Genomic DNA, 57,419 nt, shown 5'->3' with positions numbered 1-57,419 from the left:
CTCCCGACCATCCATGAGGCCTCTTGGTCGAAAGATCAGGATCAGGACCAAAATTACACCCAGCCCAACTTGTTGTAGACCTTTCGGTACCTGTACCACGGCGGTCCCACTCTCCATAACGCGCAAAATTTCAGTGAAGACTGTCACGCAAAGCACACCGACGACAGCACCACCAAGGCTCTGAATTCCACCCACGGTCAACATTGCGATCGTCAGAAACGTCAATGTCAAATAGAAGCTATCTATGGTCAAAATCCCCATGAACGAACCGTAGAGTGCCCCACCAATCCCTGCTACGACAGCGCTGAGAACCCACGCGATCAGACGCATGTGTCGGATCTGAACACCTGACGAGCGTGCCGCAACTGGCTCGTCGCGGCTAGCCCGAAGCATGAAGCCGTATCTCGACGATTGGAATGCAAACGCAATCCAAACGGCGCATATGGCAGCCATGGTTGCCAAGCCGGGGCCGACGTCAACTGGAATATTGGAGATAGAGCTAGTGCCTGCGGTGACAGAGTCCCAATTGCTGTACACAGCGTAGACGATGGCCAAGAAAGCGAAGCTGGCGATCGAGGCCGCAATTCCAGCCAGACGCACAAAGATGAGCCCGATTATGAGCGCGACAATTCCGCTCGCAATGGCAGCACTTAGCAATCCAATCTCAAGGGGATAGGTCGCATTGAGGAGGAAATCGGGCAGGCCTGGAAGATAGAGAGGCTTTACCATCGGCAAGGTGCAACATGTAAACCAGGCCGCTGCATAGGCGCCGATCGCAGCGAAACCGATATGAGCATAGGACAGAATTCCAGAATTGCCGACAAAAATATAAAGGCCGACAACCATCACGACCCGGATCATCATCTCGCTGATTATTTCAGCTGTCGAGCCACTGGAGACAATGCTGACCATTCCCGACGCAACCAGCAGAAGGGTTGGAACCAGGGCCGGCCAGATGGGCCTAAGCAAATCGCTCAATCTCGTCATCTAGACACGCTCCTCAATCGCCTTGACCTTCAGCAGACCGCTTGGCCGGATGACAAGGAGTAGGACGACAAGGCCGAAGAGGAATGCGTCTCGAAACGGACGAGCTTCAAGCGGGAGGTATGCTTGCAAGAAGGAACTTGCTGCTCCAACCGCCAAGCCTCCAATGACCGAGCCGGTCAGGCTCCCCATGCCGCCGATCACAGTTGCAATGAAGGCATAAAGCACAACGCCGAGGCCCATAGTGGGCGACAACACACCTGTTTGTGTAAGTAGCAGCAAAGAGATTGCACTTGCCAGCAGCCCACTGATGGCGAATGCTAGGCCAATCACAAAGTTGGCGCGTACACCAAGGTAGCGCGCCATCTCAAAGTCGTCCGAGGCGGCCCGCATTTCGATCCCGAAGCGCGTTCTGTACAAGAAGGCCGTGAGAAGCAGGAGCAAAACGATCGTCGTTGAGATGACAACGACCTGCAGTACTGGCAGCCGAACGCCGCCAATTGACAGAACCTGGCTAAGCTCTGGCCACAGGCCGACGGACTTCGGTCGCGATCCATAGATCATCAATACGATGTTCTGTATGGTATAGCCCAGTGCGAACGATGCCACCATTAGCGTGGCAGGATGCGCCCGCCGCAGGAAGCGGAAGACAAATCTGTCGGATAACAGCGCTGCTGCCACCACGATCACGCAAACAGCTACGATCAGGGCCATAGCGTTCCAGCCGCCAATGAACACGGTGGCGGTTGCCGCAGTCGATGGCACAATCAGGCTGTAGGCTCCTATTGTTATGTAGTCTCCATGAGCGAAATTGATCAAGCGCAGTATACCGAAAAGCAACCCGATCCCCAGCGCGGCCAAAGCATAAAGGCTGCCCAGACTTAGCGCGTCTATCAGTGTTTGGATGAAATAAGCCATCAGGAGTCAACCTCCTCCGTCCAAGCTTCATGATGCGAAACGCTGCCAAAATATGCGTCGGACAATGCCGTTCCAAGTCTGAGCTGTTGTGCGGACCCCTTCAGGCGTATAGATCCGTCGCGAAGAACATACACCGTCTCAGCGAATTTCAGCACCCTCTTTGAGGTCTGCTCATTGATAAGGAGGGTCAGACCTCGCTCGCGTCTCAATTCCAAGAGCAACTCGTAGACTTCATCGACAATTTTGGGGGCAAGTCCCAATGAGGGCTCATCGACAAGCAAGAGTCGAGGACGCGTCATCAAGGCCCTTGCAATGACAAGCATCTGTTGCTCGCCGCCGGAGAGTTTGCCTGCAGTCTGCGAAAACCTCTCGCGCAAGCGCGGGAACAGTTGAAGCAATCGCTCCATGTCGTTCAACGAACCGGCGCGATCTCGCACCACGTGCGATGCCACCAGCAGATTTTCGCGTACTGTCAGGGTGGGGAATACATGCCTTCCTTCTGGAACCAGTGAAATGCCCGAGGCCGCAAGGTCCTCAGGACGCCGGCCGACGATCGTCTGACCATCGAATTCAATATGTCCCTTGGAGGGCTTTATGCCCCCAGCGATGGCCCGCAGGATGGTGGACTTTCCGGCCCCGTTGGGGCCAACGATGACGCTTATGGATCCATTGTCGATGGACAAGGAGACGTTGCGCACTGCGGTCATGCGGCCATAGGCGACCGAGACATCGCTGACTTTCAGCATCTCGGTCATACCTCGGCCCCCAGATAGGCTTCGATCACCGCAGCGTTGGTGCGGATCGCTTGGGGTGTGCCCTCTGCCAGGGTTCGGCCGCCGTCCAGGACGTGGATTTTGTGACTAACCTTGAGCACGACTGTCATGTTGTGCTCAATCAGGATCACCCCGCATCCGAAGTTGGCGGGCAGGGTCTGCACGACTTGCATGAGCTCTTCACATTCGACATCCGACATGCCGGCTGCCGGCTCGTCCAGCAGCACGAAGTTTCGGGGACCTGCCAGGGCTCGCGCGATCCCGACGCGACGCTCATCCGTGTAGGGCAGCGCCGACGCCAAATTGTGCGCAATGCCAGCAATACCCAATCGCTTCAGAAGCTCCGAGGCCTCGCGACGCGCCACGCGCCTGGAGAGCCCCGAGGCGACAAGTGGAACCTCGACATTTTCGAGGACGGTCATATCGGCAAACAGGCGCCCGCCTTGAAACGTCCTGGTTATACCGCGTCGTCGGAAATCGACCGCATTCCATGCGCTGGCATTTTCGCCGTTGAGCGTGATCTGTCCCAAGGCGGGCCGTTGGAAACCGGTGAGGCAATTGACTAACGTTGTTTTGCCGGCGCCGTTAGGCCCAATCAGTCCCAGAATCTCACCAGTCGATACCGAAAGGTCCACGCTTTGCAGAGCCTTCACCCCGCCGAAGCTCACGGTAACCGCATTCGCACGCAGTTCCTGCCGATCAGAGCCCATCAAATCGCAAACCTTCTTGTCTTTCTATCGCCAGGGACATCGCACCTTTCGTTGCAGGCTTGTCGCGGATCCGAACCCGCGGCGATTTCAAGGGCGCATTTTGCGGATGCAGGCGCCGATCGCCAAGGCGACCGGCGCGTCTGCCTCAGTTCTTGGTCCTGAAAAGCACATCAAAGGGGACCGGCTCGCTGATGCGAAACTGATCGACAACCTTCGGCTGGCTGTTCTCATACTTGAGAATTTGCATCGGAACATCGGCCTGGATGTGAAGCTTCGAGGTGAAGGTGCGCGGGCCAATCATGGTCATTTCCTCTTTGTATTGCTCCATCACCGGCACGACGCTCGCCGCGTCGGTCTTACCCGCCTTCGTGACGGCGCGAGCCCAAAGATCGAGGAACGTGTAGGGCAACAAGCCATAGACGGTCGCAGGCGCTTGACCGTATTTGGCTTTGTATTTCGCGACGAACTCATTCACCGCTGGGCGTGGGTCGTCACCGTGTACTGAGGCCTGGACCGGTATGTAGAAGTCATTGAGGTTCGGAACAGCGTCAACCCAATAGGTGCCGTCCATGGCCGATCCTGATAGAATAGGCATCGTCAGACCCGCGGAACGCAATTGACGTATGGCGCTCGCACCACCGGGCACGTAAGAGCAGACCATCAGCACGTCCGGCTTCTTGGGCAGCGCCAGGATGCGGGTAATCTGAGATTGGATTGACGGGTCATCATTCTTGAAAGTATCGCTGCCGAGCGAAGTCAGCCCGACCAGTTTGGTACCCCATTTGTAGCCCGCGCAAAGGGACTTGTTGTACTCGTTGATCGAGTCCAGCAGGGTATATTCCGTCTTGGCACCCAGCTTTGAGTATGCCCAGCCGGCAATCGACGCTCCTTGGACCTGCGATGCGGCGGACGAGGTGAAGGCGTACGGACCGGCGCCCTGTACGCCAGCCTTGGGGTCTTCAGCCGCAAGAAAGACGGAGAGTTTGCCGGCGCGTTGCGCCGCCGCGGCCGCCGGCGAGCCGGCGTCGTAGTCGCCTGATACCACAATAATGTCGGCGCCTTGGTCGACCATCTCCTGCCCCGATCGGGCGCTCTGCGCGCGGTCCGATTTGGTGTCTGATAGGACCCATTTGATTTTGCGGCCTAGCAGCCCGCCCTTGGCGTTCTGGTCGTCGACCCACATCTTGATCGCGTTGGTGCCGTCGCCATCATAGGCTGCCATGAAGCCCGACTGGGCGACCGCCATGCCAACGATCACATCACCATCTTCCGCCGACGCCTGCGCCGCGAAAATGCTAGTGATAGCAACGATAGCTGCGCTTGCAGCGAGATATCTCGCTGCCTCAACCCTGCTCATTTTTTGCTCCTCCCGAGCTGTAAGTTCACTTTCTGCGATCGCAGAAGTAAATTCGGTACTCTGCACTGAACTGTTTGTCAATGAGCGTTGGTTGGTCACTCACGAACGGCCTAGCTAGCGGACTGGTGCTTTGGTCCCGTGGCTGCTTAACGGCAGCTCTTTGCTGTTCAAGATTCAGACGCCCGACCACCACTGTCAAATTACGATCGGTGATGGAGGCAGATCATCCAATTTTATCAGAGCTGGCAGAGTCGACCCGTTCCGTCCTCTCGCTGACAAGTGGATGATCCGTTCCCGGCCAGTCATTTTTCCACTCAAGGCCCCGCCCGGACCGGCAGCACTGTGGCCCCCGCCGGGGAGCCGATATTCGGGCCGACCGAATCGTGGTTAGCCTATTGAGATGGAGGATCGGCCACGCCCGCGACGGCAAGGTTGCTCACAGCTCATGCCTATTGGGGAGCAATGTCCTGGATACCGAATGATCCAAGCCAGCTAAGTTGTGGACCGAGGAGCCTAGACTGCTCGTATGGGCGACTCCATGGCAGCCCCATAATATCGTTGGTAGCGCCCGCCGCTGATCATTCTTTGATGGAAGGAAAATAAACGCGCTTCCATAACGCCCACTTCTGTGATCTCATAAATGAAATTTCGATTGCATATGAATGCAGAGGCGGCGGGCAGGGAGATATCTGGATGCGCCTGGCTTGTGACACCGGCGGAACCTTCACCGATCTCGTTGTGGAGAGAGGTAACAGCATTCGGCTCTTCAAAGCCTCCACAACGCCGGACGATCCGGTGAGAGGCGTGCTTGATGCCTTGACGCTTGCAGCCGAGGATGGAGGGCAAGAGCTATCCGAATTCCTAAGCGGCGCGGACACTTTCATCCACGGCACCACAAGGGCAATCAACGCCATCCTCACTGGCCACGTTGCGCGCACGGCGTTCCTTACGACCGAAGGCCATCCCGACATCCTGATGCTCCGCGAAGGTGGACGGATGGAGCCGTTCAACTTCACTGTTGCCTATCCAGAACCTTACGTGCCGCGCGAGCTTACTTTTGAGGTGTTTGGCCGAGTCGACGCCAAAGGTACCATCAGGAAACCGCTCGATGAAGATGCGGTGATCAGAACCATCCAGGCAATGAAAGCCCGGCGCGTTGAGGCCGTAGGCGTCTGTTTGCTGTGGTCTATTGTCAACAACGCCCACGAGAAGCGGGTCGGAGAACTCCTCGACGTGCACATGCCTGGCGTTCCCTACACGCTCTCGCACGCGTTGAACCCGACCCTGCGCGAGTATAGGCGCGCATCCGCGACTGTGATCGACGCCTCGCTGAAGCCTCTGATGTTTAATTATCTCAATGGTCTCACCAGGCGGCTGAAAGCCGCCGGTTTCACGGGCCGGGCCCTGATGGTGACTTCCAGCGGCGGCATCATGGATGCCGCAGCAGTTGCGCGTGCGCCAATCCATTCTATTAACTCCGGCCCGTCAATGGCCCCTGTCGCAGGGCGCTTTTACGCCGCTCGCGACTTTGGTGGCGCGGCCGCGATCGTGGCCGATACGGGCGGCACAACATACGATGTCAGTCTTGTTCGTGATGGTCGCATTCCATGGACCCGAGAAACATGGATCGGACAGCGGTTCCGGGGACATATGACCGGCTTCCCGTCGGTCGACGTTAAAAGCGTCGGTGCCGGTGGCGGCTCGATTGCATGGGTCGACGAAGGCGGGCTGCTGCGCGTCGGCCCGCAAAGTGCGGGATCGACACCCGGGCCGGTTGCCTACGGCAAAGGCGGTGTCGAACCCACAGTTACGGATTGTTCTATCATCCTCGGATACATTGACCCCGATTTCTTCCTTGGTGGCCGGATCGTGCTGGACAAGGAAGCGGCTCGCAAAGCTCTGAAGGAGAACGTTGCTGACAAGCTCGGCTTGGCCATCGAAGAGGCGGCGGCCGCTGTTCTTGCTCTCACGACAGAGAAAATGGTCGGCGCAATTGACGAAATCACCGTCAATCAGGGGATCGATCCGTCCGATTCGGTGTTGATCGGCGGCGGCGGGGCGGCTGGTCTCAACGCTGTCGCGGTTGGGCGCCGGCTGGGTTGCGCGGGCGTGCTCATTCCCGAAGCAGGCTCCGTCCTATCAGCCGCCGGAGCGCTGATGTCGGACATCACGTCCGACTATGCTCGCATGTCGTACACCACAACTCGCCAATTCGATTACACCGCTGTCAACGGAATACTCGAAGATCTTGAGAACCGTTGCAGGGAATTTGCAGATGGGCCCGGAGGCGATGCGCTGGAGGTCTCAATCGACTTCTCAGTCGAGGCTCGCTACATGCACCAGATTTGGGAAATCGAAGTGCCATTGTCCGCAAACAGGCTGGTCGACGAAAACGACCTCGATGCATTGAGATCGGCTTTCCACCAGACTCATTTAGCCATATTCGAAATTTCGGATGAGCAATCTGATATCGAATTTGTCACCTGGCGGGCCAAGGTGAGTTGCAAGATCCGCCAGGCAGGAACCGGCCGCCTGCCCTTTGCTTCCGGCACCAGCCATGTCTTAAAACGTAAGGTCTACTTCTACGAAACCGGCTGGCAAGACACCGATGTGATCAGATTTGAAACGATGGAGCCCGAAACCATGGTTGCAGGGCCTGCTATCATTGAATCTTCTTTCACAACTGTGGTCGTCGATCCGGACACAAAGGCCGCGCGTACCAAAGACGGCGGACTGCGCATTACCTTTTGAGGAGAGCCACCATGGAAACAACCGCCTCGAATTCTCGTGCTGACGGTGTCAAGATGGCTATCCTGGCAAGCCGCTTCGAGAGCATCGCGCGCAAGATGCAAAATACGCTGTTCAGAACAGCGCGGTCCGGCGTTTTGAACACCGCACATGATTTCTCCTGCGTCATTCTCACCGCCGATTGCCGACTTCTTGCATCGGCGGAGAGCTTGCCCATTCATACACTTGCGGGTCCTGACCTCATGTGTCAGGCGGTGCGCCAGCATCATCCCGTTCTTAAACGTGGCGACTGCTTGCTCCATAACAGCCCCTATGAAGGCAACTCGCACCCTGCCGACCATTGTTTGATTGTGCCCGTCGTGGACGACGACGGAATTGTGCGTTTCTTCGTATTGGCCAAGGCCCATCAAGCCGATTGCGGCAACTCGAAGCCTACGACCTACATGGGTGATGCCCGGGATGTCTATGAGGAAGGAGCCCTCATCTTCTCTGCCGCAAAGATCCAATCCGACTACCAGGACAATGATGACCTCATTCGCATGTGCAAGGCCCGTATCCGCGTGCCCGAGCAATGGTGGGGCGATTATCTCGCAACCTTGGGCGCGGTCCGGATTGGTGAGCGGGAACTTCTGGCCTTGGGAGAAAAGCATGGCTGGGACGCACTGTCCTCTTATACGGAAGCATGGTTCGACTATTCGGAAGCGAAGATGGTTCAGGCAATCCGGCGCCTCACGTCCGGACGCGCGACGGTCAAATCGGGGCACGACCCGTTCCCCGGCGTACCGGACGGAATACCGGTCAGCGTGACGTTAGAAATAGATGCCGAAGCGGGCCGAATTGCCATCGATCTGGCCGACAACGTCGATTGTCAGCCGTGCGGCCTCAATCTGTCAGAAGGGTGTTCCCGCACGGCCGCGATGATCGGCGTCTACAACGGCATTATCGATCACACGGTACCGGCCAATGCCGGGAGCTTCCGGCGTATTTCCATCCGGTTGCGCGAGAACTGCGTGGTAGGCATTCCTCGGCATCCTTTCTCCTGCTCGGTGGCGACAACCAATGTTGCAGACCGCGTCTCGACATCCGTCCAAAGAGGCATCGCCCAAATTGCCCCAGGATTCGGCATGGCTGAGACCGGTCCAATCATCCCCCCTGCGACAGGGGTAATTTCGGGTGTGGATCCCCGCACCGGAGAGCGGTTCGTCAACCAGCTTATGCTGGGTGCCACGGGTGGCGCCGGCACGCCGGTCACCGACGGCTTTTTGACTATGATCCATTCAGGCAACGCCGGACTTTCACGACAAGACAGTGTCGAAGTCGACGAATTGCATCATCCAATGATCATAGTGAGCCGCCGTCTCATCGTGGACAGCGATGGCGCCGGCATGTATCGTGGAGCATCTTCTGTCGAGGTCGAGTTCGGACCGACCGAGGATTGCACCATGACGGTGATCTACGCCTCGGATGGTACCGTAAACCCTGCTGAGGGCGCTTTCGGAGGCGGCAACGGGGCCTGTGCGGCAGCCTACCGGCGCAATCTCGACGGTACCCTTACCACCCTCCCGGCCTGTCACAGCGAAACGCTACGGCCAGGTGAAACGATAATTTCCCATTCGTCTGGCGGCGGTGGCTATGGAGATCCGAAGAACCGCGATCCGCACAAGGTCCTGCACGACGTTCGCGAGGGTCTGGTTACAGTAGAACGCGCCAGCTCGGTTTACGGCGTGGCGTTATCTGCCTCGGCCGTCGGATCGGAACTGGTCATCGATGAAGCGAGGACGCAGGCGCTGCGCGCAGTCTCATGATTTCGCGGAGGACAATGGCGGGCCTGCATCTGCTCACTGTCAGGGCAGGTATCCTTCGTTGGCAACCCGCTGCCGATGAGCCACCGCGGCGAACGGAAGGAAGCCTTAGGATCGATCTGGCAATTGGGCGACGATGACGTCGTGGGCCGCAGTCAAGTCATCTCGCAAAGCGTCGGCCGCCAAGTCGGGCTGATTCATAGCGAGGGCGTCGATCATTTTGTTGTGGAAACTGATGTTGCCGTGTGAGGGCATATATCGTTGCAGGGTTGGGCCTATGCGAAGCCACAATGTCTCAATCAGCTCGACCAACATCGTAGACCCAGACAGTCTGTAGACCTCGAAGTGAAATCGAAAATTCTCTGAGAGAGCCCGTTGGACTGAGCGCTCCTTGCCAGTTAAGATCTTGTGATAATCTTCGGTCATACGCCTGAGAAGGTTGATATCATCGCGGCGAGCCTTCTTAGCGGCACGTCGAATTGCTTGGCATTCGAGCGCCAGGCGTATTTCAAATAATTCTTCGAAATCGACCTTATCCGGGTCATAGACGACAAACGCGCTCTTGTTGCGGCCCGTTACCGCGCCGTCGGCCTCGAGCCGTTTCAGCGCCTCTCGCACTGGCGTAGGGCTTACGCCAAGTTCTTCTGAAAGCGAGCGTATGGTCAACCGGGCGCCCGGCTGGATAGCTCCGCTCATCAAAGCAAAGCGGATCGCGCCGTAGACTTGTCGTTCGACCGATGTTCCTTGCGCGGAAACGATTTTGGGCAATGGAGGCGCTGACCCCTTGGGTCGTCCTGCCGCGGAGCGGGTCTTGCGTGCGTGACTTTTCACCAATTTCCTAGCCAACCCGACTTCCCAACCGAGATTCGCCTTTTTGCAGATTGACTTCGAGATTGTCCAGGGGTAACCGTCTTCTGTGATCTCAGAATCATAGCGCATAGCAACCGCCGGCGAAAGGTGTCGGAAATGTCCCGAAAAGTAATACTCACCTGCGCCGTTGTTGGAGAGAACCAGTATAACAAGGCTCATCCTAACTTTCCCATAACGCCCCAGCAGATAGCCGACTCAGCACTCGAAGCCGAGCAAGCAGGCGCAACAGCGGTGCATTTGCACGTGCGCAATCCCAAGACCGGCGATGGTACCCGCGACGCGGATTTGTTCCTGGATATGGCCACTCGTGTCCGCGACAACGGCGTTAAGGCGATAATGAACGTCACCTGCGGAGGTGGCGGGATATTCCGGCCTGACCCAGCTGACGAAAGCAGGGCCGGGCCTGGCTCCGACGTTGCCTCAGCCGCGGAGCGCGTGCGCCACATTGAAATGATCCGGCCCGAAATGTGCTCGATCGATGTGACGACACAAAATCAGTTGGATGGCGAAAAAGAGTATGTCTATCTGAATACGCAGGCCACGCTACGCAAGATGGCCAAGCACTTCCAAGAACTGGGGGTGAAGCCGGAGATCGAGGTCTTCGCACCAGGCGATGTCCTGCTTGCCAACAAGATGCTGGCCGACGGGTTCTTTGACCAGCCTCCGATGTATCAGATCGTGATGGGCACGAGTTGGGGGCTTCCGGCGACGACCGAGACCCTGCTCTACATGCGCAGTCTTTTGCCGCCTGAGGCTCATTGGGCCGCTTTTGGCATCGCTCGCATGCAAATGCCAATGGTGGCTCAATCAGTGATCCTGGGAGGCAACGTCCGGGTTGGCCTGGAAGACAACCTTTATCTCAAGCGTGGTGTCTTCGCGACCAACGGCGAGCTCGTTGCCAGAGCCCGCACCATCATCGAGTTCATGGGCTTCGAGGTGGCTACGCCGGACGAGGCACGCAAGATGCTCGGTTTGCGCCGGCATTGACATTCGAGGACATGACATGACCGCGAAATTTCGGATTGGTCTTGTTGGTCTGGGCGTGGTGGCCGAATGCCAGCTGGAGGCGCTCCGCCTCATCGAGGATGTCGCTGTCGTGTCGGTATGCGACACCCGCGCAGAGATCGCTGAAAGGACAGCCCAGGCCTACAATGCACGGGCCTACAAGGAATATGACGAGTTGCTTCGCGATGGCGGCATTGACCTTGTCATGGTCTTGACTCCTGCATCCACGCATCGCGAGATCGTGGAGGCAGCAGCGCGGGTCGGAGTCGACGTTTTTTGTGAGAAGCCGCTCGCCGTGACGTTGGTTGACGGCCAAGCCATGATTGCCGCGTGCCGCAACGCCGGCGTGAAACTGTTTTACGGCTCTTGCTATCGCTACCTGCCGGCGATCCGCAAAGCTTATGAGCTTATCCAGCAAGGGGCGATCGGCCGGGTTCAACTGATGAGCGAACAACTCATTGGAGGCCAGGGCCTGGAGCGTTACAGCCAGCTGGCGCCGATCCATTACCCTCTTGGTGGCCCGGGGGGAGCCGGCATGGGCCTTGTCGACCACGGCATACATCTAATTGATGTCTTCTCTTGGTTCATGGGGTCGGCACCCGACAGAGCTGTCGGCTCGGGGCAGATTTCGGGCGCCCCGGTGCAGTCGGAATTCATGGCTCTCACCTTCCCAGACGGCGCCACAGGCCATCTGCTTTACAACGCTGCCACCTATAGCGCCTCGCTGCCCAATGAAGGCATGTTCAGTGGTGGCCAGGGTTGGCTGACCGACGGATCAATCACGTCCGCTGGGCAGTGGGAAAACGAGCCGGGCTCAATCGCAGTATATGGAACCGAGGGATCACTTCGAATTTTTCATTACGCGAATGCTCTGTTTCTTAACCAGGGCAAGGGTCCGCGCCGCATTGAACTGGAGGGGCGTCCTGCATTCGGTCATTTCGCCACACAGCTCGAGGACTGCATGAATTCCGTTCGATCAGATACGCCTCCAACGATCGGAGGCGAGGATGGACTGCAGGCGCTGCGGGTCTTGCTGTCAATTTACGACGAGCCGGCAGTCCACTCCGGCCCATAGCGCCTCACGCGCGCCCTGGCCCAACACGAGGAGAGCCGGCACGATGCGAAGTTCTAGCAACTCAATCCTGCCCTTCCGAGGCCACAGCCCGAAGATTGATCCTTCAGCATTCATCGGCCCCAATGTGGTGATCATCGGGGATGTCGAGATCGCAGCCGAATGCAGCATATGGCCTGGCGCCGTATTGCGCGGCGACGTTTGCCCGATACGCATCGGACGCGGCTCCAATGTGCAGGATGGCGCGGTCATGCATGGAGACGAGGGAAACCAGCTTATAATAGGAAGCCACGTCACCATTGGGCATCGCGCAATCGTCCATGGCTGTTCGATCGACGATGGGGCCTTGATTGGAATGGGCGCGATCGTTTTGGACAATGCCCGCATCGGATGCCAATCACTGATCGGCGCAGGATCACTGGTCACGTCGGGAAAGATTGTTCCCGAGCGGACCATGTGGATGGGCTCTCCTGCCCGGCTCGTGCGCAATCTGGACGACGGCGTCGCCGGCGATCTTCCCAAGAATGCTCATCACTACGAAGCCTTGGCACGCGAATACATGGCGCAACCAAGACCGTGGGAGTGCAAGCCGAAAACGCGTACATGACTTTACTTCATATGTCGCCAAGGCGGACACTTCTAAGAAGGAAATTTGCATGAAGCTCCTGCGCATAGGTCCGGTCGGACAGGAGAGGCCGGCAATACTTGACCAACAGGGAAACGCGCGCGATCTGTCGGCTCAGATATCGGACCTGAGCGGCGAGACTCTGACACCGGAAGGATTATCGCGGATATCGGCACTGGACATCGAGAGTCTTCCTATACTGACCGTCGATCGCATTGGCCCGTGTGTTGGCCAGATCGGCAAGTTCATTTGCATAGGTCTCAACTACACCGATCATGCGGCGGAAGCCAACCTGCCGACACCGTCCGAGCCGATCATCTTCATGAAGGCCACTTCGGCCATTTGCGGTCCAAACGACCGCATCATCATTCCGCGCGGCGCGACAAAATGCGACTGGGAGGTGGAGCTCGGCGTCGTGATTGGAAAAGGCGGAGCGTATATCGCCGAAGCGGACGCAATGGCCCACGTGGCTGGGTATTGCGTCGTCAATGACATTTCTGAGCGCACCTTCCAGATGGAACGAGGTGGGCAGTGGACCAAGGGCAAGAGCGCCGACACCTTCGGACCCCTTGGACCGTGGCTGGTCACTGCTGACGACGTTCCTGATCCGCAGAACCTTTCGATCTGGCTCGAGGTGGACGGCAGGCGTTACCAGGATGGCTCGACCAAGACGATGATCTTTCCTGTCCCGCATCTGGTTCACTACGTCAGCCAGTTCATGTCGCTCCAACCAGGCGACGTTATCGCGACCGGGACCCCGCCAGGGGTTGGCATGGGACAAAAGCCGCCTGTCTACCTGACAGGCGCAGAAACGATGCGGCTCGGAGTTGAGAGCTTGGGAGAGCAGATCCAAGTGGTGCGGAGCCACCCAGCCCGTATCCCCTGAGGCGGCCGAAAACTCGCGACAAATCCGCTGATAAGCGTGAAGCCAGGGCCTGTGAAATCTTGAGAGGAAACGATGTTTGAAACGATGACCGCCGCCGCGGCGGACAAGATCATGGCGCTGGCCGGCCTTTATCGCGACGATCCCCGTGCGCACAAGATGGACCTCGGCGTGGGGGTCTACAAGGATGCGACCGGCGAAACCGTCGTCATGCAGGCCGTGCGCGAGGCGGAAAAGCGCCTTTATGACAGCCAGACGACCAAGAGTTATCTTGGCATGGGCGGGGACGAAGGTTTCAACAAGGCGATGTTGAAACTGGTATTTGCAGACAGTGCAGATCCCTCGCGCATCTTTTGTGGCCAGGCTGCGGGCGGCACCGGTGCGTTGCGCATCCTTGCGGAGCTTTTGAGCAAGGCGCGGCCTGGGGCAACTGTCTGGCTTTCTGACCCAACCTGGCCGATCCATGAGCCACTCATCAAGCTGACGCAACTCAAGACGGCCGCCTATCCATACTTCGATGCGGCGACCGGCAAGGTGAAGTTCGACAAAATGGTGCGCGGTTTGGACGCCGCTCGTCCAGGCGACATCGTTCTTCTGCACGGCTGCTGCCACAATCCGACCGGGGCCGACCTGACGATTGATCAGTGGAAAAGGATCGCCGACTTTGTCACCGAGAAAGATCTGTTCCCTTTGATCGACCTTGCCTACCAGGGGTTCGGCAACGGGCTCGATGCTGATGCGGCCGCTGTGCGACTGCTGGCCAAAAGGGTCCCTGAGATGGCGGTCGCCACCTCCTGTTCGAAGAACTTCTCGGTCTATCGGGACCGGGTCGGCGCCATGATGCTTTTGTGCAAGGACGCCGCAAGCACAAAGATCGTCGGCAGCCAGGCGCTGATGTCGACGCGCCTTATGTATTCGATGCCGCCGGACCACGCTGCCGCCACCATACGCATCATCCTTGAGGACGAGGCGCTAGCGGCGAATTGGAAGAACGAACTGGAAGAGATGCGATTGCGGATTTTGAACCTGCGCAACGGCATGGCAGATGCGTTGCGCCGCCACTCGAACTCCGACCGCTTCGATTTCGTCGCCAGCCACCGTGGTATGTTCTCGCGCCTTGGCTTGACTGAAACTCAAGTTGAACGGCTGCGCGATGAGTTCGGGATTTACATGGTGAGTGACAGTCGCTTCAACGTTGCAGGGCTGAGGGAAGATCGACTGGAGGAATTGGCCAAGGCGGTGGTCTGCGTGCTTTGAGTATACTGTGCGTGTCAACGGCTGCATATCAATCGGCGCCGTCACGGGCGATAAACAACTAGACCCTGTTCGCGGCGGCAGCTTTTCCGCAATCCAGACGCAAGGGAGCGCCAAAGTCTTCGACGAACGGCTGCCTGCACGCCCATCGGCACAACTCCCTTCGTCGCTATCGATGCGAGCATACCCGCGGTTAAGGACTACCCGCCGCAGTCATCGATATGGGGCGTGCCGCCTCCGACATTTTTGGCAGCGGCTATCGCGCGGTACCATGGCCCAAGCCGTGGGCGAACTCACCGAGCACGCACCAATATCTCGTTTCGCTGCCAACTTTCCTCCATCGCTAAAGTTCTGGACCGCAGTATGCCCCCTTGCCCACTCTGCCACCACGCGTTGATCGCAACACGCACTGTGCCGAGCAAACTGGCGAAGGTCCGCGCACTCAACATCTCGTCGCCAGCGACAATACGAATTGTAACCAAAATCGTTTCAGACGACGACCGTCTGCGCCGCACTGAGCGCCTCGATCGCCTGCTGAACTTCCGCGTAGAGATCCGCTTCAGCTTCGATGGCATCGATCTCTACCGCCAGAGCAAACCGCACCGACCGTTTGTGTGGGTCCTCGATTGCCCTTGTTTTCCACCACCCGGCAACAGGATGGACGGCCAGGATGTTGCGGCGAGCGAGGTCTGACGCAAAGCAGGTGAGCTGGTCAATCTGCAGGGATCCGACATCGCGACGATTACGGCCGAACGTCCAGCCATCGTCCTCATCGACGGGCTCCTCCTCCCGCTGCTCGGCGACCTTGCTGATGCGCGCAATGAAGGCTGCGCGGCTTTCGTTTGGCCGATTGAGCTTGAAGCGCAGATTGTGCGAGGCATAGCGGAATTTTGAGCCGCGTGCTGGCTCCGACGGGTTGGGCGCGATAAAGGTGCTGAGAGCTACCCTCAGGGTGACCGGGCTGTTGACCAGACCGCGCAAGGCCTCGACGGGCCACGGCAGCTCGAACAACTTCATCTCGTTGTGAACATGATCCGGGCCACTGTCGCTTGGCCGATATGGAATAATTGTATCTTGCACCAGCAGCGTCAGGGCATTGGCGGCGCTGCGACGCGCCCTTTCCATGTCAGGCACGCCAAATCCATAGCGCTTGAACAACGGAGCGAAATGCCCTTTCCCAGGATTTGCAGGCAAATGGCTGCGCATTCGCGGCGTCCAACGAGCCGAGGAAACAAAGACTGCCCGGATCGTTTCTGGCCACAAGGTTGGATAGTCCGACCACAGCTCGGTAATTGCCCGAGCTGCAAGAGCCGTTGCGCCACTGGTTTGTCCGCAGGTCGTGAACGCGCGGGTGGGGAAGGTATGGTCGGTGGTCAGAAGAGACAATGCTGGATGTAGCATCGGCGGCGGGGGTCCGTTGACCACCCAGTTTCCGCCTTCGAACACGACGTCCGGTTTCAGCGGCCAATGTGAGGACCAGCTTGCGGTTCGCGACGATGGTGCAAGATCGCCGACTGGTGCGAGCGGCGTGCCTGGCTCGCCGGCTGGCAGGACATTCTTCTCGGTGTAGGCACCCACACAGACGGCGTTCCAGGCCTGCGCCGGCGATTCGATTTCATTGTCTGGGTGGTCACATGCCGCGAGGTAGTCGGCGTTGCCAAACATGTTCTGGATGGTGTTTCCGGCCGAAATCAGCATCAGTCGCTGAATTTTCTTGTCGCCGGAAACTCCTGCCGTCAATTGATCCACCTCGCTGGACCATGAGGTGGGAGCACCATCGTGTGGCGTATCCTCCTCCGTCGTGCTCGCCATGGCGAAGGTGCGACGCCGATCACCGGTGCGTTCCGCCGCGTTGATACCGGCGCGGGTCAATGCCCCAAGCAGGTGATGGGGATTGTGACCCGCGTCCGGAATGATCTTTGCAGACTCCAGCCGGTGCCGGATCTCGATCGGCTGCATCGTCTGCAGGGCCACGGTCAAGTCGCCGTAGAGCGCCAGCCCCGCAAGTTGCGTGCCGTGACCGACGAAGTCCCCAACATCCCAGGCAGGATTGGCGGCATGCCTGTCGTCGACATTGAGGGCAGGCTGAACAAGTGGATGGGCGCGACTGACGCCTCTGTCGAGCAGCGTGACATAGCCCGGATCGTTGAGCACTTGGAATGTCGTCCACCCGGCCAAATTGTCGAGCCAGTCAGCCTGCTCCTCGATCGGCATTGCGTCGAAATAGTCGGCGGTGACTGTGGGCGCCGCTAGAGCGCGGACACCTCCAAGGCGCCGCACCGCCAAGGCAAGCGCTTCTCTTGTGGCGGTCCCGATAACGACGATGTCTTCTGGGAACTCAAGCCGATCAGCCCCTATGGCAACCCCGTATTCAGCAGCGTTTCCGATGAAACCCGCAGCTTGGGCCTTGTCCAGCCACAATTCCCATGGAACAGCGACATCGCCTTCGGGGAACCTTGCGGAAGGACTGCGCCACAGCGCGCGAAGTCCTGCCTCGACGATGGCACCTATGCTTTGCACGAGATCCGCATTGAAGGGGCGCCCCTCGGTGCCATCCTTCTTTACACGGTTCTTCGTCGCAAAGTCGTCGACTTTCTGGCGCAGCTTTGTCAGAGCATCGCCGGTCGCAAAGACCGTCGCTCGCGGCGGTTGGTTGGCGGCGGGTTGACCAGGCTCGAAACGCAGGAGAGACAAGCCGCTGGCGTTGAGGCTTTTGGTGACCATGATCTCGCCCGGCCTTCCAGCGACATCGAGATAGACTCCAACGCTTCCTTCCGCCTTTACGTCGGGAAGATGATCGATCGCCTGTAGCAAGGCCTGGGCATGAGCGGCTCGATCAGCAACATCACTTGGATGCTTTGTTGTGGGCTGGCCTTTTGGCTTGAACTTTTCGCTTTTTGACAGTGCGTTGAGAATGAAGTGCCGTTTGTCCCTCGGCATGCGTTGCCACCCCTATGCTATGCAGTGACCGGCGGCGCTCGAGGGACGCGACCACCGCGGAGGTCATGATTTCGCTGGAATTGCCCAAAACCGCACGTCGCGCCGCGTCTTCCCCTCCCGCCACAACATCGGCTGTGGAAAGACCCTCGGCGTGCTCAACCACATCCCCCCAGTCGACGGCGTCGACGTCAAAGCCTCGCAGTCGACGGCGCATTGCCTTCTCGATCGCCTCTGCGTCCGGCAGTTGATAGGGCAATACCAGATCGAAGCGGCGCAGAACCGCCCGGTCGAGAATCTCGGGAAGGTTGGTGGTCGCAACCACAATCGACGGGCCAGTGTCCTCATCAAGGAACTGCAGGAACGAATTCAGGATTCGACGCGCCTCGCCAATGTCGTTGTCCGCGCCTCGCGACGCCGCCAGCGCGTCAATCTCATCGAACAGGTATATGCCGCGGTTTGTCCGTACCGCATCGAAAATCATCCGCAGCTTCTGTGCGGTTTCCCCCATGAATTTCGTAATCAGACCGTGGAGGAGGACGGTGAAGAGCGGAAACTTCAACTCGCCAGCGAGTGCTTCCGCCGTTAGCGTCTTTCCGGTGCCTGGGGGACCAGCCAGAAGCAAACGTCGACGCGGACGCAGACCTTTCTCTTCCAGCTTTTGCGTCATTTTGGTCTCGATAACGATGTGGGAGAGCTCATCCCCAATATGCACCGGCAGGATCAGATCGTTCAGCCGAGTTGTGGGATAGCTTGCGCTGAGGAAGGCCGCTAAGTCCCCACGCGGAGCCGCGATTGGAGTGGGCGCGACCCGCGCAGACTTCGCAGGTTGCTGACCAGCCTCAGCCCACTGGCGCAGCTGCTCTGCCAGCCGGGCATGACCCTTCTGTTCCTCGGCTGTGGCAAGCTGCATCGCAAGGTCGAAGAACCGACCTTCATCACCTTCGGCGTGGCTCTTCACGAGCCCGATCAGTTGTTGTGCCGATGCCATTGCAATGACCTTCCCGAGCCCCCACCAGCGCGACCATGGCAAATCAACGCCTGTCGCACTCTATAATCAAAATTCCTTAATAGACCAGCACTTCGGAACCTACTGACGAATGCTCCACGTGTAATCCAGCATCTCTACTGTCGGTTCCCGACATGAGGAGTCATCGCCGTGCCAGAGAAATACGGTGCCAGTGAGTCCGTCCTAAACAATCCCCCACGCCCGAAACCTTCCCCTGCCCGTCATCTCGCGCAGGCCAAGCTCGCCGACCAGGTTGAGCGCCCCCTGTTTTGTCACTTTTAGCCGCTCCTGGATCATGCCGGTCGAGACGAGCGGCCGCGAGAGCACCAGCTCGATCAGGTCTGGAAGCTTCGAGCTGGCACGGCGTCGCTTGAGCCGCCGCTCCACCTGGTTTTTCGCCATCACCAACCGGTCATGCTCCTTCAAGCCAGCAAGCGCCGCGTCGTGGATGGCGTCGAGGCAGGCGAGCAGCCGATCGCTGCGATTGCGCGCCTGTCGCCGCTCCCGTGGAATGTTTTTGGCGCCCAGATTCAAGCAGGCGAGATGGTTGGCGGCAAGACCCTCCTGCCGCAGCAGCGCGGCAACAAGCAGTGGGCCAAGCCAGTTGGCATGCTGCAACACCTCGATGTCTTGCCATGCATCGAGCAGGATGGCGCCGCGTAGGACGAGCGGCAGATCGCGTGTCCCGGCAATCACATCGCGCCATTCGGCCAGCCGTTCGTCTTCGTTCCAGTCGAGATCGTAGATCAGGTCTGGCCTCTCGTCCGCGCGCGGCGTCCTCGCCGACACGTCGGCGCCGCTGAGAAGCTTTGAGGTGCGCGCCAGGACGGCATCGATCTCGGCAAATTCTTCGGCCAGCAGATCGTCCTCGGCAACATCGCGACCATCGGCTTCAACGGTGCCGGGATCAGCCCCCTCCCTGTCCCGATTCCTTTGGGCCGACGCCGCCGGCATGGCGCCGCCGCGGCCGGTCAGCGCCAACAAACCGTCACGGCCGAGCGCCCAGTCGGGCCTTTGGGCAAAAATCCGCCGGCGGGTTCGCAGCACCGCGTGCGCCCGGGTGAGCTCGTGGGTCGGGGTGCGGATATCCATGTGGGCGTCGTGCAGGACGAGGTCCTCGAGGTGGACGAGTTCGCCCTCGAGCCACAGTGCCGCGGCCGCGTCGGCAAAATGCTGGCGTTCGAAGAAGCCGTCGCGGACGGGCGAGCGGGCCAGGCGCTCGTCGAGACGCGCCAAAACCTCGGTCGTGCGGGCAACCGGGCCGATCAGGCTTTCCAGGGGCAGATGGTCGAGCGCGTAAGCCATTGTTTTCACGATAGATGATTCGGCTTAGTCAAGCTATCTGGCATCTAAGTTGACCTGCAGGAGATTTTCCTAAGATGCAATATAACTATCGATAAGTATCTCTTATCGATAATGATAGCTTTCGCCGCGCAAATCAGCCAAAATCCATGGCTCGGGCGTTGAAGGGAGCTATGGAATGCGGGGAATTCGAACGATCTCAAACTCGGCCGACGTCTTGCGCCGCGCCGAGGCGCTGGACGCCCTGGACGCTGTGCTGCCGTTCGATCGCCGCGAATTCCTGGCCGAGATCCTGTCGGACGACGATGTGGAGACCCTGCGTCACCTGGCGCGCGAAGGCATCGGCGAGAATTCGATGCGGGCGCTCGCCTCTGACCTCGCCTACCTTGAGGCATGGTGCAGGGCGGCCACGTCAGATCCCCTGCCCTGGCCGGCCCCTGAGGCGTTGTTGTTAAAATTCCTGGCGCATCATCTGTGGGATCCGGCCCGGCGCGAGACTGATCCGACGCATGGTATGCCCGCGGACGTGAGCGCGGCATTGATGCAAGCAGGGCTATTGAGGGCCAAAGGACCTCACTCCCCCAGCACGGTCCGCCGGCGCCTGTCGAGCTGGTCGACGCTTACGCAGTGGCGCGGACTGCAAGGCAAGTTCAACGCGCCGCGACTGCGCAACGCGACGAAACTCGCGGTGCGGGCGAGTTTGCGCCCACGGCATCGAAAAAGCGCCAAGGCCGTCACGGCCGACGTGCTCGGCGCGCTTTTGAAGGCCTGCGCCGGCGACCGCCTCGTGGATGTCCGCGATCGGGCGCTGCTGATGGTCGCCTTCGCCTCCGGCGGCCGTCGCCGCAGCGAAGTCTCCTCGCTGCGTATTGCTCAACTGATGGAACAAGATCCCGTCCCGGCCGATCCGGACAACCCCCATAGCGCCCTCCTGCCGTGCGTGAGTATCCATCTTGGCCGGACCAAGACTACCGAGGCCGATGACAGCGCATTCGTCTTGCTAATAGGCAGGCCCGTCGCGGCCCTGGACGACTGGCTGGCGCGCGCAGGGATCACCGAAGGGGCCGTTTTCCGTCGCATCGACCGTTGGGGTCACCTTGAACGAAGGGCTCTTACGCCACAGGCCGTCAATCTCATCCTGAAACGGCGCATCCTCCAGTGCGGGCTCGATCCACAGGAGTTCAGCGCCCACGGCCTGCGCGCCGGATTCTTGACTGAAGCGGCACGGCGCGGCATTCCCCTGCCCGAAGCGATGCAGCAATCGCAACATCGCTCCGTGCAACAGGCCTCGCGCTATTACAACGACGCCGAGCGACGGCATGGAAAGGCCGCGCGGCTCATTGTGTGAGGCGAAGAAGATCCCGGATCGAGCCTCATGATGTGCCCCCTCGCCGTTCCCAGCCTTTCTTTTTCATGCTCTTGCGCAGCGCGTCGCTGATTTCGACCGGTTCGGGCTGGCCGGGGGCCGCATCTGGCTTCGCGCCAGAGCCTGATGTCTTGGCGTGCACATCGAGCCTTTCGCGCAACAGCGCCATGACCATCGGCCACACGGAGAACTTCTGATCGCGCGCCCGCTCGGTCAGATTGCGAAGATAGCCGCCGCGGCTGGCGATCCGCTCGGATCGTTGCAGTATCGCCGCCACCGTAACCGCCGCCTTCTCCTGGCCCATGACCTCGACCGCCTCCTGCCAGGCGCTGGGGCTGATGCCCATGAACGGCCGGGCCTGTTCGGCGGCGGCGACAAAATCGCGCCAGGTCCGGATCTGCCCGTCGCGGGCCAGCGTCAAAAGCTCGGGGCAAGCATCCACCACCATGCCCAAGGGCAGATCCCGGTGCGGCAAGGCGCGCACGTTGTCGGTTTTGGCATCAACGCCGCTCGCTTCATTTATTTCTCTAAAGCCGTTTTCAGATTCATCGGTAGAATAAACATTTGGGTTTGAACTCTGTATGTGACGCTCAGATTGGGACTCATTGGCGTTCAGATTCTGCGAATTGATGAATGATTCCAGCGTCTGGTGGATATCGATCCATAGGTCTTCCAGATCATTGCAGATGGCTTCTAAGACGGACCTAGCCGCTGTGCGAGGCAAGCGGGCAATGATTGCCTCGTAACGGCCCTGGAAGCCCTGCCAATTGCCGGGAGCGTCCTCGTTGATGCCGACGTCGATCATCTTGACGACATCGCGGCGACAAATTGTCAGGCGCTCCTTCGCCAGACGATGTGCCTTGTGCTCGGCCATCACATCGGCAGCCAGAGCCTTGAACTCCCCGGCCCGGGCCAGGATAGGCGATAGGTCGAAACCGTAGGCCTGGTCTATCGCACCACCCTCCCCCTTGCGCGCGAACCGCTTGCCGTTCGGGCTGTCGCGTCGGATGATGAGACCTGTAATGACCAGATTGGCCAGATGCCGCCTGAGCGTCGCCGGCGACATGCCATTGGCGCGGCGGCTGAGCTGCTCATTGGAGGGAAAGACGACCAGGCTGTCCTCCGCAGTAAGCTCCTCCGCGCGATGAAAAGACAGTAGTGCGTTGAGGATCGCCAGGGCGCGATCGGTCGCGCCCAGCGCCTGTTTTGCCTCCCGGATGTCCCTGAAGACCTCCCATTTCGAAGCTCGCGCTTTCTGGTCGATCTGACTGGCCGTGACCTGGCTTGCAAGCAGCGCAAGCGTCATCGGCCGCCGCCCGAAGGGCGTCGTCGCGGTATGCGTTCCCATTTCACTTCCACCTATCGCTAGGCAAAAGAAATCTGTGCGCCGCAAACGGCTCCTGGACTCTTGACAGTGATTCGCGAATTTGCGATTCTCAGCTTGTCACAGCATTGAGAAGGGCTTCCGCGCGGAGACGTTCGGGGGCCTTTTTCTTTTGCGGTTCAGTGCTCCTTAGTCCGTGGTCTTCTGGCGGAATTCATCATAGAGCGCTTGCAGGCGCTCCCGCACGAAGCTTGCGAATTCCGGCTCGATGCGTTTGTCGAAAGCGAAGGTCATCTTCGTTTCGCTGTCGCTGATGTTAACCAGGCGAGATCCATTGGCGGCGGTCCACACCGTCCGGTCGGGCCTCTTCGCCGCGGTCTTGATGAGGTCGTAAATGGCCTGAAAACGCTCGTCGCTGGTGCGCACCGCGAACTCCGGCTCCTGGATGGCCTTGAGTGCCTTGGCCCGCTTGCCCTTTTCCTCGAGCAGGTCGGCGAGCTCGGCCCATTTCTGGCGTCCTATGGATTCGGCGGTGCCGATCGCCTCGATCATCTCGGCCGGCAGTCGTGCGACCAGCGCAATCATTCGGGACAGCGCCGCCTTGTCGACGCCAAGCGAGGCCATGATGATGTCGCGCGAAAAGCCCTTGGCTTCGAGCTTCGACGCAAAATAGCAGCGCTCAATGTAGGAAAGGTCGCTGCGACTGTTATTTTCCTGCCCCTGGCTGACGACGAGTTGCTCGTCGGTCAGATCCCTGACGACAGCGCGGACCAGACGGCCGAGATGCCTTACCGCGGCCAATCTTCGATGGCCGTAGGCGACCTGATAGCGGCCACTGTTTTCAGGATGCGGCCGCACCAGGATGGGCACCTGTTGTCCATGCTCGCGGATCTGATCGACGAGGGCCGCCCGCCTTTCATCGCTCACGCCCAGCCGGTCGACCACGATTGATTGATCGATGAGACTGGGATCGAGCTCAACGACCGCCTGCCCTTCCGACAGCTTGCGTTCAATCTCCTCGGCCCGCTGAGCGCGTGAATTGATGTTCTCGAGCGATTGCGAGATGGCGCCGACCGGTCGGCCTGGCTTGAGTGGCCGATCCAATCCCATCAGAGGTCTCACCAAGGCCGTTCTGGCAGCATCCGGAGGAGTTTGCTCGCCTGCAGGTTCCGAGACTTCGAAAAGGTTCTTACGGGCCATTGCTATTTACGCCCCCAGGTCTTGCGGATCAGCTCCTCGATCTCGCCGTTGACGAGGGTCAGGCTCTCAAGCGCACGATCGTAGGTTCCACGGGTGAATTGCCCGCGCTCGACCTCGTAAAGGGTCTGCTTGGTCAATCCCGCATCGGAAATCGCCGTCGACTTGAGCATGGCGTTTTCGAGCACGCGGTTGCCGAAGATCGAGCGCATAAACCCGGACATCTGGCTTTGTGGGCCATCATTCGGCTCGAACCGCGTGACCAGATAACGCATCCAATCATACTCGGTATTGCCGCCAGCGTTTTCAACGACTGAAAGCAAGTCCGAGGTCATGAGCAGGAACTGGGACATCGACATGACGTCGAGCATCTGGGGATGCACGGTGATGATGACGGCCGTGGCCGCGCACAGGGCTGACAGCGTCAGGAAGCCCAGTTGCGGCGGACAATCGATCACGACCACATCGTACGCACTTTCGATCTCGGCAAGGCATTCGCCAAGCCGTGCGAAGAACATCGTGCCGGGCTGCCGGCTCGCCAATACTTTCGGCGTCTCGTGCTCGAACTCCATCAGTTCAAGGTTGCCCGGGATAAGGTGCAGATTGGGCGTGTAGGTCGAGCGCACGATCTCCAGGATGCTGCGACAATCCTCGTCGTAGCGGATTGCCCCGTAGATGGTCTCGCCGGGGCCCACATCCAGCTCAGGCTGGTGGCCGAACATCGCCGACAAGCTGGCCTGGGGATCAAGGTCGATGGCGAGCACCCTATAGCCGCGCAGGGACAAGAACTGGGCAAGGTGCGCGGCGGTCGTCGTCTTGGCGCTGCCGCCCTTGAAATTCATCACCGAGAGAATCTGAAGCTTCTCCCCTGCCCTGCGATGTCTGATGTACTTCCCATGCCCCTTCGAGTTCGCCTCGTCGAGCACCTGCCGGAGCCGGTCTATGTCCTCCACGGAGTAGAGCCGCCGTCCGTTTGCTTGTGGCTGGGGACCATGTCCCTCAGCGACAATCTGCCGAAGATAGCCTTCATGTATGCCGATGAAGTCGGCCGCCTCGCCCGGGGTGAACAGGCGCATGCCTTTTTGAGAGGTCGGCGGGAATGTTCTGGCCTGGTGCGCCTGCAACTGCCTTGACAGTTCCGCGGCGTCCGTGGCGATGAGTTGCCGGAGGCTTTCGCCCGCGGGACTGCTTTGGCTGACCTTGTCCAACACCGGCCTCTCCTGATCTGCGCATTTTGGCCGACAGGCGACAGAAATGCGCTGATCAAGATGGACTGATTCTGGACCGCCGACAAACCCTTTTTGGTTAATGAAAGGTTAACGAGGCCGTCTTGCTAGTCGACTCTGTGACGACCTGCAAACTACAAGAATCTGCGCTCAATCACTACTGGCACGACTATGGATATGTGTGCAGCAGCTATGCGACTGTCGCCGGCTGGGTATGTCCACGGGAGTCATTCTTAGAGCCGGCGTGGAGTCCTTCAAAGAAGCACCCTCCCTGGCAAAGAGCGGTCGGCCGGTCGCATCGATGCATTCCGCATGGCGCCTTCGCGCTGTTGTACGTGTGCAACTCTGCTCCTTCGGCAAATGATCGCCAACCTGTGCCATGCGATCGACAGCTGTCATTTAGGTCACGGACCGTCGACCGAACTGCGTCGAATGTGGCTTCGCAGTTCGCCGAGCAGGCCGGCCGACATGGAAAGAAATTCAACATCGTCGGCAATTTCTAATAATCCACAGCCCAGCCCATCTCGCGCGCTGCTAGGCTGTTAGCAACCGCCTTCAGTAGTATCAACGGCCAGCAGGCTAGCAGTTGTAGATGAGCGACTGGGTTGCGGTTGGATTGACACGATTACGACAATAGCCGCCCTGGGCCTCATCAACGCAGCCGATTGGATCGGCGGATTCGATTGCGTCGGGTTGAACCGCGGCTGCCGCGAGTTTAGCAGGCATCGCAGTCATGGCGGCCTTCTGATAGTTGTCCGTGTACAACTCGAGATAGGCGCCAGCTGCCTTGTGGCGACTACCAATGCCTCGCCCCTCGGCCGTCCCGATGGCCCTGCGAAGAGGCTTCGTTAGCACTTGCATGGAAGTCTCTCGCCGCCATTGTCCCGGTCCCATGCTCCTGCAGACGAAGCCAGTTGCCCTTTAGCCGCGAACGAGACCGGTCCGGTCTGCGTATACAGCTCGATCCGAACTGCGACCTGGAACGGAGAGCCGCCTCGGCCTCCGGCCTAAATAGAGATGGGAAAATTGAGAGCCCATAGTGCTGGCGGCATACACATAGGCGGAAGGCGACAGGCTGATAATGTCTGATGGCATCGCATCGATCGCCTGCAGCCATGCACAGAGACTTAGGCTCTTCAGTCCGTTGACAGTCACCTTGAGGGGTGAGGGGTCCGCCGTCATTCTACTCTTCAGGCGCCTGTTTTTCGGCCTTAAGGACCAGTAGCAATCGGCCCATCACGTCAGTTAGGTGCCAGTCAGATCCCGCGATTACGCAGCGAGTTGCACATGTACAACTCGGCGCTCGCAATCGCCGGCCGCTCAGGACTGGACCCGACCCGCACTTGACGGCGTGACGTGATGTGTCGTCGGTCGCTCTTCCGGAGCGGGCCTAACCCAAAAGCGAGCGGAATGTCCCGACATGACGCCCACGAACTGACGGCGGTGATGTTCCCGCGCCGGGAGAGCCCAACATCGACGAGCTACATCACCCACTTTGTTAATCAAGCAGGGGAGAGGTGGCCACGTACCGGACGGAGAGGGGGCATCCACCGCTATTTGCGATCATCCTGCGCAAACCTGAAACACGGCCGGCCCACATTCGAGGGGGCCTAATAAAGAGCACGGAGCCGTATGGCTGACGCGGCAAGTCTTACCCACCACCACCCACCCAAGTCTCGAACTAACCAGCGCTTCGCCGTGAACCCAATAGGTTAACAAACATTGAACGGCGTGGCCCGGAGCAGCGTAGTTTATGCCATATCCTGTTGTTTTTCCTCACTATTCTGCCGCTACCACGAAACTTCGCTGGCCATGTCAAGGATAACAAACTCTTCACCAGGCCTCACGGTCTCCTCTGCGACGCGCCTGCAGCGGAACACACAATCTGCTCAAGCAACTCGGGGATAACACCCACCAGATCCCCCTCATCGGGCACCCTCACGCAAAGGGAACGGTATCGGTCATTCGCAGGCTAGCGGCTCGCACGCTCACTTGAGCTATGCAATGAGAGACAGGCCCGCACACAAAAGATGCGACGGCCAGTCCAGTCGAACGAAGACCTTCGGACCGGTAAAGGTCAGGCAGCGTCGCTCTCAAGGCGCCTTAGAAGGCAATGATGGAACGCTCCGTCGCGGCCTCGTGATCTTACCCCCGTCACGACACCGAAAGCGGGCGCGACAATTTGGCCGAGGTAGCGTCGCGGCATTCGGACACGAACTCCTCCCTATAACACCACAGCACGGACCGGAGAGATCACACTCCAACATCTCAGTTGAGCGCAAAAGGGGAGGGGTCTCAGGGGGCGGTCTGCGACGAGGTGCTGTTCGGCGCGAATGTCGCCACCAATGCCATGCCGCCTGGGTCGACTCTTTTGGTGATGAGTTCCATCCCGGTCGAGACAGCGCGTAATCAAGGAGAGCTGGCGGCGCAAAAGGGCATCCGCTACGTGGACGCTCCCGTCTCCGGCGGTGAGAAAGGCGGGTGAAGGGACGCTTGCCATCATGGCGGGTGCTGAAGCCGACACCATGGACGCGCTGAAGCCCGTCTTTGCTGCGCTAGGGCGTGTCACGCATGTCGGCCCGGCCGGCGCCGGCAGCCTTGCAAAACTCGTGATCCAGCTGATCGTCGCCACTAACATCTGCGCCGTCGCCGAAGCGTTGCTTCTGGCGGAGCGAGGCGGCGCCGACCCGGCGCCCGTGCGCGAGGCGCTGCTCGGCGGCTTTGCCGACTCGGCGGTGTTCCGCCAGCACGGGCGGCGCATGATCGAGGCCGATTTCGTGCCCGGTGGTCCTGCAAAATATCAGGTCAAGGATACCGGCACCGCCCTTGCTCTTGCAGCGTCTCTGGGGCTGGCTTCGACGATTGCAACTGAGGTCGATAGGATTTTTCGTGGCCTCGTCGACCACTTCGGGGGCGACCTTGACAACAGCGCGGCAATCCTCGAACTGCAGCGCGTGAATCCTTGATAGCGTGAAGGGTTCAGACGCTATCTGCAACGCGGTTATTTGTGCGCCAGCCGAAGTCCCGTCTCCACGAGCCAATTTTCGGCCCAAGGGGGATCTGAAGAGCAAGATCGTAGGTGACTACGCAGGAGGACCCAGGCTTGTCTGCGAGGTCCTCCCACCACATTGTGCGGCATGATAAGTCGTACACCTGTATCGCAGACATTGCCTGTCCAATTGCTACTCTGCGCCGCTCGTCTATCGAGCTAAGGTCATTCGACGTCATGTACGAACTGAGGGTCGTTGGCGGGCAAAATGAGCCGTTGCTGATGTTCTGGTGACAATAATGTGGCAGGAACGTCGAGGGGAACATGCGAATTGCAGTCGTCGGGGCAGGTGGCATTGGTGGCTATGTCGGCGCAAGGCTGATACAGGCGGGCGGTGATGTCAGCTTCATCGCTCGCGGCGCGCACCTTGAAGCGATGCTGCGGGGTGGTCTCCGGATACGAAGCATCGCCGGCGATCTGTTTTTGTCCGATGTGTCTGCCAGCGCCGAGCCGGCCGATATCGGTCCGGTGGATTTGGTCATCTTCACGGTCAAGCTCTACGACACCGAGAAGGCTGCTGCCTCGCTTGGACCACTTATGGGAGGGAAGACGCTTATCCTGACGCTACAAAACGGCATCGATAGCGTCGAAACTCTCAGACGCCACGTACCAGGAGCCACAGTGGCTGGCGGCGCCACCTACATATCTGGCTTTATCGGCCAACCAGGTGAAATCGTCCATGTCGGGGGTCTGCCGCACGTCCTCGTCAGCGAGGACCCAGCCGCTGTCGTTCAGGAACTTGAGGCCCTGTGTCGCTTGGCCATCGGGCTTGAATTGCATCTGGTCACGGACATTGACAGCGTCCTTTGGGAGAAGTTCGTAACGCTAGCTGCGTTCTCCGGCGGGACATCACTCATGCGCTCGGGCATTGGTCCGATCCTTGAGGACGCTGAAGCCAAAATCTTCATCGAACAGCTGCGAGACGAGGGTATCGCGCTTGCAGCGGCGGCGGGACATCCCTTGTCCGAGGGTTTTGCGGACCGTGTGATGGCGCGGTGGGCTGCACTGCCTGCGAGCGGAAAATCGTCAATGGCCAATGATCTCGAAAGAGGAAAACCGCTAGAAGTCGAGTGGCTTTCCGGACGAATGCACAGGCTGGGACTGCAATGCGGCATCGCAACACCTGGCCACACATCAGTCTACCGGGCCTTGCATCTTCACGCCACGGGCGCGCCGCGATAGCCGCTGCCCAAAATGTTGGAAGGGCGGCGCGCCCCACATCAAAGACTGCGGCCGGATAGTCCGCAACCCCGGTCTTCTGCCGCGCTGTTGCCGGAGATTGCACGGCAGCCGGCTGAAACGAGAGGCCTTTATGCCGAGCGCGTTCAATCCTTGACGCAGCAGATAGCTGAAGCATTGCCGCCAACCGAAGATCCGGAGGCCGTTGCGCTGGGCGTCTTTTCGACCCCCATCGGCGTGTTTCAATTGGCCACACCCCGGAAGAAGCCGAATTGTTGGACCGCATCCTCGCGGCAGGGAAGGCTGCGGCACGGCTCATCCGTCCGCTTCAAGAAAAACCGGCGCCTTGGCGTCTCGGCCCGACTATTCGCCGGGGTCGAATTCACCCTTAAGCAAGAATGTCTCCACCGGTCCAAGCGGATTGGCGATCCGGCTCACCAGGACCTCGACGAGCTTGTGCCCTACGTCTGCCATGTCGACGGAATGAACGCCGATCTTGGCCGGCAGGAAGCGCGCCAGACGGGTATTGTCACGGGTGACGATATGGATGTCACGTCCCGGCTCAAGACCGCGCTTGCCGAGCGTATGCAGCGCTCCCAGAAGGCCCAGTTCGTTGGCGCATGCCAGGCCTGTCGGCGGATCTGCCGAGGCCAGCAGGCGATCGAACCAGGCCGCGCTCGATTCCATCGTAAACGTGCCATCACCGATCAGCGACTGGTCGATCGGGATGCCGGCCTCGGCCATCGCCTTTCGATAGCCGGCCAGACGCACGGCGCTCGCCTGATCCTTCTGCACAAGAAGTTGTAGCGCGATGCGTCGACAGCCCTTGTCTATGAGCCGCCGGGTCGCGTCGTAGGCGATCTGCTCATTGTCGATATCGACGTAGGGATACGCGATGTCCAGGTCGGTTCTCCCGAACGCGACGAACGGTATGCGTTGATCCAGCAGCAGCTTGACGCGCGGATCGCCGGAGGTCATGCGTGTAATGATCAGGCCGTCCGCGCTGCGGGCCTGAAGCAGGCGCTGCACGCTTTCGACGGGATCGTCGTCCGGTGTGGTGGAGTAGATCGAGAGATTGTAACCGGCTTGCCGCGCCCCCATCGTCATGCCTTCGATCAACGGAAGCTTCGCCAGATCCGACAGGTAATCGCGCGTTTCCATCGGCAGAACTGCAGTAAGCGTCGAGGTCCGTCCTGTCTTCAATGCTCGACCGTGCTGGTTCGGCACGTAGCCAACGCGCGTCGCTACTTCCTTCACGCGGGCGACGGTTGAAGGATGCACCTCCGGCCCATCCTTCAAGGCCCGCGCGACCGTGGTCACCGAAAGGGAAAGTTCCGCCGCGATCTGTTTGAGGTTGGCCATGTTGCCCGTCTTGCATTGCGAGAATCTCGGCTGACTTGCTGAGCGTCGTAACGTTACCGGAATCCGCCCGACCGTCAAACCAGCGCTACCGTTCACCCAATGGAGGAAGCTTGACATTCTGCCCTTTCCTTGTAACCGTAACGTTACGATTTGCGAAAAACGCCCGTTGAGGCGGTACTGGCAGGTCGCAGGAGGAGAAAATCATGTCTTTGAAACTTCGCATTTCGGTGGCCGTCCTTGCCGTATCGGCCGCCTTCCCGGTCTATGCCCAATCAGTCACGATCACGACCGCTGGCGGCGATTACGGTAAAGCCATGCAGGAGGCGATGTGGGCCCCCGCGGCAAAGGAACTTGGTTACGACGTCAGGGAGGAAACGCAAAGCGACGGCTTTGCCGCACTCAAGATGCAAGTCACCTCGGGAGCAGTCACGACCGACATCATTCATCTCGGCTCGCCGGAAGGCGCGCAGGCGGCCGCGCAGTCGCTTCTTGAGCCGCTCGACGGGAAGATCATCGATCTCAACGCGGTGCCGGCCGGCGCTAGGTCCGACTACTGCTATCCGTTCGACTCCTATGGCACCGTTATGTCGTGGAACACCAAGACCTATGGCGAAAATCCGCCAAAGACCTGGGCGGAATTCTGGGACGTTGCCAAGTTCCCGGGCCGTCGCGCGCTCCGCGCCAATGCGCAGGATCTGATCGAGATCGCGCTGCTCTCCGACGGCGTTGCGCCGGCCGACGTCTATCCCGTGCTCAGCACGCCGGAGGGCCTGGATCGCGCCATCAAGCGGCTTGAGGCGATCAAGCCAAATGTCTCGGTCTGGTGGACCTCGGGAGCGCAATCCGCGCAGTTGCTGAAAGACGGCGAGGCGGATCTGGTCGTTACCTGGAACGGACGGGCGCAGACTGTGAAAGCGGATGGCGGCACGGTCGATTACACTTTCAAGGGTTCCGTCATCGGCACGGACTGCCTCGGGGTGCCGAAGGGTGCACCGAATAAGGAGGCGGCCATGAAGCTGATCGCGGCGATGACGCAGCCCGCTCGGGTGGCCAAGCTGACCGATTTCATCGCCTATGGTCCGGTCAATCCTGCGGGCTACGAGGGGGGCCTGATCCCAAAAGACCGTCTGAAGACCCTGGCGACCGCGCCTGAAAATGCTGGCACTTCGGTGTTCTCGAACGCAGACTGGTGGCTCAAGAACGGCGAGGCCGCGCAGAAGGCCTTCGATGAAATGATGAACCGCTGAATCGCGAATTCATCCGCTTCGAGCTCGTGATGAAGTCGCTCCCGATCACCATCGACAGCGTGCGCAAGGCCTATGGGTCCTATGTCGCGCTGGACGATGTCTCGCTCGACGTTCGGCCTGGCGAGTTCCTCACCTTGCTGGGGCCGTCGGGCTCGGGCAAGACCACGCTGCTCATGGCTCTGGCCGGTTTTGTCCGGCCGGATTCCGGCAAGTTCCTGTTGGGGGATCGGGACATCACCCGCCTGGCCCCCAACAGGCGCGACATCGGCATCGTATTCCAGAACTACGCCCTGTTTCCCCACATGAACGTCCTGGCGAATGTCGAGTATCCGTTGGCGCTGCGCAAGACGCCGAAAGCGGAGGCCCGGCGGCGGGCGCTTGAAGCCTTGGCCCGCGTGAAGCTGGAGGGCCTGTCGGAGCGCAACATTGCCGCACTGTCCGGCGGCCAGCGCCAGCGGGTGGCGCTGGCGCGGGCCATCGTCTTTGAACCACGCGTGATGCTGATGGACGAGCCGCTGTCGGCGCTCGACAGGAACCTGCGCGAAACCATGCAGTACGAGATCCGGCGTCTGCACGATGATCTGGGGATCACCACGATCTATGTCACGCATGACCAGCGCGAAGCGCTGACCATGTCCGACCGGGTTGCGGTGATGAATTCCGGCCGCATCCAGCAGATCGACACGCCGCAGCAAATTTATGATCGTCCATCGACCCGCTTCGTCGCTGAGTTCATGGGCGAGGCCAACATTCTGGCCCCGGGATCGGTGCGCACCATCGACGGCGGCGGTGCGTCGCGCGAGACCCTGATGATCCGCGCGGAAAGCTTCCACCTTGATGCGAAGTTCGTCGGGCAAGACGGAGTGGCGCTTGACGGAACGCTGCGCGCCAAGGCGTTTCGCGGCGAGAACTGGCTTTTGACACTGGCGCCTGACGGTGGGCAGGAGGTTCTTGTCTGCATTCCGTCAGCGTTTGCCGGCGACTGCGCCGAGCTTGCCGCCGGCCAGCGACTGACCGTGTATGCATCGGCAGCCAAGGTTCACGCCATACCGGGAGCGACAGCGTGACCGCCACCGCCGATCCCGCGCTCGCGGCCGATGCGCGAAGCGAGCGACGGTTCTTCCTTGCGCTGTCGCTGCCGGCGCTTTTCATCGTTGGACTGGCGGCGATACTGCCCATCCTCTGGATCATCCGGCAGTCCCTCCTGACCACCGGTGGCGACTATACGGTCGGCAATTACGAGAAGGTGCTTTCGAGCGGACTGACATGGTCGGCACTCGTCACAACCGTTGAGCTGTCCCTGGGCACGTTGGCGTTCTGCATCCTTCTCGGCACGCCCCTGGCGCTCGCTCTGGCCAGCGCCAGGCCAAGGGTGGCCAATGTGCTAATGGCCTTCGTCATGCTGCCATTGTGGACGTCCATCCTGGTGCGCACCTATGGCTGGCTCGTGCTGTTGCGGCGCGAAGGCTTGATCAACGCGGCTTTGACAGGTTCGGGCCTTACGGCGGAGCCACTGCCGCTGGTTTACAATTTCACGGGAACGCTGATCGGCATGGTTCACTACATGCTGCCGCTGTTCCTGCTGCCCGTTTATGCCGCGATGCGCGATATCGACGCCAATCTTGTTCGCGCTTCGGCAAGCATGGGAGCCACGCTCGGGCAAGTGATCCGCACGGTCATTCTGCCCCTTTCGGCCGGCGGCATCTTCTCCGGTTCGACGATTGTTTTCATCTATACGATAGGTTTCTTCATCACGCCGGCAGTGCTTGGCGGCGGCAAGGTAAATCCTCTCTCCATCCGGATCGAGCGCACGCTGTCGACCTTTCAGGACTGGGGTTCGGCGAGCGTCCTGGGCATTCTGCTCCTCGTTCTCATGGCGCTGATCGGTGTGATGTTTCTGGCGGCGCGGCGACTGATGGCGCGCAACAAGACCGGTGCGGCCCATGCTTGAAGCCTATCCGCACAACAGGCTGGCTCGCATCCTGCTGTGGGGGTTCTCCGCGCTCGCAATGGCTTTCTTGATGCTGCCGACACTGGTGGTCGTGCCGATCTCCTTTTCGGCGTCGGATCTTCTCGAGTTTCCGCCGCGCGCCTACTCGTTGCGCTGGTATGAGAATTTCTTCGGTTCAGCGACATGGATGGCCGGGCTGAGGACAAGCCTGATCCTAGGCACACTGACGGCGATAGTCGCGGTGCCGCTGGCGCTGCTCGCCTGCATCTCGGTGAACCGGCTCGGCGGAAAGACCGCCTCAGCCATTCAGGGCGTTCTGCTCGCACCATCGATCGTGCCGGGAATCCTGCTTGCGATCGGCCTCTTCTTCGTGCTGGCGGCGCAAGGTCTGGTCGGAACGCTGTTCGGCGTGCTGGTTGGCCACGTGGTGCTGGCCATTCCGGTCGCGTGCATTGTGTTGCTGCCGGCGCTGGCCCGCTTCGACTGGAACCAGGTCCAGGCGGCGCGCAGCCTTGGCGCGGACTGGGCGAGGGCGATCGCCGGGGTAATCGTTCCGCAACTTCGGATCAGCCTGTTGTCCGCGACATTGATGGCCTTCCTGACGTCGCTCGACGAGTCCGTCATCTCGATCTTCGTCGCAAGCGGCCGCAACAGCACCCTACCGAAGTTGATGTTCCTGTCGCTGCGCGATCAGATCGATCCGACGATCGCGGCGATCTCGACATTGTGGACCGCCGTCGTCGTGGTCGTCGTCCTGATCGTGACCCTTCGCCAAAAAGCCTGACCGGGACTGGAAACATGCCTGCCAATCATCACGCGGCCGACGATCTGACGGATCAACCAACGGACATACCCCAGGTGGGGTTGGCGATCATCACCGGGTCGGCGAACTGGGGGCTTGCCTTCCCGGAGGATGTCGAAGTCGATGGCGTGCGTACCTTGCGGCGCGACATGAGTTTTGAAACGCCTTTCGGCCGCACTGACAACTGGAAGCTGCTCGAATTCGATGCCTCGATCACCGCCGAAGGCAGGTCGAAACGGGCCTTGTGCATGTATTCGCACGGCAATCCCCGCGACCATATCGACCATTCATGCCACCGCCGCGCGTTCTGGGTGTTGATGCAGGCGGGCGTACGGCAAGTCCTGTCCTGCTCGACCATTGGCGCCGTCAACAAGGCGATAAAGCCCGGCGACATGGTGGTGAACGCCGACATCATCGAACTGACGCAGACCCCGTTTTCACTGCTTCCCGGCCGCCAGAGCTTCGACTGTTCGGGCAAGCAGATCGTGTGTCCAAGATGTGCGGCGGTTCTGGTTGAAACCGCCCGCCGCCATTGGCCGGCCGAATGCCGCGTTCATGGCATCGAGCAGCAGTTGGTCGCTGGCCACTGTTACGGGCCGCGACTGACCACGCCTGCCGAAGCGCTGGCGTTTCGCAACTTGGGGGCGGATGTGCTCAACCATTCGATCGCTCCGGAAGCCACTCTGTCGCGCGAAATCGGCGCGTGTTTCGTGCCATGCGCGTTCGTCACGGCAGGCTTTAACGACTATATGGACCGCAATCGCCAGAAGTTGCTGCAGGAGGACGTGTTGCCGAGCCTCTCTATGACAGCCTCGCGGGTCGCGCTGGAGACCGCGGCACGACTTCCGGTGAACCCGGAATGCTCCTGCAACGGTTTGAAGTCGCCCCAACCCTCTGAGCGTTCTACACGGTTCTAGCGCGCGGCGACGGAGGCGCTCGAATCTGGTTCCGTCGATTGCTGATGGAGTGTCTCTATGCGACGCAGCGGTGCACAGCATGTAGTTATGGCTCTTGCCAGTCCGCTACTCGCTTCCCATGCCTCTACCCACCATTGAATCGAAGGCCTGGATTGGTCACGTCAGGAAGATACACGCGTCGAATTGAGAGTCCGTTTTGAACGTCTCAGCCCCGAAATGTCTGGTCCGATTCCGGCCCCACGTGATCGGATTAGGGGTGCTCGACGAACTGACAATTCCTGGCCCCTGCGAGCCCGGCCGTTACGCGCCCACTCGAGCGAAATCGCTCTGTGATCGCTGGACCGTTATCGAAAGAAGCGTCAACGCAGGTGAGCGACATCTTGTTCACCCGAGCCAGATCGAAATTCCAGGGCGTATCCGCCGAGCCGGACCGTGCGGATGGCGTCCAGATCCGATGATTGCCTGAGCGACCTTCGCAAGCGGCTGATGTGGACGTCGACCGTGCGCGGTCCGACATAGACGTTTCCGGGCCAGGCCGCCTCGATCAATTCGTCTCGGGTCAGCACCTTACCCGGATTTTCCAGCATATGCCGCAGGAGCTTGAACTCGATCGGGCCGAGCAGAATCTCGCGGCCATTGCATCGCACGTGATGTGTGTCGATCTGCATGTGGATGTCGCCGTGGCTTAACGACACGGGTCCCTCCGGCCGCGATCCCGGCAATCGGGTGTAGCTCAATCTCGAACGCAGACAGTCGAGCAGCTTGGCCGGCGCGAACGGCCGCACCAGGCTTTCGTCCACTCCCGACTTCAGCAACGCGATATGCTGGTTTTCAGCACCAGGCGCGATGGAGGCGATCAAGGGTAGGGCGCTCGTGCGGGCGTCTTGCCTCAGCCGGCTGCAGACCTCCGCCATTGCGTTACAGGCCCGGCAGTCAAGAATGCCGGCTTGCGCTTCGGTTTCGCCGGCGAGCTTAAGCATCTCATCGGAATCGCTGGCTAACGCGCTCGCAAACCCTTCCACGGCCAGGATATGGTTGAGGATCATATAGAATTCGGCATCTTGCGAACATATCAGGATCAATGGCTTCATGGGCATGCTTCGCATCCAGCGGCCTTCGGAGCCCGCGATGGCTCGGCTTGCTCCATGGCCTTCCTTCCTTGCCTCATCCGCCGCCCAACACGCAGGTCGACCGCCTAGGGTCGTGCCTGCACAAGCGAATGCTGCATTCAGATCGACTAGTTGATGACCGGCAATCGGTCTGGGGACAGTTCACTTAGGAACTCAGGCTCCCCATTTCGAACGTAGATCACCTCCTCGAACTGAAAAACGGCACCGTTGATCTCCAGCTTCGGCTCGAGGTGCAAGATCATGCCATTCTCTATCTGGTCTGGATTGTCCTTGGAGATCGACGGCGGCTCGGTAACATCAAGGCCCCCACCGTGGCCGATCCGCGAGACGAGGCCGTAGACTGGCGGCAACCCCGCATCGCGCCAGAGCTGCTCAAAATTTGCAAAGACGTCGCCGCAGGTCATACCGATCCTGACGCCTCTGGCCAACGCCACGGTCACGGCACGCGTTCTCTCATAGGCATCGACCTCCCAGTCCTGCGGAGCGCCGCCACGGGCGATGCGATTCCTGTCGGCCGGATAGCCGCCGTATGTGGAGCGAAAGTCTGTCCATGCGTACTGGCCCGCTTGCAATGCCTGCGTCGTTGGCGGCCTGCCATAGTTGAATTCACCCCGGCAAAACGTCATCGCGATCGGATCGGCCGCTTCAGCGCCATTCATGATGATGCGGGCCTGGATCTGACGGCAGAGCTCGACTTCGGTGATCCCCAGACGAGCCTCCGCGACGGCGTCATCGAAGGCATTGTTGACGATCTCGAACGAGATGCGTTTCAGTTGAGCCTCGAAGGGCGATTTGATGACGCGGGTGCGCCACAACAACTGCGTGGCGCTTCCAAGCCGATAGCCGCGAGCTCGCAAACCATCCGCGATCGCGAGCGAGCCCCGGCCATACATGTCCTGCCCATAGTCGATCGCGGCATTGACGAGCCCGGTTGTGCTGCGGGCGCCAATCTCGTCGACGATGGCGCGCGCGCCCTCCTCGAGATAACCCGCGTAGTAGACAATGGAGAACGCGCGCCCGCGCGCCTCGAGATTTCGCATTTCAATCTTGTTGGCGACCACGACGATGTCAGTGTGGTCGAGCACGACGAACAAGGGGCGCGAATGGTACCCCCAGGACAATGTTCGGTAATCGGTGAAGTACTCGATGTTCTTCTTGTCGGTGAGGATCACGAAGTCGACATTGTCCCTTGCCATTTCGGCTCGAACCCTTGCCAGCCGCATGGCCAACTCGTCCGAAGGCACGTCAGGTGATGGCGGTGCTGGCAGCATCCTCGGTCTCCTCCTCTATCTGAGATGCTTTACTCGATGACGGGCAGGCCCCCCGCTACCGCCTGGATTTCTTAGGCTCCGCGTCCAGCTCGACCATGCAAGCCAGACGATCAAAGGGAGACTCCGTAACGCCGTACACGCAAAAGGATTTGTCGGTGGTGTCCAGCCGATAGAGGCGGCGCAAGGTTGGGTAGCCGTTTGGGATTGTGAAGGTCTCGCGCGCCTGCTCGGAGGCCGGCGCCGCGTCGATCAGGAGCTTGGTCCTCGTGAATTTCGTGCCGCGGGCGCGCAGAGCATCGCCGATGAACTTCTCGCCGAACTCTTCAACCACGGCATCGTCGAGCGATCGGGGCAGATAGGATGTGTCGTACATGATTGGCGTCCTGTCCGCGAAAATGATCTTGCGGACGCACAACATCAGGTGACCTGGCGGCTCGAGTGGATCAAAGGCCGGATCCACTATCTTTTCCCTCGTCAAAGAGACCAGCGAGATGGAAGGCTCCAAGCCGAGCCGCAAGGCATCAGCATGGGACGTCAAAGAGAAATCGAGGTCACGGATGAACCGGCGGTGTTCCCTCACAAACGTTCCAAGTCCCGGCACCGATCGCAGTATCCCTGTCGGCTGGAGATCACGAAGCGCCCTTTTGATGGTGATGGCGCTGACCCCGAATTCCTCCGATAGAGACGCGGTGGAGGGGAGAGCCTGGCCGACCTCATATTCCCCGGAGCGCACCCTGCGCATGATCTCTTCGCGCACGTTTTCGTGCAGAACGGTCCCAGTCTGTGCGGCCATCTCGCCTCTCGCCTGCAGGTATACCAGGAATACCTATACTACCGCCGCGGTTGTGTCTATCCCTCGCTGCCGGCAGCCAACCGCAACCACCCGACCGGCAGGCTTCACAAAAATCAAACATTTTCTTAACAAATATTTGACATACCTGGTATACCTAGGCTACCTAGATGCAATGATGTTCTCACAGGAGGAAGCAATGGCGATGAGGTCCCGGCTCTGCAACGCAGCAGCGGCACTGGTGACAGGCCTGGCGTTGCTGAGCGCATCGACGGTCGCCCTTCGAGCGGAGACGACGCGCGAACGGGTGCTGAGGCAAGGCACGATCGTCGTCGGCATCTCCAATGGAGCGCCCTGGGGATTTCGCGGCAAGAACGGCGAAGCCGAGGGGTTCCATCCCGAGTTGATCCGGGCTGCGTTCAAGAGCCTTGGCGTCGGCCGGGTGGAGATTGTCGTGACCGAATTCGGCGCGCTGATCCCGGCACTCAACGCGCAGCGTTTCGACGCGATCGCGGCGGGGCTCTACATTACGCCGGAGCGATGCCGCCTCGTAGCCTTCAGTGACCCGGACCTACAGCTCGCCGATGCCGCCGTGGTGATCCAAGGCAATCCAAAGAAGGTCCATAGCTACGCTCAGATCGCCGCGGACCCGGCAATCAAGTTCGGTGTCGGACGCGGCAGCACGACGGCGAAGAATGCCGAGGCCGCAGGGGTCTCTGAGGACCGCATGCTGCTTTTTCCCGATATCCAGTCCAACATCTCCGCGCTGCTGACAGGCAGGATCGACGTGGCGGCATTCTCGGCCCCGACAGTGGCTCGTATCCTGTCGGACGAAAACATCCACGGGATAGAGCGCGCCTTGCCCTTCCAGGGAGTTCAAGAAGGCGGGAAGGAGCGCTTCGGCTATTCCGCCATTGCCTTCCGCAAAGACGATAGCGATCTTCGCGATTTGTACAATTCCAGGCTCAAGGAGCTCAAGGCGGACGGCACAGTCGCGAAGATCATGGCCAAGAACGGTTTCAGTGATCAAGAGAAGGTCCCGGACCTCACCAGTAGCAAGCTCTGCAACGGACAAGACTGAGCCAGCGGGGCTAAAACAGATGCGATGATGAGGCTAGCTGGAAGCCGCGATCACGCGCGGCATAGGTCCGTGGTCGAGCTTCCAGCCGCGGCAAAGCATGAGGATCAGGGATAACGGGCGTGAGTTCGGTCGAGATATTCGCAGGCATCTTCGATGGCTTCCGCATAACGGCCACGGTAACGGCGTTGGGCGCCCTTTACGCGGTCCCCTTCGCCTTGATCTTTGGTGTAGCGCAATACCTGGCGACAGGCCCCGTGCGGTTTGCCATCACCGCGATCATCGAATTCTGGCGAAGCTCCGCAGTCATTATCCTGCTCTTCTTGTTCTACTATGTGCTTCCCGTTGTTGGCGTCCATCTGACGGCGATCACGGTCAGCTCGATGGTCCTTGGACTGAACACCGGAGGGTATGGAAGCCAGGCCGTGCGAGCCGGTCTTCAATCCATCGAGCGCGGCCAGGTCGAAGCGGCGCTGGCGCTTGGCCTGCGGCGCAGCCATGCCCTTTGCCTGATCGAGTTGCCACAGGCACTCAGGAGGATGGCGCCAGCTTTCGTCAACCTGTTCATCCAACTGATAAAGGGCACCGCGCTCGTCTCCCTCGTGACGCTGACCGACATGACGTTCCGGGCCAAGGAGATCGCCGAGCTCGCGTACAATCCGATCGGCGTCTACACCTCGCTTCTGCTTGCCTATTTCGTGGTCTGCTATCCCGTCACGGTGTTCGGCCGATGGCTGGAGCAGCGCGTCGACCAGGGGAGGGGCCTCACCGATGGAATTTGATCTCGCCTTCGCTGTCTCGACCGTTCCGACAATTCTGAGCGTGATTGGAACGACGCTCGTGATAGCGGCCACGGCCTGCGCTGGGGCTTGCCTGATCGGATTCAGCTTTGAGATGGTCCGGCGGGCCGGTTCCGTCACGGGCTACCTCATGCGCTTTACGATCGATTTCATCCGCTCGACACCGGTGTTGGCCTGGCTTTATTTCCTCTATTTCGTGCTTCCCTATTGTGGTGTGACGCTGCCGGCGCTGGTGGTCGGCATTGCCGGCTTGAGCATCTATTTCAGCGGTTACCTCGCGGAAGTCTTCAAGGCAGGCATCGACGCCATCCCCAAGGGCCAAGGCGAAGCCGCGCAAGCGCTGGGCCTGCGGCGTCGCGATGTCCATATTTTCGTCCTGGCGCCGCAGATGCTGCGCAATGTCGCCGCCCCCATCGGCAACTATTTCGTCTCGATCCTGAAGGCGACACCGTACCTGGCGGTGATCGCCGTGCCCGAGATGCTGGGCAAGGCATTCGACATTGCATCCGACACATACCGCTACGCCGAGCCTCTGACGGTCGTCGGCATCGCGTTTCTCGTCCTGGCTTTGGCTGTCGCGCAGATGGTCAAGCTGCTCGAGCGGAAATTGTCGAGGTCGACCCAATGATGACTGATCTTACAGAACCTCGAACAGGGCAGGCTTCGTGCCCAGCGGAGACCACTGCGGACGGTAACTTCGACCCGCCCAAGCCTCCGGTGCTGGAAGCGTCGGCGCTGAACAAATGGTTCGGGCGGTTCCATGCCTTGCGAGACGTCAACCTCGCCGTTCCGGAAGGCGCGCGCATCGTCATCTGTGGCCCCTCGGGCTCGGGCAAATCGACCCTGGTCAGATGCATCAATGGCCTCGAGAGCTTTCAGGGCGGCACGCTTCGCATTTGCGGTGATCAACTCACCCGTGACAGGAGGCGCTTGCAGGCAGTGCGGCGCCAGGTCGGGATGGTCTTCCAGCAGTTCAATCTGTTTCCGCATCTGACGGTGCTCGCCAACTGCACTCTGGCCTTACGGCGAGTGCTTGGAAGAACAGGGGCCGAAGCCACCGAGATCGCGCGGCACTATCTCGATCGCGTCGGGATCGCGCAGCAGGCGCAAAAATATCCCCACCAGCTTTCGGGTGGCCAGCAGCAGCGGGTAGCGATCGCTCGCGCGCTCTGCATGAAACCCAAGGTCATGCTGTTCGATGAGCCAACGTCCTCGCTCGATCCCGAGATGGTCAAGGAGGTGCTCGACGTGATGACGGAGCTCGCCGACGCCGGCATGACAATGCTGTGCGTCACCCACGAGATGGGCTTTGCGCGTGCGGCCGCCGACCTCGTGGTGTTCATGGATCAGGGCAGCATCGTCGAGGTTGCGCCGCCCGACACCTTCTTCGCCTCCCCGACACAGGAGCGGACGCGTGCCTTCCTGGACAAGATGATCCACTGAGATGATGGAGTTTGTGATGGCTGGTGAGACGCGGATCTGGACGCCGATCGATTACAACGCCGAAGGCAAGCAGTCCGACTGCCTGAGATTGCCCTATTCCTCCGATCTCTCGGCCTATGGGTGGATACCCATCCCGCTGGTTTGCATCAAGAACGGCGCCGGCCCGACGGCTCTGCTGGTAGCCGGCAACCATGGGGACGAGTATGAAGGGCAGATCGCCCTTGCCAATCTCGCCCGCACGATCCGCCCGGACCAGGTTGCGGGGCGCCTCATCATTCTGCCCGCACTGAATTTTCCCGCCGTTGCGGCCGGCCGACGCGTCTCGCCGGTCGACGAAGGTAACCTCAATCGCCTGTTTCCCGGCGACGCATCCGGATCGCCGACCGAGATGATCGCCCACTATGTCAGCGAGATCTTGATCCCGATGGCGGATCTTGTGGTGGACCTTCACTCTGGCGGCCGCTCCCTGGACTATGTCGCAAGTGCCCTGGTGCGTCCTGGCCAAACGCCGGAAGAACATGCCTCCTTGCTCGCGCTGATGCAATCCTTCGCAGCGCCAGTCAGCTTCGTCAGCGACGGGACGGGTGGCGGCGGGCTGATGACGTTGGCGGCGGCCGCACAGCTGCGCGGGGCACTGGCGCTGACAACCGAGCTTGGCGGCGGCGCGACGCTGTCGAGGGAAGGTCTGGCGCTGGCCGAGGCAGGACTGAAGCGGGTGCTCAAAGATCATGGCCTCTTGCCGAACGTCGCGGTCGAGGCGGCGCCCCAGACGCGATTCATGACGGTCAAGGGCCACAGCGCCTTCGTCTACGCGCATGAACGAGGGGTCTTCGAGCCAGCGGCTGAGCTGGGCGAGGAGGTCGAGAGTGGTCAGGTCGCAGGCCACATCCACTTTCCGGATTTGCCCACGCGCGATCCAGAGACGGTGGTCTTCCAATCCAGCGGCCTCATAGCTGCCCGCAGGTTTCCCTCGCTTACCAACCGCGGCGATTGCCTCTTCAAGCTGATGGTCGATCTGGGCGCGGTACCTGAAAATGCCCATCACGCATAAACCCTTTGCGGGGCTCAATCCGCGTGTCACGGGATTTCGGTGCATACGATGCGGTATCTTGTTGCCGGTTGCGGACTATCTCGAGGGATGCCCAGCTTGCCTCGACCAGAACCGGCCGGCGAGTCTGGCCGTAGAATACCGGGAGTTCCCGGCCTCTCTCGACCAGTTGGCCGATTGGCAGGTCTATTCCGACCACGTGACGCTGGGCGAGGGCAACACGCCGCTGGTGTCATTGGAGGACCTTGCAAGCGAGACCGGCATCGGCTCGCTTCATCTCAAGAACGAGGGAGCCAATCCGACCGGCTCGCACAAGGACCGCATGAGCCGCTTCGTGGTGCAGCGCGCGTTGGAGGCCGGCGCGCCGACTGTTGCGGCGGCCTCGAGCGGCAACGCCGGCGTCTCGCTTGCGGCTTACGCCGCGAAGGCCGGCTTGGGCTGTGTGGTGGTGACCACGTCGGAGATGAACCCGAACTGGCGCCGCGCAATCGAAATGCACGGGGCGACATTGTTGGCCACGGAGACGCCGGAGCGGCGCTGGCAGGTGCTGGCTGACCGGGTGCGAGTCGGTGACTGGTATCCGGCGACCAACTTTTCCGTTCCGCCCGTCGGCAGCAATCCGTTCGGCGTGGATGGTTACAGGTCGATTGCTTTCGAGATATTTCACGAGCTAGGCACCAGCGCATGCACCGACATCATCGTCCCGACATCGCGAGCGGATCTGTTGTGGGGGATTGCGCGTGGATATCGCGATCTGCAAACGGCCGGACTTGTCGAGCAACCACCCCGCATTCACGCCGTGGAACCCTTCGGGCGAATTTCGAAAGTGCTCGCCGGACAGGATTATCGTGGCATTTTTCCAGGCCATTCGGCCTTGACCTCGATCGGCGGCTCGACTGTGACCTACCAGGCGCTGGATGCGATTGCGTCGTGCAAGGGAACGGCGGTCGTCATTGAGGACGAGGCCGCACGCGAGGATCAGAAGCGGTTAGCGCGTTGTGGGTTTTATCTTGAGCTGTCGAGCGCAGCGGCCCTGACTGGCCTGCGAAAACTTGTCGCCCAAGGCGTGATCACATCGGATGCCGCAGTCGTGATTGTCGGGACGTCCAATGGGTTTTCCGAGTTTCAACCGTTCGCGCATCCTATCGCCATGGTTGGCTAGAAGTTGATCATTGACCCCGGTCGCCGTGCTTCCGGGGCTCATTGGACGGCCAATGGCCGACTTCAGAGGTCGACCACACCGCCGCGGCAACCCGAGAGGATCAGAGTTGATCGAGATGCGCGTCCAGTCGAGCCAGTATTGCGTCGAGCGAAGGACGATGCCTGTAATAGAGGGCGCGGGTCCGCTCATAAGCCTCGGCGTAGATCCGTCGGGTCGCCGGGTCGCTGAGAAGAAAGGCCTCGTTCTTTCGCAGATTCGGCTCATCCCCGCCTCGAAACCGATCGGCCTTATGTTCACGGTATTCAGGGCTGCCGATAAAGGCCTTGACGCCTTCGTCTTCCAAAAGGCAGGAGACGTCGTAGTAGTGACGCATGAAGTTGACAGGCATCTCTCCAGAAGCCTGCTGGTGCCGGAATTTGGTGGAAACGGTCTGCAGCTTTTCGACGAAAGTGTAGCCGGGCTCATAACAGAGAACATCGATGGCACGGTTGTCGATCAGGTCCGGCACTCCCGATACCACCGCACGATCATAGGCCCAGGAGGAAATGAGGCGGGCCTGATTGGGTGCGACCCGATCGAAGCCCGCCTCCAACAGGACGCCGGCCTTGAGACCGGCGGGCAAGGGATTAAGCTCCGGATAGATCAGACGAATTCCAGCACCCCGCATCCGACCTGTGGGATCGTCAAAGGCCTTATCTCGCTCGGCGCGCAAAATGCCTGGTATGCCCAGTTGGGGAACCAGGCCGTCGAAGAATTTCCGGCGCTGTTCGATGTGGGCCGGCTTGTCGTGATTTTTGCCCGTTGGCAGATCGCCTTGTGGATGAATGAGGATGTCAATGTCTTCGGAGAACCGGTGGATCAGCTGATATCCCTTGGATAGCGACGTGCCGCCCTTGAGCTCGAAGCGGAAACCGAGTTGCTGCAGGCCCCACAGGGCGTGCATGATCCAGTAGTCCTTCTCAACCAGGCCAGGATCGATCTTCATGTCCGCGGCGACCACCGCGATCAGATCGCTGAAGTCGCCGAGGTCGTGAAGAAGCGGCATATGGATCAGGCCCCTTCCAGCGCCTGGCTCACCAGCCGCCCGGCACGGGCCGAACCAAAATCCCGTGCCGCCTTGGCCAGATGAGCGGGGTTCATGTCGCGGGCCCGCTTGAGGGCGCGAGGCAGCACCTCGGCCTTGTTCTCGGCAAGACGATCAAGGTTCTGGAGAAGGTCGACCAACAACACTTCCTGGGTCAGCTTCGCAGGCACAGAAGGCTTCTTGCGGAAGTCGTAGAAACGGCCGCCGAGCTGAAAGCGTCCATGACGCTTGAGATTATAGACTACCGGTTCGTTGTAGAGCTGGGTCGTGCCCACCCCCAAGCTGTTATAAGCGTTGGGGGAGACCATCAGAAAGCGATCGTCCTTGAGGAACGTCTCGACCAGTTTCTCCGCCGCAGCCGGGGCCTTCCCGAAACGCGTGCTACGCGGAGCCATGTACAGTCCGCCCGACACCTTCTCGAGCCGACCTTCCTTGACAAGCTGATGCAGATGGCGATCGACAGCGGAGGACCACTTCTCAAGATCCTTGCGCCGGTAGACCTGTCCAGGCCGCAGCCGCTTTTTCAGTTCGTTCAATGCGGACATCGTCAAATCCTTCGCCCTCCACTTAGGACAACGCACTCCACTTTGCAAGGATTTTCGTTTAAAATTCATGCACTCAGAAAGCACCCTGTTCATGTCGCTGGGATACATCCCCCTGCTGAACGCGCTGGCGGATTTTCCCACTGACCTTTGGGTGCGGCGCCTCGCCGTCAGGTCGACGACTTGCTAGCGAAGTAGCTCAACGGGGCGCGACCGATGGCAACGGCCGGTGCCGCAAGGCATGCGAGCAGCGGCGCTGTCTTCCCCTGCCTGAGCAGAGCCACCGACTGGATGAGCCTTTCGCGATCAGCCTCGCTCAGGAGATCGCGTCCGAGATCATGGAGCTTCTCCTCGACGGCGGTCTGGTGCATTGGATTGTTGGCATCGCCCAGTGGCCGGGGCACGTCGCAGAAGCGCTCGAAACCGCCGACGATCATTGTCACGCGCGCTGGCGTGCGCAGTGGAAAGATTCCGGCCAGATCGTCCGGATAGCGGATTTCGACTTTCCTAGCGAGCGCCACCACCTCCTGATCAAGCAGCGAATGAGGTCGCAGCGGGCGGAACGCCTCCGCGCCGCGCAGGGCGGCAAGGGCCGCGGTAAAGGGCACGGAAAACTGAGCACCCTCCAGCGATTTGGGCGCGTGCTCGTTGGGGAGTTTGCGTGCCTCCGGGAATATCTCCACCAGGACGCGGTCGATCGGCTCATCCTGACGGCGATCAGCGACCAGCTTGAGCACGGCGTCGATGACGGGATGCGTGTAGCGGCAGGCGGCGTATGGCTTGAGATAGGTCTCGCTCACCAGCCAACGGCTGCCGAGATCCGCGGTGATCGCCGCGACGTCGTAGGCATGCGCACGGTCCAGCATATCGATCGAGCCGCTCATGCCGGCCGCGGCGCGCTCGACCGCGAAATAGGCCGTCACGGTCGACCAGGGACTGCTGCCCTTGACCGAGCTTGCCTGGCAATCGCCTTGCGGCAGGTTTTGCGGTGCCTCGGCGCCGGCGATCGCGATTGCGTTGGCAAGCTGATCCGGGCGCATCCCACGCAGCCATCCGATCGCCGCGGCGACGCCGAAGCCGGTCCATTGCCCGCTGGCGAAGCTCATGGTGTCGAAAAACCGCCGCGCCGCGGCAATGCGCAATGCGACGTCATAGCCGATTGCGGTCGCTGTGAGCACTTCATGGCCGCCACTGCCAAGAATCGCCGCTTCGGACAACACCGCGGGCACGATGGCAGCACCTGGGTGGCCCGCCGCCTGGCAGTGACCGTCATCGACATCAAGGGAGCTGGCGGCCGCGCAATTTGCAAACAGGCCGCCAAGAACGTGCAGATCGGTTTCGGCGAACCAGGCCGCCGCGTGTCCTCCCCCAAAGCAGGCCCGGGCGGCCAAGCGCGACAGCCTGGCGTTGTCGGTCGGCACACCACCAAGCAGGGAAGCCAGTGTGTCCAAGATCGCGCGTTCGGTCTTGGCAACGACCTCGGCCGGCAGATCACCGTAGCGCAGGTCGCCGATGAAGGCGGCGAGTCGTTCCGTCACAAATGTCATCGAGCTTCCTCCAGTTTGGTATACCTAGTATACCAAGTCTCGTCGGAAGGAAAGGATGTTGCACGAAGAAATCAGGCTTCAGGCACGCTTGAGGCGGAACGTCAGGATGTGCTGGTCGCCAATGGGACCGTGAACGATCCGGCCGGTGTCAGTGAAGCCCAATTTCAGATAGAGCGCCTTTGCCGGCATATTGCGGGCGTTGACGGCAAGCATCAGTTGCGAGGCGGTGCGGCGACGAGCCCGTACCCAGGAAATCGCCAGCTCAACGCCGGCCCTCCCGTAACCCATTCCCTGGCACGCCCGGTGGATGCGGAAGCTGTGCAACGTGACCGCGCCACGAGGCGCCCAATCGGGCAGGGCCAGTCGTTCCCGTAGGACGAGGAAGCCAACTGTCCTTGTGTCGGCCACAATGGCGAAGGCATGCTCCATCCTTGTGTGAGGGCTGTCTTGCAGAGCATCGAATACCGCGTCGACCGATCCAGCGAACTCATCCTGCTCGGGATCGAGCGTCAGCTTCCTGATCTCGTCCCGATCAAGAACCGTCACGGCGCGCAAGGCGATCGCGGCTCGGTCAGACCTGCTAAGGCTGCCTTCTGGCCCCTGACTGGGAACGCTGCGAGACTCCGGCCTGACTTTCATGACTCAGTCCCTCGGCCGGACGCAGGACGGGCTGGGGGATATGACCTTGCTGTCGCCGCTAGGTTGAGGAAGATCCGCTTTCGCCGCGCGCCATTGCAGCCAGAGGATCAAGCCACTGCCGCACGCAAACGCGACCGAAAGGCCAACGAACATGTCCCTTGCGGCAAAGCCGTGGAGAAGCGTCGGAAGAAGGTAGACGGCGACCGCCGCCACGCCGATCGCCGCATCGATGTTGCTTCGCACGCGCCCGACCATGCGGGTCGGGACGGTCTTCAATATCGTCACATCGCAGCCAGCACGAACTATCGTGAATGACAGCCCGATCGCCCCTTGCCAGAACAGTGCCTCGATTGGCGTGTGAGCGCTTGAAAAGCCTGCCGTTGCCGCCGCGAGAAAGACGGTGCCGACGGCGATCAGCAGCCCTTCAGACGTCCGGTTGAAAAGAGCGGAAAGAACGACGCTCCCAAGCACTCCTCCGCCCGAATACATCGCGGCGAGGAAGCCATAGGTCTCGGATGACAGGTTCAGGTCGAAGCGTGTGAAAGCGGCAAGCAGCGCGTTTGACGCATGCGCCGAGGCGAACGCCAAGATAAGGGCGCAGCCGGAAATCCTGATGTGCGGGTTTGCCAGGGTCTGAGAAAGACCTTGAGCCAAATCCCGGCCGTGCGCGCCATGAGATCGCGCTCCGAGATCATCGTTGTCATTGACCAGGCTGGTGAGCGTCGCGGCGACAAGCGAGAATCCCGCGCACACCAGAAGGCAGGCCGTCATGGACAAGGCGGCGAGGCACAGCCCGCCGATGGCGGCGCCGACGATGTTTCCCGCCTGGCCGGCGAGGATGCCCCGTGACACGGCCCGCATCAAGGCGGTGGCACCCGCGCGCTGGAGCAGCGCCTGGCTGCTGGGATAAGAGAGAAGCGAACCAAGCGAGACGAAGCTGGCGGTTGCATATAGCACCGCCAACGGAGTTGGTTGAGGCCCATATGCCCAGACGATCAAGCCCAGCACTGCCACCCCGCTGGCGTGAATCATCTCGCCGGCTGCGAAAGCACGCCGGCGGCGGGTTCGATCGATGAGGTGGCCGGCGAATGGGCCGACGGTCAATGCCAGGACCTGCCAGCAAATGAGCACCTTGCCAACGGAAGTGACGTCGCCCCCGGTCCGCAGCGCGAGCCAGGAGATGAGCACGATGTACATGCTGCGTGCGCATTGCATGTGGAACAGCAATGCGTAGATCGGGAGGATTGATTGAGCCGCGCTGGCAGTCTGCGCATATTGAAACCAGGCCCGCTTGCCACGAGACGGCATGACCGCTTTTCCTGTCGTTCGCCTTGTCGCGTTCACGAAAACCGCAGCAGCCGTCCCGGAAAAACGACCAGCTCTCGGCAGCACGCGATGTGGTGCGATCACTGCGGCGCGTGCGCCAGCACCTCATCCAGCGTCCTGCGCTTCCATACAAAGCGCGACCACCCTGGCATTGGCGTTTGCGGTGTATCGACCGTCACCGGGTCTTTGCGAAGCGGATCGCCCCATCCGGCAACGTGCTGGAGCCAGTCCGGATCGTAAACAGTTTCGACATAGCGGTTGCCCTCGTCGGGAAAGAGAGCAACCACGTTCTTGCCAGGGTTGGCGCGCGCCCACCACCGGGCGACGCGGTAGGCAGCGCCGCTTGTCGGCCCCATGAAGAGGCCGTGCTTGCGGTGCAGTTCATGGGTTGCCGTAAACACCTCGGCGGGCGTTAGCCAGTGAACCTCGTCGAACTGGCTGTGGTCGACATTGCCAGGGACAATGTTGCCGCCCAGGCCGCTGAGGTTCAGCCTGCCACTTGGCTGGCCAAAGAGCACGCTGTTCGGCGTGTCGACGCCGATGGCGTAGAGATCGGGGAACAATGTGCGCAGATAGCGTGAACTTCCGCTCATCGAACCTCCGGAGCCGACGGGTCCAACCAGACAATCCAGATGCCCGATCCGGTCGATGAATTGCCCCGCGACCTTCGCATAGGAGAGGGGGTTGTCGGGATTATCGTATTGCGAAGGCCAGTAGCTGCGGGGCACATCGCGCAGATAGGCTGCGAGGCGGTCGAGCCGAGCCTGCTGCAGGCCACCTACGGGTGCCGGGGTTTCGACGATTGTGACTTCAGCGCCGAGTTCGACAAGGCGCCGATGAAGGTGGCGATCAAGCGCCCAGTCGCTCACCAGGACCAGCCGATAGCCGTGCTGGACGGCCAGCATGGCAAGTGCAAGGCCGAATGTCCCCGACGAGGATTCGCAGATGGTCCCTCCCGGGCGCAACTGTCCACGCTCGACGGCGCGCTCAAGCATGAACCTGGCAGGCAGCAGCTTCATCAAGAAGAAGCTGGCCCCGAAGAGGTTCTGACCCAGCGGGACAATGCGTGGGTTTTCGAAATCCTCGAGCTTGCGCATCAATGCACGCCTCGACATGTGTCCTCCTGCGCACTGAGCGCTAGTGATGGAAGATGGCCGGCTCGAAACCGGACCGCCTCAGGGCGTCCGCCGCGCGGCCGACATTTGCCGAGGCCTGTTCAACCGTTGCGTCGAACATCAGCCCGACGACCGTGCCGCTGTGGGCGACCTGGACGCCGACGGCGCCAAAGCGAGCGCCGATCGTCTCGATCTCGTCGAGCCGCGGCTTAGGCAGGAAGCGCTCGTTGAGCCGCGCGCTCGCCGTTGCGACGCGGCCCACCATGCGGGCGTCGGCATTGTTGATGGCTGTGCGAAGCAGGCTTCGCAGCGGACGAAACGTCTCGATCTCCAAGGGGTCATAGCGCGCCGGCGCGAAATCGAGGGTATCGACGGTGACGTCGGGCGTGGTGTCGATGCTGACGAAATCGATCGGCGGCAGCGGCCTGCGGAAAGACTCGAGCACGACGCCGTCACGGTGCGCGAACAGCACCGCCTGGTCCTTGAAGAAGGTCGAGTCACAAGCGGTTTCGGCACTTACGGCGAGCCGCATGACATCGGTTGATACGGCGTCGATCCCAAGCCAATCCAATACTGCCAGGATACTTGCCAGCACGTCGGCGGTTGACGATCCCATGCCTCGGCCGATGGGAATGTTGCTGTCCAAGGCCAACTCGCCCCCGGTAGCCGGCGGACCGAATGCCCTGAGGGCCAATTCCGCAGCGCGCCGCGCCTTTTCCCGATGGCCTGGCACGACGCTCACGCAGTCACTGTTGTTTGCCGTGAAAGTCGCCCTGGACTTCAACTGGCGGCAAGGCAGCGACACCAGCGCGCGACGAAGCCGTGCGCCATCGTCCTCGAACAAGCCTTGAACCAATTCGCCGTGATGGCCGATCGCCTCGCCATACCCCCCGCCGCCGTGCATGACCTCTCCTCGCTTAAGGAAATTTGGTATATTATTTCAATCTAAACTATATTGATGCTGTCATCTCTCACCAATTACAGCAACAGCCAAAGTAATAAACTTTTGTTGTAAATCTATTACGAAAACTTGTTGTGATTCACTTATAGATTGCATTTTCTTCAACTGTAACAAACGGCCTGCCCGAGAGCCGAAGCCGCACAGCCTCTTCCGCTGCTGATGGCTGGAGGTGGGTTCGGAGCGCGCGACAAGAGCTGTTCAGTCGCAGGCAGACGTAGCGCTCGCCGTCGGGGCCTACATCGATGGGGGCGGAAGCCGGCCGGGTTGCTAACCGGCCCTATGTTCCAACGCGTAGCCGGCGAGCCGCACGGTCCGGATGGCAGCGCAAGATGAAGATTCGTTCAGGAGCTTGCGCAACTGGCTTATGTGAACGTCGACTGTGCGGGTGCTGACACCTGTAGTGTTCGGCCAGGCGACGCCAATCAAATCTTTGCGGCTGAACACCTTCTGCGGGTTCTCCAGCATGTGGCGCAGCAGCTTGAACTCGAGTGGACCGAGCGCGATTTCCTTGCCGGCGCAGTAAACCCGGTAGGCATCGATCTGCATTTCGACGTCGCCGAACGTCAAGACTCGTTCGCTTGGGGGCACGCCTGTTCGCGGTCTCCCAGGGTTCAGACGGGAATGCAGGTACTCAATAAGCATGGCCGGCGCAAACGGTCTGACAAAGCACTGGTCGACGCCGGATCGCAACAGCTGAAGGTGCTGAGCCTCGGCACCGGCATGGACCAATGCCACGCAGGGGACGTTACTTGTGCGGGGATCCTGCTTTAGCCATGCGCTCTGCTGCGCTAGCTGGTTGTCGGGCCGGCAATCCAGGACGATGGCACGAAATCGAGGCTCGAGCGCCATGGCCGCAACGTCGTCAACGGAACTGACCAACGCGCTGGAAAAGCCCTCAACCTCCAGGATATGACTGAGCAGTAGATAGAAGTCCGCATCTTGCGAACAGATCGCGACCAAGGGCTTCATGCGTTGAGCTTAGTGCGCCACCTGACCGGCCACAATATGGCGGTGTTCGACCGCAGTTGAGTGTGGCGCTTAAACCAATGCGCTACGCGGTGACTAGAGTTTTTCCAGGAACCGGCTAAGAGGGTTGCCACCAATTCGCACCGAACAGGAGATATTTCATGTCAGGAGACATTGAGCAGGACCAGATCCAGTTGATCGAACTCACCGCAGATATCGTGTCTGCCTATGTGAGCCAGAACGCGGTTCCGGTTGCGTCTCTGCCGGATCTTATCGAAAGCGTGAATTTGTCGCTTTCGAAGATCGCGGGATCGGCAGAACCAGAGACGCCAGCCCAGCTTCCCGCCGTCAATCCCAAGCGTTCGGTCTTTCCCGACTACATTATCTGCCTCGAGGACGGGAAGAAGTTCAAATCGCTGAAACGCCATCTCAGCGTCCACTACGGCCTCACCCCGGCAGAGTATCGCGAGAAGTGGGGTCTTAAAGCGGATTATCCAATGGTCGCGCCGAATTACTCACAGCAGCGTTCAGCCTTGGCAAAATCGTCAGGCCTTGGCCGCAAGGCGCCGGCAAAGGCTCAGAAAAGTAGCCGCAGGAAGCGTGGATCGTGACGCGGCGCCATGGCCGACTTTATACCGCGGAAGGCCATTTCCGGCACCTAAGGATGAGCCGCCCTGGTCGCATGAAAACGGCTGTTTGGCCGTCCGGTGCGGCCTGAGTATCAATTGTGTATGCCACAGCCGCTTCCCTGGGTTAGACGGGTGAGGGGAGGTTTCGAGGGTGGATTGCTTCGACAAGCTGGAGGCGCTGATCGAGAGCGGCAGTGCTGACGCGGTCGAGCAAGCTCGCGCGTTGCTCTGCCAGGTGACGGCCAATTCCAAGGCAGCTGCCCGAGCCGTCGACGAATTCCTGATAGACCTGATGACGCTTGTCTTTCTCGTTGAAAGTGGCCGCGACGCCTTGCAGAACTCGGCCCGGCGCCTGGCCCGTGCAAGGCTTTCGAAACTGAAGCTTTTGTACCCGCCTGAGGGCACCTAATGTTCTTCCCATGTCGCTTTGGCGAGGTATTGCTGCCCATCAGTTGGCTTTCGAACTTCTCCAGGATAGCCAACATGGTTCGCACCTCTGCTATGTCGATTAGTTCGATGCCAGCCGGCGGAGACGGCGTCGCGTGGCGATTAGCCAAGTCGCTCTGCTGTAACTATCGACTTGACTTGTTCTCTATTTGTTCCACCTCTATGTAAGGTACAAGGGCAGGGCAGTTAAGGATTGCGAACAGGCATCCTTTTCGATGCTAGCAGGCCTGCTATAACGACTGCCTTCAACGCGCTCATGCGCTATCCGGGTTGAACCGACAAGAATGAAGACCAGCATTGATCATCTGCCGGAACACAAGCAGGAGGAATTGGCCCGTGTGGTCGAGATCCTCCACGCCGAATTTGAAGATGCGCTGGCCGAGAGCAGCGCGGAGTGGAAGAAGAGCGGCCGCATCCTGAAGATCATTCTGTTCGGTTCGTACGCGCGCGGCGACTGGGTGGACGAACCCCTGACGATGAAAGGTTACCGCAGTGATTTCGACCTGTTGGTGATCGTCAACAACAACAAGCTTTCCGACTTCGCCTACTGGTATAAGGCAAAGGATCGGCTTGATCGCGACCGCACGATCAAGACCCCAACCAGCTTCATTGTGCACAGCCGCCGCTTCGTGAACACCGCGTTGCGCCAGGGCCAGTACTTCTTCACCGACATCCGCCGCGAAGGCATCGTGCTGTACGAGCTCGACGATGAGCCGCTCGCTGAGCCGAAACCTTTGCCCCCCAAAGCCGCTTATGAGGGGGCAAAAGAGCACTTCGAGACTCGCTTCTCATTTGCTCGATATCAGTTGAAACTCTTCCATATCGCACTTGCTGACGGGGAACTAAGCAATTCGGCTTTTCAACTTCACCAAGCTATCGAGCACAACTATTCCACTCTGTTGCTGGTACTCACCAACTACAGCCCGCCTTCCCATAAACTCACTTTCTTGAGGTCGCTCGCGGAAGACCAGGACAGACGGTTGACTGCGGCTTGGCCCCGCGATCAGCAGCGCCATCGCGCCTGGTTCAACACGCTAAACGAAGCCTATGTAAAGGCCCGCTACTCCAAGCATTACACAATAAGTGACGAGGCCCTTGTGTGGCTGGGCGAGCGGGCGGCCGAACTCCACAAAATCAGTGAGCAGGCTTGCTCGGAGCATCTACTGCGATTGAGAGACGCCATCGGCGCTTAGCACACTACCGGAATGTCGTGCACGCTTCCGATCGGCGAAGGTCGCTGCGCGCGTCACCGCTTTAGTCTAGAAACGAAGTTCGGAGCAATCCGTGAGCGTTCAAACATTTCGGCGACGGCCGCTTGCCGAGTGGCCGCTGCTTTTAGGCAGTCGCAACGTCTTCCTCAACGACGGCGGGCTCCTCTATTGAGGCATCAGCGTTGGCGGCGATGAATACTGAATCGTGCTCCACTTTGATGAGCACACCGCCATTCTGGTTGTTGTCCTTTGCCTCTGGGTTTCGCGTGATGAAGCCCAAGAGGGGAGGCTTTGTGCCGTCCGCGGGCTTATCGGGGGAGCGGATCTCGCCATATCCGCCGGCGAGTTTACCTAGTGGCAGCCCCGTTTGCAGAAGCCGGGCCAAGGCGTCAGTTGATTTGAGAGCTTTGAGCGGGTCCTTGCCCTTCGGCATAACCTTCTCGTCAGGAATCGCCGCGATCGCAGCCATCAGCTCGTCGATTGCAGCCTCCGTCATGACGAGGCGGGCGTTCTCCGCATTGCCATCGTCACGTCCGAGATAACAGACAGCTCCATCTTGGGCGAGCGTCGGCAAGTTGAGTGTCTGGAGGGTCTTCGTGTCGTCAAAGTATGAAACAGTCACCGCTACAGGAAACGTCGCCGGCATTTTGGCTGGCAATCCCACTCGACCGAGGCGCGTAAGCAGCGATTGTTGCAAATCGAGAGCATAGTTTTCCCGCATTCGCTGAAAGAGGAAATAAGCGCCGTCAGCGGCAAGCATCTTTCCGATGGTCGCGCGGCTCTCGGATCGCAAGTCTTTAGCATCCCATTGCAACCGAATGGCGCTGCCATCCTCCAAGCGACCAAGAGGCGTCGTGAGGGTATTGCCATAGTCCCACGAGGTGTGCGTTAGCGGAGTAACATCGCCGGCAAGCAGGAGAATTCGCTTCGTGCCGTCTTCGCGCACGAGATCGCAGGCCGGCGTCATAACGATAAATGCATCGCGAACGTCTTTGTCTTGGCTTGCTGCGGGATAGTCGCGACGCAGGAAAACATCGCCGAATGCGATCGAGGGTTCGAGCTTGTTGGTGACTACGCCGAGGCGCGCGCGATGCTGCCACACGGTCTGATGAACGAGATGCTGGAGGTCACTGGTTCCGGCGATATGGGGGGCGGGGTAGAGACTGAGGTCGACGTCCTTGAGTGCACGGGCGGCCTCAATCGTCGGGGCATCGGCCTCGATCTCATATGTAAGGGCGCTATCGAAGACGTCTAAGAGGTAACTGCCAAGCGGTTGCCCCTCGAAGTTCAGAAGCAGCTGACTGATTTCCCCATAATCAGAGAGATCAAGGCGTCTCACAGTCTTAAAGAAGCGGGCCGTTGCCCCGTTAAGGCTCGCCTCATAGTTGGAGAGGAAGGTTGCGATCTTTACCGCGTCAGCGAGGTGTGTGGCCAACCGTTGGAGTGTGCGTGGAAGATTGTCTCCTTTGAGCAACTCATCCTTGCGATAGAACCTAAACAGGGCGCCGAGGAGCTTCGCCTGGTCTCGAAAATCTGCCCGCTTATCATTGAGTAGATTACTGCGTGACATAAGGACGACGGGTGGCGGGGACGCTTGGCGTTCAGCCATCAGCTCCTTCACGAGCGCGATCGATTGCGCGATGTCGTCAGGCGCCTGTAGGTTTCCGAGGAAGAGATCGGCGAAGATGAGATCGGCTTTCCTGGCGGCATCGACGACGGTCCGCCCCATGCGAATCGGCGTAATACCGAGCGCGCCGAGGGCGGCTTCAAGGTCAGCCAGAAATTTCGTGTCCGATTTCTTATTGTTTTCATAATCCGTGAAGAGTTCGCTCGCGAGACCCTCCAACTTGGCCTTGCCCTGCCAAACCGCCTCTACAAAGGCGTCGTTGTGAATAAGCTCGGACCCGTCGATCTGCTCATAGCCCGGGAAGATCTCTGCCAAAACGTCTTCATGCACACCGGCGTCAGCAAAGAAGGTGGACCACGCATCGACATCGAGGTCGCTGGCCTTAGGCACGTCGTCATAGGCGTCATCGATGATGACAGCGGTTTGGATTCCCTTGTCCTTAAGAAGCTCAGCAACGGTCATTGGGCTAACGCCGACTCCGGCAGCTCGAGAACGAACTCACTATGCCGCTGGGTCTGCGGATCCTGCTTGTTCGATATGACCAATGTGCCGCCCAGATGTTCGGCGTTCTCTTTCGCAATGTAGAGGCCAAGGCCGCGCCGTTTTGACTTCTCCTTAAGCGACCAAAAAGGGCGGAAAATCTTGTCGATATGATCGTGCGCGATGCCGCTGCCATTGTCCTCGAAGGTGATGGTCGGCGGGTCGCTCTCGATGGTGACGGTTATCGTGGGAAC

The 57,419-nt window shown here is 60.1% G+C and carries 50 protein-coding genes and 1 pseudogene (2 of these 51 running past the window's edge); 24 read left to right on the top strand and 27 right to left on the bottom strand.

The genetic code is table 11. The features are described 5' to 3' along the window. The 5 genes from QFZ88_RS27180 to QFZ88_RS27160 all read right to left on the bottom strand — a co-directional run. Positions 1–987 carry the 5' portion of a branched-chain amino acid ABC transporter permease gene (locus tag QFZ88_RS27180; protein WP_065997190.1) on the bottom strand. 42 nt of this gene lie to the left of the window's left edge, so the window shows 987 of its 1,029 coding nt (coding positions 1–987); it begins with the start codon at positions 985–987; the stop codon falls past the left edge of the window. After that, complete coding sequence (locus QFZ88_RS27175) at positions 988–1,902, bottom strand: branched-chain amino acid ABC transporter permease (RefSeq protein ID WP_065997194.1); 915 nt, start codon at positions 1,900–1,902, stop codon at positions 988–990. Beyond that, on the bottom strand, positions 1,902–2,657 hold the full coding sequence (locus QFZ88_RS27170; RefSeq protein WP_065997196.1) for an ABC transporter ATP-binding protein: 756 nt from the start codon (positions 2,655–2,657) through the stop codon (positions 1,902–1,904). Before QFZ88_RS27170 ends, QFZ88_RS27175 begins: the two co-directional genes overlap by 1 nt. Beyond that, positions 2,654–3,385 carry an ABC transporter ATP-binding protein gene (locus QFZ88_RS27165; protein ID WP_065997200.1) on the bottom strand — a complete coding sequence of 244 codons (732 nt, stop codon included), beginning with the start codon at positions 3,383–3,385 and terminating at the stop codon, positions 2,654–2,656. The genes QFZ88_RS27170 and QFZ88_RS27165 overlap by 4 nt, the downstream gene beginning before the upstream one ends. Before the next feature lie 145 nt (positions 3,386–3,530). Further along, entirely contained in the window at positions 3,531–4,742 is a 1,212-nt protein-coding gene (locus QFZ88_RS27160) for an ABC transporter substrate-binding protein (protein ID WP_083237661.1), read from the bottom strand. A gap of 693 nt (positions 4,743–5,435) precedes the next feature. Here QFZ88_RS27160 and QFZ88_RS27155 point away from each other — a divergent pair. Further along, positions 5,436–7,493 (top strand): hydantoinase/oxoprolinase family protein, encoded by a 2,058-nt coding sequence (locus tag QFZ88_RS27155; RefSeq protein ID WP_179654252.1) that lies wholly within the window; start codon positions 5,436–5,438, stop codon positions 7,491–7,493. 11 nt (positions 7,494–7,504) lie between these two features. Further along, positions 7,505–9,295 carry a hydantoinase B/oxoprolinase family protein gene (locus tag QFZ88_RS27150; RefSeq protein ID WP_065997207.1) on the top strand — a complete coding sequence of 597 codons (1,791 nt, stop codon included), beginning with the start codon at positions 7,505–7,507 and terminating at the stop codon, positions 9,293–9,295. 105 nt (positions 9,296–9,400) lie between these two features. Here the strand turns inward: QFZ88_RS27150 and QFZ88_RS27145 are convergent, their stop codons facing one another. Next, complete coding sequence (locus QFZ88_RS27145; protein WP_179654254.1) at positions 9,401–10,231, bottom strand: GntR family transcriptional regulator; 831 nt, start codon at positions 10,229–10,231, stop codon at positions 9,401–9,403. A 27-nt stretch (positions 10,232–10,258) separates the two neighbouring features. Between QFZ88_RS27145 and QFZ88_RS27140 the strand changes: the two genes are divergently transcribed. The 5 genes from QFZ88_RS27140 to QFZ88_RS27120 all read left to right on the top strand — a co-directional run bounded on the left by QFZ88_RS27140 (position 10,259) and on the right by QFZ88_RS27120 (position 15,004). Then, positions 10,259–11,149 carry a 3-keto-5-aminohexanoate cleavage protein gene (locus QFZ88_RS27140; RefSeq protein WP_065997214.1) on the top strand — a complete coding sequence of 297 codons (891 nt, stop codon included), beginning with the start codon at positions 10,259–10,261 and terminating at the stop codon, positions 11,147–11,149. A 16-nt stretch (positions 11,150–11,165) separates the two neighbouring features. Beyond that, a complete protein-coding gene (locus tag QFZ88_RS27135) occupies positions 11,166–12,242 on the top strand; it encodes a Gfo/Idh/MocA family protein (RefSeq protein ID WP_065997216.1) in 1,077 nt (358 codons plus the stop codon). A gap of 43 nt (positions 12,243–12,285) precedes the next feature. Beyond that, positions 12,286–12,846, top strand: a complete 561-nt coding sequence (locus QFZ88_RS27130; protein ID WP_065997218.1) for a gamma carbonic anhydrase family protein — start codon at positions 12,286–12,288, stop codon at positions 12,844–12,846. A gap of 49 nt (positions 12,847–12,895) precedes the next feature. Next, a complete protein-coding gene (locus QFZ88_RS27125) occupies positions 12,896–13,750 on the top strand; it encodes a fumarylacetoacetate hydrolase family protein (RefSeq protein ID WP_065997220.1) in 855 nt (284 codons plus the stop codon). Positions 13,751–13,822: 72 nt separating this feature from the next. Next, on the top strand, positions 13,823–15,004 hold the full coding sequence (locus QFZ88_RS27120; protein WP_065997222.1) for an aromatic amino acid transaminase: 1,182 nt from the start codon (positions 13,823–13,825) through the stop codon (positions 15,002–15,004). Between the two features lie 486 nt (positions 15,005–15,490). Here QFZ88_RS27120 and QFZ88_RS27115 read toward each other — a convergent pair whose 3' ends face one another. From QFZ88_RS27115 to QFZ88_RS27105, 3 genes are all read right to left on the bottom strand, one after another. Then, the gene (locus QFZ88_RS27115; protein WP_245317458.1) at positions 15,491–17,941 is read right to left on the bottom strand and encodes a S8 family peptidase; all 2,451 of its coding nucleotides are present in this window, start codon (positions 17,939–17,941) and stop codon (positions 15,491–15,493) included. Then, a complete protein-coding gene (locus QFZ88_RS27110) occupies positions 17,847–18,929 on the bottom strand; it encodes an AAA family ATPase (RefSeq protein ID WP_065997224.1) in 1,083 nt (360 codons plus the stop codon). Before QFZ88_RS27110 ends, QFZ88_RS27115 begins: the two co-directional genes overlap by 95 nt. A 201-nt stretch (positions 18,930–19,130) precedes the next feature. Next, on the bottom strand, positions 19,131–20,252 hold the full coding sequence (locus QFZ88_RS27105) for an RHE_PE00001 family protein (protein ID WP_065997226.1): 1,122 nt from the start codon (positions 20,250–20,252) through the stop codon (positions 19,131–19,133). A 175-nt stretch (positions 20,253–20,427) separates the two neighbouring features. Here QFZ88_RS27105 and QFZ88_RS27100 point away from each other — a divergent pair, with 175 nt between their 5' ends. Beyond that, on the top strand, positions 20,428–21,597 hold the full coding sequence (locus tag QFZ88_RS27100; protein ID WP_065997227.1) for a site-specific integrase: 1,170 nt from the start codon (positions 20,428–20,430) through the stop codon (positions 21,595–21,597). 25 nt (positions 21,598–21,622) lie between these two features. Here QFZ88_RS27100 and repC read toward each other — a convergent pair whose 3' ends face one another. The 4 genes from repC to QFZ88_RS27080 form a co-directional block, all read right to left on the bottom strand. Further along, positions 21,623–22,963, bottom strand: a complete 1,341-nt coding sequence (repC, locus tag QFZ88_RS27095) for a plasmid replication protein RepC (protein WP_065997229.1) — start codon at positions 22,961–22,963, stop codon at positions 21,623–21,625. 165 nt (positions 22,964–23,128) lie between these two features. Next, positions 23,129–24,139 carry a plasmid partitioning protein RepB gene (repB, locus tag QFZ88_RS27090; protein WP_065997231.1) on the bottom strand — a complete coding sequence of 337 codons (1,011 nt, stop codon included), beginning with the start codon at positions 24,137–24,139 and terminating at the stop codon, positions 23,129–23,131. A 2-nt stretch (positions 24,140–24,141) separates the two neighbouring features. Next, positions 24,142–25,344, bottom strand: coding sequence for a plasmid partitioning protein RepA (gene repA, locus QFZ88_RS27085; RefSeq protein WP_065997233.1), 1,203 nt, complete (start codon positions 25,342–25,344; stop codon positions 24,142–24,144). Between the two features lie 597 nt (positions 25,345–25,941). Continuing rightward, complete coding sequence (locus tag QFZ88_RS27080; protein WP_065997235.1) at positions 25,942–26,223, bottom strand: hypothetical protein; 282 nt, start codon at positions 26,221–26,223, stop codon at positions 25,942–25,944. Positions 26,224–27,655: 1,432 nt separating this feature from the next. Here QFZ88_RS27080 and QFZ88_RS27075 point away from each other — a divergent pair. Together QFZ88_RS27075 and QFZ88_RS27070 are read left to right on the top strand one after the other, a co-directional pair. After that, positions 27,656–28,328: pseudogene (locus tag QFZ88_RS27075) on the top strand (NAD(P)-dependent oxidoreductase); the annotation flags it as partial. Between the two features lie 347 nt (positions 28,329–28,675). Then, the gene (locus QFZ88_RS27070) at positions 28,676–29,593 is read left to right on the top strand and encodes a ketopantoate reductase family protein (RefSeq protein WP_065997239.1); all 918 of its coding nucleotides are present in this window, start codon (positions 28,676–28,678) and stop codon (positions 29,591–29,593) included. Positions 29,594–29,953: 360 nt separating this feature from the next. Here the strand turns inward: QFZ88_RS27070 and QFZ88_RS27065 are convergent, their stop codons facing one another. After that, on the bottom strand, positions 29,954–31,069 hold the full coding sequence (locus QFZ88_RS27065; protein ID WP_245317459.1) for a LacI family DNA-binding transcriptional regulator: 1,116 nt from the start codon (positions 31,067–31,069) through the stop codon (positions 29,954–29,956). An 86-nt stretch (positions 31,070–31,155) separates the two neighbouring features. On the opposite strand from QFZ88_RS27065, the gene QFZ88_RS27060 reads away from it, so the two are divergent. Genes QFZ88_RS27060 through QFZ88_RS27040 form a run of 5 tightly spaced genes read left to right on the top strand, consistent with a single transcriptional unit; the run spans position 31,156 to position 35,869 of the window. Further along, on the top strand, positions 31,156–32,199 hold the full coding sequence (locus QFZ88_RS27060) for an ABC transporter substrate-binding protein (RefSeq protein WP_065997241.1): 1,044 nt from the start codon (positions 31,156–31,158) through the stop codon (positions 32,197–32,199). 29 nt (positions 32,200–32,228) lie between these two features. After that, complete coding sequence (locus QFZ88_RS27055; protein WP_065997243.1) at positions 32,229–33,266, top strand: ABC transporter ATP-binding protein; 1,038 nt, start codon at positions 32,229–32,231, stop codon at positions 33,264–33,266. After that, on the top strand, positions 33,263–34,150 hold the full coding sequence (locus QFZ88_RS27050) for an ABC transporter permease (RefSeq protein WP_065997245.1): 888 nt from the start codon (positions 33,263–33,265) through the stop codon (positions 34,148–34,150). The genes QFZ88_RS27055 and QFZ88_RS27050 overlap by 4 nt, the downstream gene beginning before the upstream one ends. Continuing rightward, entirely contained in the window at positions 34,143–34,934 is a 792-nt protein-coding gene (locus QFZ88_RS27045) for an ABC transporter permease (protein WP_065997247.1), read from the top strand. The genes QFZ88_RS27050 and QFZ88_RS27045 overlap by 8 nt, the downstream gene beginning before the upstream one ends. Next, on the top strand, positions 34,877–35,869 hold the full coding sequence (locus QFZ88_RS27040; RefSeq protein WP_373426418.1) for a 5'-methylthioadenosine phosphorylase: 993 nt from the start codon (positions 34,877–34,879) through the stop codon (positions 35,867–35,869). Before QFZ88_RS27045 ends, QFZ88_RS27040 begins: the two co-directional genes overlap by 58 nt. 359 nt (positions 35,870–36,228) lie before the next feature. Here the strand turns inward: QFZ88_RS27040 and QFZ88_RS27035 are convergent, their stop codons facing one another. The 3 genes from QFZ88_RS27035 to QFZ88_RS27025 all read right to left on the bottom strand — a co-directional run bounded on the left by QFZ88_RS27035 (position 36,229) and on the right by QFZ88_RS27025 (position 39,063). Then, positions 36,229–36,960 carry a response regulator transcription factor gene (locus QFZ88_RS27035; protein ID WP_065997250.1) on the bottom strand — a complete coding sequence of 244 codons (732 nt, stop codon included), beginning with the start codon at positions 36,958–36,960 and terminating at the stop codon, positions 36,229–36,231. 146 nt (positions 36,961–37,106) lie between these two features. Next, positions 37,107–38,270 carry a M24 family metallopeptidase gene (locus QFZ88_RS27030; RefSeq protein ID WP_065997251.1) on the bottom strand — a complete coding sequence of 388 codons (1,164 nt, stop codon included), beginning with the start codon at positions 38,268–38,270 and terminating at the stop codon, positions 37,107–37,109. A gap of 55 nt (positions 38,271–38,325) precedes the next feature. Beyond that, on the bottom strand, positions 38,326–39,063 hold the full coding sequence (locus tag QFZ88_RS27025) for a GntR family transcriptional regulator (protein WP_065997252.1): 738 nt from the start codon (positions 39,061–39,063) through the stop codon (positions 38,326–38,328). A 238-nt stretch (positions 39,064–39,301) separates the two neighbouring features. Between QFZ88_RS27025 and ehuB the strand changes: the two genes are divergently transcribed. The 6 genes from ehuB (at position 39,302) to QFZ88_RS26995 (ending at position 44,591) form a co-directional block, all read left to right on the top strand. Then, positions 39,302–40,141: an ectoine/hydroxyectoine ABC transporter substrate-binding protein EhuB gene (ehuB, locus tag QFZ88_RS27020; RefSeq protein WP_245317460.1), complete on the top strand. Its 840-nt coding sequence runs from the start codon at positions 39,302–39,304 to the stop codon at positions 40,139–40,141. A gap of 119 nt (positions 40,142–40,260) precedes the next feature. Then, entirely contained in the window at positions 40,261–40,920 is a 660-nt protein-coding gene (locus QFZ88_RS27015) for an amino acid ABC transporter permease (RefSeq protein ID WP_065997254.1), read from the top strand. Then, complete coding sequence (locus tag QFZ88_RS27010; RefSeq protein WP_065997256.1) at positions 40,910–41,566, top strand: amino acid ABC transporter permease; 657 nt, start codon at positions 40,910–40,912, stop codon at positions 41,564–41,566. Before QFZ88_RS27015 ends, QFZ88_RS27010 begins: the two co-directional genes overlap by 11 nt. Further along, on the top strand, positions 41,563–42,381 hold the full coding sequence (locus tag QFZ88_RS27005) for an amino acid ABC transporter ATP-binding protein (RefSeq protein WP_373426417.1): 819 nt from the start codon (positions 41,563–41,565) through the stop codon (positions 42,379–42,381). The genes QFZ88_RS27010 and QFZ88_RS27005 overlap by 4 nt, the downstream gene beginning before the upstream one ends. A gap of 16 nt (positions 42,382–42,397) precedes the next feature. Continuing rightward, a complete protein-coding gene (locus QFZ88_RS27000) occupies positions 42,398–43,432 on the top strand; it encodes a succinylglutamate desuccinylase/aspartoacylase family protein (protein ID WP_083237681.1) in 1,035 nt (344 codons plus the stop codon). A 58-nt stretch (positions 43,433–43,490) separates the two neighbouring features. Next, positions 43,491–44,591 carry a pyridoxal-phosphate dependent enzyme gene (locus QFZ88_RS26995; RefSeq protein ID WP_210184648.1) on the top strand — a complete coding sequence of 367 codons (1,101 nt, stop codon included), beginning with the start codon at positions 43,491–43,493 and terminating at the stop codon, positions 44,589–44,591. Between the two features lie 100 nt (positions 44,592–44,691). Here QFZ88_RS26995 and QFZ88_RS26990 read toward each other — a convergent pair whose 3' ends face one another. The 8 genes from QFZ88_RS26990 to QFZ88_RS26955 all read right to left on the bottom strand — a co-directional run bounded on the left by QFZ88_RS26990 (position 44,692) and on the right by QFZ88_RS26955 (position 52,774). Next, the gene (locus tag QFZ88_RS26990; RefSeq protein WP_179654255.1) at positions 44,692–45,636 is read right to left on the bottom strand and encodes a nucleotidyl transferase AbiEii/AbiGii toxin family protein; all 945 of its coding nucleotides are present in this window, start codon (positions 45,634–45,636) and stop codon (positions 44,692–44,694) included. A gap of 5 nt (positions 45,637–45,641) precedes the next feature. Further along, on the bottom strand, positions 45,642–46,220 hold the full coding sequence (locus tag QFZ88_RS26985; protein WP_065997262.1) for a hypothetical protein: 579 nt from the start codon (positions 46,218–46,220) through the stop codon (positions 45,642–45,644). 167 nt (positions 46,221–46,387) lie between these two features. Beyond that, on the bottom strand, positions 46,388–47,764 hold the full coding sequence (locus QFZ88_RS26980) for an MmgE/PrpD family protein (protein WP_179654257.1): 1,377 nt from the start codon (positions 47,762–47,764) through the stop codon (positions 46,388–46,390). Positions 47,765–47,842: 78 nt separating this feature from the next. Further along, entirely contained in the window at positions 47,843–48,310 is a 468-nt protein-coding gene (locus QFZ88_RS26975) for a GNAT family N-acetyltransferase (RefSeq protein ID WP_307420818.1), read from the bottom strand. A 96-nt stretch (positions 48,311–48,406) separates the two neighbouring features. Then, complete coding sequence (locus QFZ88_RS26970; RefSeq protein WP_179654261.1) at positions 48,407–49,711, bottom strand: MFS transporter; 1,305 nt, start codon at positions 49,709–49,711, stop codon at positions 48,407–48,409. A 98-nt stretch (positions 49,712–49,809) separates the two neighbouring features. Next, complete coding sequence (locus tag QFZ88_RS26965; RefSeq protein WP_210184649.1) at positions 49,810–50,826, bottom strand: pyridoxal-phosphate dependent enzyme; 1,017 nt, start codon at positions 50,824–50,826, stop codon at positions 49,810–49,812. 40 nt (positions 50,827–50,866) lie between these two features. Then, on the bottom strand, positions 50,867–51,748 hold the full coding sequence (locus QFZ88_RS26960) for a GHMP kinase (RefSeq protein ID WP_179654263.1): 882 nt from the start codon (positions 51,746–51,748) through the stop codon (positions 50,867–50,869). Positions 51,749–52,072: 324 nt separating this feature from the next. Beyond that, entirely contained in the window at positions 52,073–52,774 is a 702-nt protein-coding gene (locus tag QFZ88_RS26955; protein ID WP_179654265.1) for a response regulator transcription factor, read from the bottom strand. 158 nt (positions 52,775–52,932) lie between these two features. On the opposite strand from QFZ88_RS26955, the gene QFZ88_RS26950 reads away from it, so the two are divergent. The 3 genes from QFZ88_RS26950 to QFZ88_RS26940 all read left to right on the top strand — a co-directional run bounded on the left by QFZ88_RS26950 (position 52,933) and on the right by QFZ88_RS26940 (position 55,040). Then, entirely contained in the window at positions 52,933–53,382 is a 450-nt protein-coding gene (locus tag QFZ88_RS26950; RefSeq protein WP_179654267.1) for a MucR family transcriptional regulator, read from the top strand. Positions 53,383–53,551: 169 nt separating this feature from the next. Further along, a complete protein-coding gene (locus tag QFZ88_RS26945; RefSeq protein WP_065997281.1) occupies positions 53,552–53,809 on the top strand; it encodes a hypothetical protein in 258 nt (85 codons plus the stop codon). A gap of 322 nt (positions 53,810–54,131) precedes the next feature. Then, complete coding sequence (locus QFZ88_RS26940) at positions 54,132–55,040, top strand: nucleotidyltransferase and HEPN domain-containing protein (RefSeq protein WP_179654269.1); 909 nt, start codon at positions 54,132–54,134, stop codon at positions 55,038–55,040. 142 nt (positions 55,041–55,182) lie between these two features. Here QFZ88_RS26940 and QFZ88_RS26935 read toward each other — a convergent pair whose 3' ends face one another. Continuing rightward, a complete protein-coding gene (locus QFZ88_RS26935; protein WP_179654271.1) occupies positions 55,183–57,147 on the bottom strand; it encodes a hypothetical protein in 1,965 nt (654 codons plus the stop codon). Further along, positions 57,144–57,419, bottom strand: the 3' end of a protein-coding gene (locus QFZ88_RS26930) for a sensor histidine kinase (RefSeq protein WP_179654273.1). 2,088 nt of this gene lie beyond the right edge of the window; 276 of the gene's 2,364 nt are visible here — the last part of the coding sequence; the start codon falls outside the window, past its right edge; it ends in the stop codon at positions 57,144–57,146. Before QFZ88_RS26930 ends, QFZ88_RS26935 begins: the two co-directional genes overlap by 4 nt.

It is taken from the genome of Mesorhizobium sp. YL-MeA3-2017 (genome assembly GCF_030814575.1).
Taxonomy (GTDB): Bacteria; Pseudomonadota; Alphaproteobacteria; order Rhizobiales; family Rhizobiaceae; genus Mesorhizobium; species Mesorhizobium terrae.
Note: the sequence above shows the minus strand (reverse complement) of the source record. Positions and strands in the feature narration are given on the sequence as shown.

What these genes read in the sequence shown, in the direction of transcription:
- QFZ88_RS27175 (WP_065997194.1), bottom strand. Translation starts at nt 1,902, where the DNA reads ATGGCTTATTTCATCCAAACACTGATAGACGCGCTAAGTCTGGGCAGC.
- QFZ88_RS27170 (WP_065997196.1), bottom strand. Translation starts at nt 2,657, where the DNA reads ATGACCGAGATGCTGAAAGTCAGCGATGTCTCGGTCGCCTATGGCCGC.
- QFZ88_RS27165 (WP_065997200.1), bottom strand. Translation starts at nt 3,385, where the DNA reads ATGGGCTCTGATCGGCAGGAACTGCGTGCGAATGCGGTTACCGTGAGC.
- QFZ88_RS27160 (WP_083237661.1), bottom strand. Translation starts at nt 4,742, where the DNA reads ATGAGCAGGGTTGAGGCAGCGAGATATCTCGCTGCAAGCGCAGCTATC.
- QFZ88_RS27155 (WP_179654252.1), top strand. Translation starts at nt 5,436, where the DNA reads ATGCGCCTGGCTTGTGACACCGGCGGAACCTTCACCGATCTCGTTGTG.
- QFZ88_RS27150 (WP_065997207.1), top strand. Translation starts at nt 7,505, where the DNA reads ATGGAAACAACCGCCTCGAATTCTCGTGCTGACGGTGTCAAGATGGCT.
- QFZ88_RS27145 (WP_179654254.1), bottom strand. Translation starts at nt 10,231, where the DNA reads ATGCGCTATGATTCTGAGATCACAGAAGACGGTTACCCCTGGACAATC.
- QFZ88_RS27140 (WP_065997214.1), top strand. Translation starts at nt 10,259, where the DNA reads ATGTCCCGAAAAGTAATACTCACCTGCGCCGTTGTTGGAGAGAACCAG.
- QFZ88_RS27135 (WP_065997216.1), top strand. Translation starts at nt 11,166, where the DNA reads ATGACCGCGAAATTTCGGATTGGTCTTGTTGGTCTGGGCGTGGTGGCC.
- QFZ88_RS27130 (WP_065997218.1), top strand. Translation starts at nt 12,286, where the DNA reads ATGCGAAGTTCTAGCAACTCAATCCTGCCCTTCCGAGGCCACAGCCCG.
- QFZ88_RS27125 (WP_065997220.1), top strand. Translation starts at nt 12,896, where the DNA reads ATGAAGCTCCTGCGCATAGGTCCGGTCGGACAGGAGAGGCCGGCAATA.
- QFZ88_RS27120 (WP_065997222.1), top strand. Translation starts at nt 13,823, where the DNA reads ATGTTTGAAACGATGACCGCCGCCGCGGCGGACAAGATCATGGCGCTG.
- QFZ88_RS27115 (WP_245317458.1), bottom strand. Translation starts at nt 17,941, where the DNA reads ATGCCGAGGGACAAACGGCACTTCATTCTCAACGCACTGTCAAAAAGC.
- QFZ88_RS27110 (WP_065997224.1), bottom strand. Translation starts at nt 18,929, where the DNA reads ATGGCATCGGCACAACAACTGATCGGGCTCGTGAAGAGCCACGCCGAA.
- QFZ88_RS27105 (WP_065997226.1), bottom strand. Translation starts at nt 20,252, where the DNA reads ATGGCTTACGCGCTCGACCATCTGCCCCTGGAAAGCCTGATCGGCCCG.
- QFZ88_RS27100 (WP_065997227.1), top strand. Translation starts at nt 20,428, where the DNA reads ATGCGGGGAATTCGAACGATCTCAAACTCGGCCGACGTCTTGCGCCGC.
- repC (WP_065997229.1), bottom strand. Translation starts at nt 22,963, where the DNA reads ATGGGAACGCATACCGCGACGACGCCCTTCGGGCGGCGGCCGATGACG.
- repB (WP_065997231.1), bottom strand. Translation starts at nt 24,139, where the DNA reads ATGGCCCGTAAGAACCTTTTCGAAGTCTCGGAACCTGCAGGCGAGCAA.
- QFZ88_RS27080 (WP_065997235.1), bottom strand. Translation starts at nt 26,223, where the DNA reads ATGCAAGTGCTAACGAAGCCTCTTCGCAGGGCCATCGGGACGGCCGAG.
- QFZ88_RS27070 (WP_065997239.1), top strand. Translation starts at nt 28,676, where the DNA reads ATGCGAATTGCAGTCGTCGGGGCAGGTGGCATTGGTGGCTATGTCGGC.
- QFZ88_RS27065 (WP_245317459.1), bottom strand. Translation starts at nt 31,069, where the DNA reads ATGTCAAGCTTCCTCCATTGGGTGAACGGTAGCGCTGGTTTGACGGTC.
- QFZ88_RS27060 (WP_065997241.1), top strand. Translation starts at nt 31,156, where the DNA reads ATGTCTTTGAAACTTCGCATTTCGGTGGCCGTCCTTGCCGTATCGGCC.
- QFZ88_RS27055 (WP_065997243.1), top strand. Translation starts at nt 32,229, where the DNA reads ATGAAGTCGCTCCCGATCACCATCGACAGCGTGCGCAAGGCCTATGGG.
- QFZ88_RS27045 (WP_065997247.1), top strand. Translation starts at nt 34,143, where the DNA reads ATGCTTGAAGCCTATCCGCACAACAGGCTGGCTCGCATCCTGCTGTGG.
- QFZ88_RS27035 (WP_065997250.1), bottom strand. Translation starts at nt 36,960, where the DNA reads ATGAAGCCATTGATCCTGATATGTTCGCAAGATGCCGAATTCTATATG.
- QFZ88_RS27030 (WP_065997251.1), bottom strand. Translation starts at nt 38,270, where the DNA reads ATGCTGCCAGCACCGCCATCACCTGACGTGCCTTCGGACGAGTTGGCC.
- QFZ88_RS27025 (WP_065997252.1), bottom strand. Translation starts at nt 39,063, where the DNA reads ATGGCCGCACAGACTGGGACCGTTCTGCACGAAAACGTGCGCGAAGAG.
- QFZ88_RS27010 (WP_065997256.1), top strand. Translation starts at nt 40,910, where the DNA reads ATGGAATTTGATCTCGCCTTCGCTGTCTCGACCGTTCCGACAATTCTG.
- QFZ88_RS27005 (WP_373426417.1), top strand. Translation starts at nt 41,563, where the DNA reads ATGATGACTGATCTTACAGAACCTCGAACAGGGCAGGCTTCGTGCCCA.
- QFZ88_RS27000 (WP_083237681.1), top strand. Translation starts at nt 42,398, where the DNA reads ATGGCTGGTGAGACGCGGATCTGGACGCCGATCGATTACAACGCCGAA.
- QFZ88_RS26990 (WP_179654255.1), bottom strand. Translation starts at nt 45,636, where the DNA reads ATGCCGCTTCTTCACGACCTCGGCGACTTCAGCGATCTGATCGCGGTG.
- QFZ88_RS26985 (WP_065997262.1), bottom strand. Translation starts at nt 46,220, where the DNA reads ATGTCCGCATTGAACGAACTGAAAAAGCGGCTGCGGCCTGGACAGGTC.
- QFZ88_RS26980 (WP_179654257.1), bottom strand. Translation starts at nt 47,764, where the DNA reads ATGACATTTGTGACGGAACGACTCGCCGCCTTCATCGGCGACCTGCGC.
- QFZ88_RS26970 (WP_179654261.1), bottom strand. Translation starts at nt 49,711, where the DNA reads ATGCCGTCTCGTGGCAAGCGGGCCTGGTTTCAATATGCGCAGACTGCC.
- QFZ88_RS26965 (WP_210184649.1), bottom strand. Translation starts at nt 50,826, where the DNA reads ATGCGCAAGCTCGAGGATTTCGAAAACCCACGCATTGTCCCGCTGGGT.
- QFZ88_RS26960 (WP_179654263.1), bottom strand. Translation starts at nt 51,748, where the DNA reads ATGCACGGCGGCGGGGGGTATGGCGAGGCGATCGGCCATCACGGCGAA.
- QFZ88_RS26955 (WP_179654265.1), bottom strand. Translation starts at nt 52,774, where the DNA reads ATGAAGCCCTTGGTCGCGATCTGTTCGCAAGATGCGGACTTCTATCTA.
- QFZ88_RS26950 (WP_179654267.1), top strand. Translation starts at nt 52,933, where the DNA reads ATGTCAGGAGACATTGAGCAGGACCAGATCCAGTTGATCGAACTCACC.
- QFZ88_RS26940 (WP_179654269.1), top strand. Translation starts at nt 54,132, where the DNA reads ATGAAGACCAGCATTGATCATCTGCCGGAACACAAGCAGGAGGAATTG.
- QFZ88_RS26935 (WP_179654271.1), bottom strand. Translation starts at nt 57,147, where the DNA reads ATGACCGTTGCTGAGCTTCTTAAGGACAAGGGAATCCAAACCGCTGTC.